The sequence below is a fragment of the Sphingobacterium sp. UBA2610 genome, from assembly GCF_002339225.1.
Lineage (GTDB): Bacteria > Bacteroidota > Bacteroidia > Sphingobacteriales > Sphingobacteriaceae > Sphingobacterium > Sphingobacterium multivorum.
The window spans coordinates 284555-342225 of sequence record NZ_DDKA01000019.1 but is presented as its reverse complement, the minus strand read 5'-3'; the positions used below and the strand labels follow the sequence as shown (position 1 = coordinate 342225).

Sequence of the window (57671 nt, the reverse complement as noted above, 5' to 3'; positions counted from 1 at the left end):
TCTATACTGGATCGCTTCGGCGAGATGATGATTTTCGATCATTTTACTTTGCTCCATATCAGCGATTGTTCGAGCAACTTTGAGTATTCTATCGTATGCTCTTGCAGATAGGCTCAGACGTTCAATAGCCGTTTTAAGTAACTTCCTTCCGGGCTCATCAATCTGACATATTTCTCGGGTCAATTGTGTACTCATCTGGGCATTACAATGGATGTCTGGGAAGGATTTAAAACGTTCTTTCTGGATTTCGCGTGTCTGAATGACCCGACGGCGTACCGTGCGGCTATCATCTATAGAACGTGTTGTATTCAATTCATCAAATAGCACGGGGGTGACTTCGATGTGGAGGTCTATACGGTCTAAAAGTGGTCCTGATATTTTGCTTAGATAACGCTGAACGGTGTTAGTGCCGCAGATGCATTCTTTCTCGGGGTGATTGAAATAACCACAGGGGCAGGGATTCATGGCAGCAATGAGCATAAAACTTGCGGGGTACTCGACGGTAAGTTTAGCTCTTGATATCGTAATTTGACGCGATTCAAGTGGCTGACGCATGACTTCGAGGACGCTCCGTTTGAATTCTGGCAATTCGTCAAGGAATAATACGCCATGGTGGGATAAAGAAATTTCACCCGGCAATGGATTTGAGCCGCCCCCTACCATGGCCACATCGGATATTGTATGATGTGGAGAACGAAAGGGCCGTGCAGTGACGAGGGAGTCTTTCGCCTTTAGATTTCCAGACACAGAGTGTATTTTGGTCGTTTCCAGCGATTCGGTCATATTGAGTGGGGGAAGGATCGTTGGTAGTCTTTTTGCCAACATGGTTTTTCCTGCTCCTGGTGGACCTATTAAAATAAGGTTATGTCCACCAGATGCTGCGATTTCCAGCGCTCGTTTGATATTCTCCTGTCCTTGTACATCAGAGAAATCGACGTCATAAATGGCCGTATCATCCTGAAAAAATGTTTGTATGTTAACTTTTGTAGGCTCGATTGTTACAGTATGATTGAGAAATTCCACTACTTGGGTCAGATTTTCTACACCAATAACATCGATTTCAGTGACGATAGCTGCCTCTTTTGCATTTGCTTTAGGTAATATTATTCCTTTAAACCCTTCTTTGCGCGCCTGTAATGCAATTGGTAGAACACCACGTATGGGCTTAATACTTCCGTCTAATGATAGCTCGCCTAAAATAAGATAGTCTTCCAGACGGATATTTGTGATTTGGCCGGAAGATGCTAATATGCCTATTGCAATTGATAGGTCGTAACTTGAACCTTCTTTACGAATATCTGCGGGTGCCAAGTTGACAACGATCTTTTGGCGTGGCATGTGAAGTTGACAGGAATTAATGGCACTTTCGATACGTCTTAAGCTTTCTTTAACGGCATTGTCAGGCAGGCCAACGATATAATAATGGAGGCCAGTAGATACGATTACCTCGACGGTAATAGTGCAGGCATTTATCCCATAGACGGCGCTGCAATAGGTTTTATTTAGCATAATTTTCATAATCGACTGATTTAAAGATACTAAAAAATTGAGTAAGTTAATAATTGTCGGGTGAAATATTGATGGAGGATCCAAGATTACCGAAAAAAATGATTATATTGTTAATATAGTTCCTTATTAATAACGGATAAAAAGCATTGTTTGGCAAACGATTTGCTTTGTTAATTGTATTATTAACGAGGACTAGATTCTTCGTAATAGATTTAGAACTTTAAAAGAAAAAGAAATGAATGACACAAGTAAAGTAGCTTTGGCGTTATTAGCCGGTCTTGCCGCGGGTGCAGCTTTGGGAGTTTTATTTGCTCCAGACAAAGGGTCGGATACAAGAGATAAAATAAATGATTCATTAAGCGATTTGAGTGATGCTATTCGGGAAAGAGCAGAGGAGCAATTTGATCAGTTGAATGATTTCAAAGAGAAGATTGTTTCTACGTTAAAAGGGAAGTTAAATCAGGCAGAAGAAGTGCTGGATGATGATATCATCGAACATGCATAGTTCGCAGATTATTCAAAAGAATAATTGGTGTAGAGTACATATTATCAGGCTATTTCGCGAGATAGCTGTTTTTACGATAGCTGCGCGCTCTTCATGGGTATAGAGTAGTGCTGTGTTGCGGTTATAAGATACAGCGTTTTCGTTTTTTTAGTTATGGGCTGAAATAGCCTGAATAAATTTTAGATGCATGGAAGAAGAAAAATTTTCACTAAGTGGTACGTTTCAAAAGACCAAGGAGTATATTGACTCCCAATTTAAACTTGTTAAATTAAAAACAATTGAACGATCATCTCGTTTAATTGCAAGCTTAGTGGTAGATGCAACTAAGCTTATTTTTACTTTATTTGTTCTGTTTTTCTTATGCTTAGCACTAGGTTTTTGGCTGGGAGAGTTATTGGGTAGTTATTCATTAGGTTTTTTGGCAACAGCAGGTATCTTCTTAGTGATCATTATCCTAATCCGCGTTTTTGAGCCTATGCTGGAATCAAAATTTATGGATCTCTCCATTCGACGTTTTTTGGCTAAATGGAACGATGAAATTGAGGAAGAAGAGGAAGAACTGCATAAAGAAAAACTTGATAGAGAAAGGGCTACAAATGAACAATAAACAGACCAAAATACGTAATTTACAGGAACTTAAAGCTGAAATATTGCGCTTAAAGACATTAAAGAATGAGCAGGAGCTATATCTAAAGGCTCAATTTACATTGCTTAACAATAAAATAGAGGCCCCCATCCGTTTTTTTAATTCCTTAAAAAATAATATCCCGGGTGCGAATATTATACAGCAGATGTTTGCCAAAAGTAATAATCCAGATTCTGATTGGTTAACGAAGATCTTACGTATTGGGGTTCCCTTTGTTATGAATAGGTTGTTCCTAAAAAATACGGGCGTTTTAAAGAAAGCGCTGATGTTGCTGTTATCAGAGCGTGCTGTCGGCCAGATCAATCAAGATAAAATCACCGGCCTCATCGGTAAATTAACGAGCTTTATTCGTCCCAAGAAAAAGAAGAAAAATAAAGCTGCGGAAGCTGAAAATGCAGTGATCAAGGATGAGGTTAACGAGTACGGAATTCCTTCCTATAGCGAGACCTACTAATGCGATCGCGTTGGATTTATTCAAAAGCATTTGCTTCTTTCTTCAAAAAATCCGCATAAGCTAGTTGAATGCCTTCCCGAAGGTTAACTCGATGTTTCCAGCCCAGCGCATGTAGTTTTGAGACATCCATGAGTTTTCGCGGTGTTCCGTCAGGTTTGGAACTGTCGAAGGAAATAGTTCCCTGGTAACCAATGACGTCTTTAATCAATTCGGCAAGTTCCTTAATGCTTAAATCTTCGCCAATGCCAATGTTGACAAATTGTTTCTCGTCGTAATTATTCATTAAGAAAACGCAGGCATCTGCCAGGTCATCGGAAAAAAGAAATTCCCGTAAGGGGGTCCCTGTTCCCCAGATCATAACTTCAGGGAGCTGATTGATTTTAGCTTCATGAAATCTTCTGATCAAGGCCGGTAAGACATGTGAATTTTGCGGATGGTAATTGTCGTTAATTCCGTAAAGATTTGTTGGCATAACGGAGATATAATTGCATCCATACTGATCCCTGAAAGCTTCCGCCATTTTTATTCCCGCGATTTTAGCAATTGCGTAAGGCTCATTTGTAGGCTCCAGAGTACCCGTGAGTAGCATGTCTTCATTCAAAGGCTGCGGAGCCATTTTTGGATAGATACAGCTTGAGCCTAAGAACATTAATTTTTTAACCTTATTATCGTAGGAAGATTTGATGACGTTATTCTGTATAGCCATATTCTCGTAGATAAAATCAGCGCGATAGGTGTTGTTCGCCATGATCCCGCCAACTTTGGCTGCGGCTAAGAAAACATAGTCCGGTTTTTCCTGATCGAAAAAATCAGCCACTGCTTGCTGATTGCGCAGATCTAATTCGGAAGATGTGCGTGTGACAATGTTGTTGTACCCAAGCTCCGATAGTTTGCGATGAATTGCCGATCCGACCATTCCACGATGGCCTGCTATATAAATTTTAGCGTCTTTCTCCACGATAAGTTATTGATTCCTGCAAACTTAGATAAATTGCTTTTTATATGCAATATAATTCGCCCGTGTGGATGCAATTTATGCATTCCTGTGTCTGCTACAGGACTTCAGATTGTTCTGTAATTACCGGTATTCGTGCTGTCTCTCAGATTTATTTTTTTTAGCGGGAATATAAGGTTATTTTTGCGGGATATTTATTAAAAAATGGGAAAGGACAAACTACGTAAATTTGCTGAAGTTGCTACTTTTGAAAATGTAATCCAACTCGACGCAGGCAAAGAATATAAAGGAAAATGGGCTGAGAAGCAATTTGGTAACAATAATCCAGTTGTTTTGGAGCTTGCTTGTGGTAAAGGTGAGTATACTGTTAATCTAGCGAGATTGTTTCCGGAGAAAAATTTCATCGGTATCGATTTTAAAGGTAATCGTATTTGGCGAGGAGCCAAAACAGCTTTGGAGGATGGAATTCGGAATGTTGCTTTTCTTCGGATACAAATTGAGACTATCCTTGAACATTTTGCTGAAAATGAAATTGATGAGATCTGGATTACCTTTCCGGATCCGCAACCGCAAGATAGCCGAGAAAAGAAACGATTGACCGGGCCAAAGTTTTTGGAACGTTATAAAATCATTATGAAGCCTGAAGGAATGATGAATCTGAAAACAGACAATGACGGTTTTTATGCTTACACACTAGAGCAGATCGATTTACAGGGTTTGAAAAAATATAAGGAAACGACAGATCTTTACCATTCAGACTTGGTTGATAACGTTTTATCCATTAAAACATTATACGAACGGAAGTATTTGGCGCATGACAAGAACATTAACTATGTGAAGTGGAGTTTCGAGAAGGCTTAAGCCTTAACGCTTCTATTGTAATAAAGAGCCCAACGAAAGTTTGGGCTCTTTTTGTTTTCTTCAGTATTGCGGATACTGAAGCTTTGATCACCCACTTTTTACCCCAGTTGGCAGCTGTGTCTACGGTTATTTACTCTTGTCGTAGTTTTACATGAAAGTTACCGTATACTTCCAGTATAGTTACGGTATTGTTTTAGCATGGATATAGTAGTTATGTAAAATACTAAATAGCTACTTAAAGGGGGGAGTAAATTTACTTAAAACATCCTAGAATCCTCCTTTCGGGCCCTTTCCGACGGTCTTATAATTCCTAAAAGACTAAGTAATTCTTGTTTTTTTTATTTTAATATGGGCTTTTAAATAATTTCGATTTATTTCGTTTTTTAAATATTATTAATTATTTTCGATTTGTAAATATAAAATAACCAAAGAAAGATCGCTTAAAAGCGTGCCTAATGCATGATAATCCCTTCAGGGTGAACTTCAAAGCATTTTATTAAAACGGTAATAGTATGATAAAAGGAAATGCTATTCGAAACAATTGTTAACAAAAAGAAAACATTAAGTTAAAACAAACTTTTTGTTAAGAATATATTTTTGTGCCAAATTGAAAATTAACAATTTACACCAATAACTATGTTTAGTATTAACCCTATCCAAATTAATCTAAGGCACTCCTCCTCGAAAGTGCTATTTGTGGCATTAGCAATTGCCTGTAATATGGATTTTACAGCAATGGCGGCTCCACTAGGATCTGATCAAGCTGTGCATGCAGTTAAGCAGACCAAGATTAGAGTAAAAGGGCAAGTTGTCGATAATCAGACGAAAGAACCTTTGGCATCCGTATCAATCCTTGCAGCGGGTGTAGTTAAAGGAGCGACGGACAGAAATGGTAATTTCGATATTGAAGTAGAATCAGGGACAGCAATCCGTTTTCAGCTAATCGGTTACGAAGCGGAAACGCAAACTTTTTCGTCAGCCCAATTGAATGCTAAAATTTTTTTAAGTTCGAGATCGGAGGCGCTCAATGAAGTCGTTGTGACAGCACTAGGCATACAGCGAGAAGAGAAGGCATTAGGCTATTCCATAAGCACGGTCAAAGGCGAGGAATTGACGAATGCAATTTCAAACAATTGGACGGATGCTCTAACAGGAAAAGTCGCTGGTTTGAATTTGGTAAAGTCGGGTGCGGGGCCATTGGGATCCAATCAGATTATTTTAAGAGGGGAAACATCTTTTACGGGCGATAATTCCGCATTGATTGTTGTGGATGGTGTTGTCATGGGAGGAGGGACGCGGATGACCGGTAATGGTAGTTCCAATTATTTGGATAGTGATTCTCCTGTAGATTTTGGAACATCATTGGCGGATATTAATCCGGATGATATCGAGTCCGTTTCAGTATTGAAAGGACCAGGCGCTTCAGCGCTCTATGGTTCCCGTGGCGCACATGGCGCGGTGATTATTACCACAAAAAAGGGAAAAGGGGCTAAAAATAAAATTGGTGTATCCGTTAATTCGAATACGGCAATTGGGACAATTAACAGATGGCCCGATTATCAATACGAATATGGTCAAGGTGCGATTGATCAGGATCTTTATTATTCCTACGGACAGTCAGAGGATGGTGCAAGTACTTTAAGTACGTCTTCTTCTTGGGGACCCAAATTTGATGGACAGTATTATTACCAGTACGATCCTAATTTCTATCGTTTGACACCTCCAGAGCGGACTTTATGGAGACCCTATGAAAACAACCGAAAGGATCTTTTCCAAACGGAGCTCACGTCTACCAATTCGATCAGTATTTCTGGTGCCACAGAAAAGACCAGCTCAAGGTTTTCTTATACGAATGTGACGAATAAATGGATTATTCCCAACATGGGCTATAATCGGAATACCATCGCGATGCAGTTCAATAATAAGATTACGGATAAGTTGAGTCTTTCAACAAAAATTAATTTTAATAATAGAGGATCAGACAATTTACCAAATAGCGGTTATAACAATCAAAGTTACATGTACTTTGTACGGGGCATTGTGCCGAATGTGAATGCAGCTTGGCTAGAGCAGAATTGGATTCTAGGAAAGGAAGGAATTGAACAGATGACTCCGTTTTCAAACCTGTTGGATAATCCAAGAACCATATCTTATGATATGATCAATGCGCAGGATAAAAACAATATTATTGGAAATTTACAGGCCGATTATAAATTCAATAAGGAGTTGAATTTGATGGTGCGGACAGGAATCGATTGGAGCTATGATAAACGCAAACAATCGAGACCATTTGATACCTATAAGTACGCTTATGGCTATTACCGGGAGCAGTCCATCAATAACCAGGAAATTACTTCCGACTTTTTATTGCAATATAACAATCAACGGAACAATCTTCACAAATTTGGCGCATCGGTTGGAGGTTCATTGATGCACAATAAGTATATTAAAGATGATGCTTACGCTAATAGTCTTATTTATCCAAACCAATATAATTTTGCCAATGCGAGGGAAAAAATCGTTTATTTACCTTACCGCGAGGAATATGCAGCCAATAGCTTATATGCCTTACTAAATTATAGTTATAAGGATATGATTTTTGTCGATGCAACGAATCGTATCGACTGGGCGAGTACATTAGCATCTCCGAAACGGAATGAAGTTAAACCATTTATATACCCTTCGCTTAATACAAGTTTTGTTATTTCCCAATTGCTAAACCTGCCAAAAGCGATAAATTTTTGGAAAGTCAGAGCATCGATTGCTCAAGTCGGAGGTGGAGGAAAACGGGCTTATCTAAACTCTTATGGTTACCGTAGTGTTGAGGGGACCACTGGAGGGCTTACAAATCCAACCACCGTTCCAGATGAAAATCTGACGTTCGAAAGTACGCGTTCTTATGAAGTAGGAACAGATTTTAGAATGTTCAGAGATCGACTTAGATTAGATCTTACTCTGTATTCAAACTCGACATTTGATCAGATTATAGAGTCTCCGCTGGATCCTTCAAGCGGTTTCAGAAATCAGATTACGAATGCTGGAGAGGTACGGAATAGGGGGATAGAGATTGCGCTTTCTGGCGATATTATCAAGAAGAAAGATGGCTTAAATTGGAATATGTATGGAAATTTTACGAGCTATGATTCGAAAGTTATTTCCATACCTGCAGATCTGCAAGGAGAATTAGTGCTATCCACGTTGTTTGGAAGTAGAGGAACAATTGTGGCCATACCTGGTAAACGATTTGGTGATATCTATGGACTCGGATATGAGCGAAATCAGGATGGTCAAATTATTTATGAAAATGGACTTCCTGTATTGTCCCAACAGAACATGTATATCGGTAATCCAAATGCAACGACCAAATTTGGTTGGGGGAATGAATTTAAATACAAAGGATTTAGATTTAATTTCTTATTTGATGGTCAATTCGGCGGAGTGGGATATTCGTTGACGCATGCCGTATTGATGGAAGAGGGAAAATTAAAAAAGACAATTCCGGGACGATATAATGGTATTATCGGCGATGGTGTTGTGAAGAATAGTGATGGAAGCTACAGCAAGAATACAGTTGTTGCGTCTGCTGGAGATTATTATGCTAAACATTTTAACCGGGATAATATAGAATCAAATACGTTTTCCACGGACTTTATAAAGCTTCGTGAGGTCAGATTTGACTATACATTACCTAAGTCTTTTGTTGAACGCTTGAAAATTGAGCGCGCATCAATTGGCGTGTACGGAAGAGATCTGTTTGTCATGACCAAATGGCCTTCATTTGACCCAGAGTTTGGATCGCTAAATTCAAGCGGTATTGAGAAGGGCGCAGAGATTGCCCAGTTCCCTTCAACCCGCACAATGGGTGTCAATTTATCATTCTCATTTTAAATCCAGCGTATTATGAAAAAGAATATAAGAAAAGCTTTTATTTTGTTGGCAGCCTGTGGGATACTACAGAGCTGTACAAAAGATTTTGTCGCAATAAATACAAATCCAAATGCAATTTCTGCGGCAGCGCCACAAAGTCTCATCGCGCCAGCTTTACTCAATGTGTTAAACACAAATTTATCACGGAATATGCGCATCAACAACGAGCTTATGCAAGTGACTGTAACGGTGAATGATGCATTGGAGATTCAACGGTATGAAATCAGACCGTCAGAAGCGGAATCTACCTGGTCCGGATGGTACGTACAGTTGACGAATATACGCGACATTTATCAGAAGGCAGGGGAAGGGCAGCAGAAGGGTTACCAGACATACCAGGGTATTTCGCTTATATTGGATGCTTGGGTGAGTTCGTTAATAACTGATATGTATGGTGATGTACCTTATACAGACAGCAATAAAGGGTATAGTGATAGTAATTTAACTCCTGTATTTGATAAACAGTCCGATATTTATGCGGATATCTTTAGAAAATTAGAAGAGGCCAATACGCTTTTGAAAGGTAAGGTTGCTGTCGAATCGACCAATTTAGCGATGGATCCTATATTTAATTCAGATCCTGGAAAATGGCAGAAATTTGGTAATTCTTTATATCTCCGATTATTGCTACGTATAGCACATAAGTCAGAAACCAATGCCGTTGCAAAGATCAAAGAAATATTAGAAACGAATGCCGCTGAATATCCGGTGATGCAAAGCAATGCAGAAACGGCTGCTTTATACTACACCAATGTACAGCCTTATATGAATCCTTATTTTAATAGCCGTGACATAGATTTTAATGGAAACAAAGGCTATTCAGAGTTTTTTATCAATAATCTGCTGGACCTTTCAGACCCACGATTAAAAATTTGGGCCACTGAAGCCACATTAGGAGTATATGGCGGTATGCAGTCCGGATACCAGAGAGGAAATGTCCCCGAGCAACAATCAACGCTTTTAACAAGTCTAAAAGCCGACTCGCATATGGGGAATATCATGAATTACGCCGAGTTGCAATTTATTATTGCTGAATGTGGTATGAGAGGGTATGCTCAGGTTGATGCGCCTGGAGCCTATTTAAAGGGGGTGAACGCGGCTATGGAATACTGGGGGCTAACAGCGCCAGCATCTTACCTAAGCAGTGCAAAGGTTCAGTTGCTGCCCACAGATAGTGATCATGCGAAATTGAAAAAGGTGCATTTGCAAAAATACTATGCGATGCTATTTACGGATTTCCAACAGTGGTACGAATATCGTAGAACCCAATTATTGGATTTATACAAAGGTCCGGGCTTGTTGAATCAAGGGAAAATGCCAGTACGTTTAAATTATCCAACAATTGTACAATCTTTAAACAAAGTAAATTATCAGGATGCTGTGAGTCGTATGGGGGGAGACGGGATAAATGAAAAAATGTGGTGGCAACCTTCAATCAACTAATCAATGAAAAAGTTAAAATCAATACTATGCAGTATGTTGGCGATGTCAGCATTGCTGTCCGGCTGTATCAAAGACAACGTCAATGAATCGATAGGGACGCTAAATCCTGAAATATCGTTGTATGCGCTACGCAGTCTATATAAAAATGCCGATTTACAGCTTAATGCGTCTTCGCTACAAGGGGCAGAACATATCAAAGTAGTGGTCGTTTCGCATGCGGAAAATAAGAATTTACCAGAAAATACACTTGCTGTACAGAATATTTGGCGAAATCAACGCCGTGGAATATTAGTTCAGGTACCCAATGCGTCTGAATTTAAATTTGGAGATTCGGTTCAGATCAATATTAGCGGTTCAAAACTGATTAAAAAAGATGGCTTATTAGTTCTTTCAGTCGATAATAATCAACAGCTTAAAGTCTACTCATCTGGTAATACTATTGCCCCATTACCTGTTGCTGTTTCCAGTCTAAAGTCGAAGTTTGATGAGTTTGAATCAACCTATATCGATATTACAGCCGATGTTGAACCTGAACCCGCAGCTGGGACAGCGTTGAAAGGAGATAAAATCTTAATGGATGGTGATAAAAATGAGATTATATTGCATACACAAGATAATGCGACATTTGCTGGGGAGTCCATCGCTCCAAGTGCATCATTCAGAGGAATTGCATTCAAGGAGGGCGAAAAGCTACAAGTTAGGATGCAGAGTTATGCTGATATGGCTTATGCCAGCGGTAAGTTATATGCAGGTTGGCCTGAAACTTTTGATGCTGTAGATGCGAGTGTGAAAGGTAGCTATGATATGAAGGATAAAAACGCGGTCTCCTTTCCAACGGGGCAATGGAACCTGTATCAGGCTATTCTAGGAACAACTGCTGGTCGTGATCGTATCGTTTCTGGAAAAAATGCCATCCGTATGCAGCAGAACTTAAGTGTTGATGGTTATGTGCAAATGAATTTTGATGTGCCGAATGGGGCCTCAAAAGTAACGCTTTGGTATGGTTCGTATTACACCGATCGTTCGTGTACGTTCAAGTTGGAATACTCGACCGACGGAGGAACGACATGGAAGCAAACAGGCGAGCCTATTTCGGACGCGCATACAACGACAGAGAGCATGAATTCAAAACAGGCTGTATTCTTAATGAATATTCAGGGGCCGGTTCGTTTTAGAGTTACCAAACTTGGATTAGGGACAAGTAACAATGTGATTAATAACGGAAGGTTGGGATTGGACGATATTGCTATTTATAAAAGTTATTAATTTGAAAAATTGATTTTCAAATGGCCCCATTGGATTGTGTAATCCAATGGGGCTTTTTTATCATCAGCTATTATCTCAACTCATCAAAAAAAATCGTTATCTTCATTATATAACTATAAACGAAGACTTATGAACTTAACAGATTTAGTTACAGGTGGAGTAGGCTCTAAAGCGATAGAGACTATTTCAAAAATTACTGGTATCAGCGAATCCAAGGCAAAATGGATTGTAGCAGCGGCAGTTCCTTTGATGATTGCAGCATTGAATTACAATGCCAAAAACAAGGGGCAGGCGGAAAATATTGATAAGGCTATTGACCAGCATAGCAATAGCGGGATACTCGATAAAATTGGAGATTTCTTTGGACAGGGTGGAGCAGAACAGGGCGGTGAGCAAAATGTTTCTGAAGACGGCAATAAAATTGTCAACCATATGTTCGGCCAAAATACCGAAGTCGTGACACAGCATATAGCAGATAAAGCAGGCTTGAGTTCTTCTCAGGTCACCGGAGTATTGGCTACACTTGCTCCGATAGTAATGGGGTATCTAGGACAACAAAAGCAGGCTTCAAGCGGCGGTGGGATTGGTGATCTGATCGGCTCTGTGCTTGGTGGTGGAACACAACAAAATGCAGGTGGCGGTATGTTGGGTGGTATATTAGGCTCTTTCTTAGGCGGTAGCCAAGAAGAACAAGCGCAAGCAACTGAGCAGCCGGCATCGGGAGGTAGTGTTACCGACATGTTGGGTGGATTGGCAGGCAGTTTTTTTGATAAAAATAACGATGGGCAGGCAAAGGGCAATATTCTTGATTCAATCGCCGGTATGTTTGGCAAGTAAGCTGTGTTCGGTTATTATTTTTCTTGATAAAAAGCTAGTATGGGATGAAGCTAAGATGGTGCAGATCCTAAACAGGAAGCGGTCGGAAGTTCTACACTTCCGACCGCTTTCTGTTTGTTCAATTTGTATTAATCTTCGGCCGATACTTTCGGTGGAAAATTTTTATGTTTTCTTTTGCTGATTTTGTCAATATTGACGGGTTGAGGTACCTTGACATAATATCCTGTTCCGTCATATTCACGTTTATTGGGATTTTCCTTACATGCTGGCGAACAGCATCCATCCATCTCCCAGCCGCACTCATCACATTGTGTGAAATGTTCATTACAAGTTGGGTTGGCGCAGTTGATCATTTTAGTGGTTTGCTTGCCACAGTTAAAACAAGTTGATACCACGGATGGGTTGACAGAATTTACATCGACAGTAACACGATTGTCAAAGACGTAGCATTGACCTTCAAAATCTTCACCACCTGCTTCCTTTCCGTATTTGATAATGCCGCCATGTAATTGATAAACATCCTCGAAGCCTTCTTTTAACAAGAGAGCAGATGCCTTCTCACATTTGATACCGCCTGTGCAGTACGTTAATATTTTTTTTCCTTTATATTGTTCGAGCTCTTTGATTTTCTCCGGAAACTCGCGGAAATTGTCAATATCTAGGGTAACAGCATTTTTAAAATGACCAACATTGTGCTCGTAATTTGAGCGTACATCCAATACAACCACATCCTCTTGGTCTTTCATGGCTAAGAAATCCTTCGGTTCAAGGTGCACACCGGTTTGACGGTTGGGGTCAATTTCTTTTGGATCTCTCAAACCAGAGTGAACAATTTCGGCTTTGTAGCGGCAATGCATTTTAATGAATGATGGTTCATCTACATCGTCAATTTTGAACTCTGTTTTATTGAAACGACCATCGGCATAAATGGCATCCATATAGCTTTTACAGGATTCTACAGTACCCGAAACAGTTCCATTAAGACCTTCATCAGCTACAATGATACGGCCGACTAAGTTCAGTGATTTACAAAATTCTAAATGATCTGATGCGAATTTTTCGGCATCCTCGATAGGGCTGTAACAATAGTACAGCAAAGTTTGATATTGTGTCATGATATTCATTGATACCGCTGCAAACGGCGTTTAATGCTAAAAATAAATTTAGTGCAAAGCTACGAAAAATAATAAGTGGAATAAAATGACCCTCGTCACCTTTTCTTCAAAGGTTCGAGGAGGTATTCCAAGCCATTCAGCTTTATTTCATAGAGTGTTGCTAACTGCTGGCCTAGTTTTCCCTTTGGAAAGCCTTTTTGGTTATACCACACGAGATAGGGCTCAGGAAGATTACATAAGGTGTATCCCTGGTATTTGCCAAATGGCATCTTGACTGTAACAAGTTCGGTTAAAATTTCAGGATTCAACATTAGTCTTGAGGTTTTCCATAATTGAGACGGTACCAAACTGCTTTTAGCGCAATGATGCCATGATTGAATAAATTGGGAATGGCTCCATAGTAGCGTTTGAATATCGCAAAACGCTCTTTCAAGGATTCCTGATGTCTTTGTTTTGACATCCCGCCAACAAGATACCGGGCAACATATTGCTGTGCATTGACCGTTTTTTTTGCCTTTTTGGCACAACGGATAACCCAGTCAATATCAGCGCATAATTTATAATTGAGATCGTATGGCTCGGCGATTTCCCGCTTGATGTAGATCGCCTGATGACAGATATTCATACCGTAGCGAAAGCTTTTCCAGTCGAAATGAGCCGGAACCTTGTGCCGCCGTTCACCAATAATATTCCTGTTGTCGTCCACGAGGATTGTTTCGCCGTAAAGAATATCTGCGTTATCGCTCAGTTTGGCGAGGTTCTCAATGCTATTCAGATCATAGATCTCGTCTCCAGAATTTAAAAAAAGAACATAATCGCCTGTTGCTAAGGCTAAACCCTTATTCATGGCATCATAGATACCCTTATCCTTTTCGGAGAGGATGACGGCGATTTTATCCTTGTATTTTTGGATGATCTCTAACGTTCCGTCGGTTGATTGTCCATCAATGACAATATACTCTATATGACCATAGCTCTGATTGACAACAGATTTCAGGGTGTGTTCTATGTCACGCACATTGTTGTAAACGACAGTTATAATCGAAAATTTAGGATGAGCAGACATGTTTTTTATGTATTGAATTTATTTATTTTCTTCTTCAGGAATCGGATGCCACGGTTGAATAAAGATCCTTTCCGATGGGCGTAGAAATACTTGATGGCTTCATAAGCTTGCTTGTTTTCTGAAATTTCCGTCGGAAAATACCGTATAGGACTTTCCGCTAGTGTAACCTGATACGTAGCTTCTGCAGCTGTATGTGTACCCGATCCATCGTTACCAATATTTTGTATCATTGAATTCCTTGGATACAAAACTAATCCATTTTTTTTGAATACAGAAGCGTACCAGCGTATGGCCCAAGAGTTGATCTTTCCGGTTTTAAATTCTTGCACTTGCTTCCAGAAGTTTTCTTTTCCCTCGATACTGAATTGGTGTATTTGGTCGGCGGTAAAATCCGATACAAGTTCATCAATATTGGGATTGAAATGTTGCCAGGCGCGGTCCCAGGTTGCCCAGCCCCAACTATTGGCGACCCGAAAAAAGAAAGTCTCCGGCAATTTATCTAAATCTTTTAACGGATAACCATAACCGCTGATCTCCATGACCCGATCTTGATCTTTATAGCGCTCCAGTGCCTGATTGAAATAGTCTAGTGCAAACACCGCAGTTTCCAGATCGTCTTCCAAAACAATAATCTTTCCATGGGCATTGACCACTTTTGTAACACCATCGATCACATTGGCTGCCAAACCCCAATTTTCTGTCCTTTCTACAACAATAACCTCTTTAAAGTTCCATTGCTTATTGATAATCTTTCGTACTTCAGTAACTGCCTGAACAGATTTTTCGTTTTTTGCAGCATCCGAATAGATATATAGCGTGGTCTGGTCTGCTAATATATTATTTTCTAAAGCTGAGAGTGTTCTTATTGTATGATCAGGACGATTGTACACAAAAAGTATGACTGGAGCAGTATTGTTCATTTATCAATAGATTTTGTTGAAGGCTTTTTTGTTGGTCACACGGGTACGGTAAACTGCTCCTGTTTTGCCCAGCAATCTAAAAGCAATGTTTAAGTAGCTTTTTGCTTCAAAAGCATGACCTTTAAAAAATGAAGACGCCATTTTCTTTAGACTTGCCAATATTGCCATGGAAAAAGCTTTTACAAAAGTATAATTGATATTGCAATATTCTGTCAAATGATAGACAAATTCGCTTTTCAGAAAGGCCTTGCGGTCTGTTTTACGTTGTTGCCTATCGTGGTAGGCTTTGGCTCCTTCAGCGAGAATAATGCTTAATCCGTAGTACTTGATGCGGTTGGCATAATCTTTATCTTCTCCATAATGGAAAAAGATCGGTGCGAAACCACCGACTTTTCGGATCACCAGATTGGGGATAAACCAAAATGCAGCATTGACGAACGTGCAAATTCGATTAGAATTTTCGATGATGGCGTTTTTTGTATAGACAGCAAAACCATAGTCCAGTGTTGTTTCGGTTCCATCGTAGTGAATAGGTGAGATAATTCCGATATTGTCTGCGTTGACTTTCACTAAGTTGGCAATACAGTCCCGATCCAGCCAGGCGTCCTGATTGACCAAAAATGCATAATCATACTTTTCTTTCAAAACGATGTCAAGTCCAATGTTGTTGGCCTTTCCAAAACCCAAATTTTCGGAACTTTCTATGAGTCTTACTGATGGATACTTTTCTTTTATGATCTGTGTTGTATTGTCCCCCGAGTTGTTGTCGACAACTAAAATATCTGTTGGGTAACTCGAATCCAATAGGCTGGGTAAGCACTTGTGAATCCAAGGCTCAAAATTATAAGAGACGATTATGGTGAGAATCCTGGCCATCTATTTTTTTCGGATAACTGTTAGGAAATAGTGGTATAATTCCAACAAAATACTGGGTTTAAAGATTCTATTTACGATGATATAACTGCATACTGCAATTCCAATTGTACTTGCAAACCGAAGATAGAGGTTGGCGATGGCTGCGGTGGCATAATGTGCTGCTAAGCAGCTTATCGCTGCCAATAGTGCATAAGCAAAAATATCTGTTAGCAGATAACGAAATGAATAGTTCATATAAGGTTTGGCTGATATGTACCAAACGAATATCCAGAGGGCATTTAATGCCGAGGTCAATCCAATGAGCAGTTCTAGGCCTAATGATTTGCCGAAAAATAGGATGGCAATTTGGAGTAGGCCAAAAACAATGATATTCCGCATATAAACTTCAGGTTTCCCCTTGCTAATGATTAAGTTAGAGAAAACATTGCTTACAGAATCAAATGCGGCACCAATACAAAATATTTGAAGAAATATGGCGCTTTGCGCCCATTTGTCGGTGATCGCAATAGTAATAAAATCTTGTGCTACCGTGGTTAAACCCAATAACATTGGAAAGGCTAAAAAGGCTGTAAAGGAAATCAGTTTGCGAAAAACCCGAACTTGTCTATCCTTATCATCTTCTATTTCTTTTAAAATAGGCTGTGTCACATTATTGACCATATTAGTCAATATATTCTGGGCCATGATGCTCCAACGATTTGGATTCACGGTATACCCCAGTTCTTCAGCGGTATAATGCCGGCCTAAGATCGCTGCATATATATTTTTGTTGATATTGATAAAAATGTTGGTGACCAATATTTTGCTGCTAAATCCTAAAATGTCACGAATAGGTTTAAGATCGAACTGGAAAGTAGGTCTGAATTTGGAAAAATACCAGAATCCGAGCATATTGAAACCACTATAGGAAACAATTTGGATCGCGTATGCCCAATAAGCATAGTCCTTATAGGCTAAATAAACGCCGACTATATTTGATGCGATAAGAGCAAAGGTTCCCGTGATGACCCTTTCTTTGATTTTTAAATTCCGGAAGAGGTAAGCATTGTGTGCAATACCAAAACTACCTAACCAAAAGGACAAAAAGGTAAATCTGCTGAGCTCTACTAGTACTGGTTGATTATAGTATAAAGCGATAAGAGGAGCTGCAAAAAATAGAACGATATAAATAAATGTTCCAATTCCTACGCTTGTCCAGAATACCGCGTTATAATCTTTATGTTCAACATCTTTTTTATTGACAATCCCATACACAAATCCACTTTCTTGAAAAGCAGAAGCGAGAACAGAAAAGATGGTGATCATAGCGACTAAACCATAGTCTTCTGCTGTTAGCTTACGGTTTAGTAAGATGCCGAAGCCGAAGCCCAAAAACTGCTGGATGATACTGGCCATACCACCCCATAGCAGTCCTTTTGTTGTTTTTGATTTTAAAGAGTCATTTTTCGTTTGCGATGACATGCTAAATTAAATGAGCGGCAATATTAAAGTATTGCAATTGTATTCGCAAATTCTTTTAGGGAAACGTCAGTTGGATTGACATCGGTAATCAAATAAGAAATATCACGTAACGGTACAACTTTCATTTTTTGAACTGAATTAAGTTTTTCCGCAATGCTCAGAATAGCTACTTTTTTTGAGCATTTAATCATCGCACGTTTGATTTGCACCACTTCCCAGTCTGAATCGGTCACCCCATCTTCTACGGAAAGAGAATTTGTTCCCAACAAACAAAGATCGACTTTAAGATCGGCCAGTTCATTAGCGACTTGGGCTCCCGAAACAATGTTTGTATTGCGTGAAAGTTTTCCGCCAACTAAAATGACTTCAAGATTTGGCTTTTCGGCCAATTCTAGTGCAACTAATGGACTTATAGTAAAAAACGTACACTGAAGATGATCGGGTATTGTTCTCGCTAATTCAATTAAGGTTGTCCCGCCTCCGACTAAAACAGTCATTCCATTGGAGATTAAAGTGCTTGCTTTCTTGGCAATTTCTTTCTTTGCCTCCTTGGCATATACGTTTCCATCCTGAAAAGGGAACTGAAATGATTTTGATAATGCTCCACCATAGACTTTTAGAACTTTACCATTCTCAGCAAGTTCGTTCAAGTCGCGTCTGATTGTATCTTCAGACACATTCAGCTGAACACTGAGGTCTGAGGATAAAACTTTATTATGTAGGTTGATCTGATGTATGATGAATGCTTGTCTTTCTTCCTTTAACATTGGTCTTTTGGTTTTTAATCGGAATTTTAAAATTAATTGAGAAATCAGTCTAAATGTAGTGAAAATTATTCTTCCTTTTTATCAATTTTTGTTATGCCAGCTTTGAACCTCGGTTTGAAGCCTGTAGGCTTGCTGGCAGCAGGTTCCTGTGTTTCTATGCTGTCGTTTTCAGGTTCAGCCTTTACGCTCGCATCTAACTTAATTTCGTCTTTCGTATCGGGCAGCTGTGTTTGTTCAGCAGTTTCTATTTTGGTTACTCCGGCTTTAAACCTCGGTTTGAAGCCTGTAGGCTTGCTGGCAGCAGGTTCCTGTGTTTCTGTGCTGTTGTTTTCAGGTTCAGCCTTTACGCTCGCATCTAACTTAATTTCTTCTTTGGTATCGGGCAGCTGTGTTTGTTCAGCAGTTTCTGTTTTGGTTACTCCGGCTTTGAACCTCGGTTTGAAACCCGTAGGTTTACTGGCAGCAGGTTCCTGTGTTTCTGTGCTGTTGTTTTCAGGTTCAGCCTTTATGCTCGCATCTAACTTAAGTTCGTCTTTCGTATCGGACAGCGGTGTCTGGTCAGCAGTTTCTGCTTTGGTTATTCCAGCTTTAAACCTTGGTTTGAATCCTGTAGGTTTTGGAGCCGATGTCGATGCTTCGTCGGTCGTTTCTTCGGATGCTGGAGTGCTTGCCGCTGCGTCAGGAGCTTTGGTTACTCCAGCTTTAAACCTCGGTTTGAAACCCGTTGGTTTTGGAGCCGCCGTCGTCGCTTCGTCGGTCGTTTCTTCGGATGCAGGAGTGCTTGCCGCTGCGTCAGGAGCTTTGGTAACTCCGGCCTTGAACCTCGGTTTGAAGCCTGTCGGTATTGAATCTGGAGTGGATTCCGCTGAATCAGCTATTTCCTGTTTGGATGTTGCTTGAGCTTCATCTTTTACAGCGGCAGAAGGAGCCTTGAATCGCGGTTTAAAGCCTGCTGGTTTTGCCGTAGGAATACTGGAGGTCTCGGATGATGCATCTGGGGTAACCTGCTTTTCAACAGGTTTTGCAATAACAGTTTCCTCCTCTGCTAAATGGAAACTTTTTCGAAGCTTGTTGAACCAAAACTTTTTGCTGTGGTCAAAACTCTTTTCTCCCATAGCAGAATAATGTGCTTTGAACTCTTCAAATAAAGGTTCATCTGCAGCTTTTAAAGCTTTTAAATCAATTTTCTTTTTTATGAAAAATTCTTCAAAAGTCATTCTGGTACGAGTTTGATTTAGTCTATTACAAATGTAGTAATTTTTCTGACGGGGCTAGGCGGTGCTTTAAATAAAAAAGAGCGACAAGCGCTCTTTTTTATAGTTTTATAGGTTCAATAGCTTAAGCCATGTTATGGTAAACTGCTTGAACATCGTCATCTTCTTCGATTTTATCGATCATCTTCAATACATCAGCAGCTTGTTCTTCCGTAATATCTGAATGCGATAATGCGATACGTTCCAATTTTGCAGATGTTACTTCAATTCCCTTTTCTTCCAGTAATTTTTGCATATTACCAAAGTCTTCAAAGGAAGTTTGAACGACAGCAATATCATTGCCTTCTTCATCAGATTCTACGTACAATTCTTCTAAGCCTCCATCGATCAACTCTAATTCAAGCTCTTCTAGGTCCAGTTCCTCTGTTGCAGCAAAACGGAAAATGGATTTACGATTGAAAATAAAATCCAATGATCCTGTTTTCCCCAATGAACCACCTGCTTTTGTGAAATAGCTACGGATGTTTCCTACGGTGCGGTTGGTGTTATCTGTTGCAGTTTCAATTAATACAGGTACGCCATGAGGGCCGTAGCCTTCGTATACATATTCTTCGTAACCTTTTGAATCTTTTTCCGAAGCACGTTTGATTGCGGCTTCGATACGATCCTTTGGCATATTTACTGCCTTGGCATTGTGTATTGCTGTACGAAGTCTCGAGTTAGTTTCAGGGTGAGGGCCGCTTTCTTTAACCGCCATAGCGATTTCTTTACCTAAACGTGTAAATTGAACGGCCATTTTGGCCCAGCGTTTGAATTTCCGCTCTTTTCTGAATTCGAAAGCTCTTCCCATTGTTATATTTTGTTTTTAAGATTTTCAATCATGTCGACTGTCATCTTCTGGATGTCAAATTCCGGCGTCCAGTTCCAGTCTTTTCTTGCATAAGAATCGTCTAGACTAGCAGGCCATGAATCGGCAATCTGTTGTCTTGGATCGTTCTCGATGTAAGAGATTGCAAAATTAGGAAGAATTTTTTTAATTTCTTGCGCAAGTTCTTTTGGAGTAAACGTAATTCCACCAAGGTTATAGCTGTGGCGAATGCTTAGGCTTTCTTTGGGTGCATCCATTAATTCGAGTGTACCACGGATGGCATCCTCCATATAGAGCATTGGTAAGGCCGTGTTTTCAGATAAGAAGCAGGCGTAAGTCCCGGTTTTCAATGCTTCATAAAAAATATCGACTGCATAATCCGTTGTGCCACCCCCTGGTTCTGTTTTCCAAGAAATGATACCTGGATAACGGACACTGCGAATATCCAGACCACGGTGTTCTTGATACCATTCTATAAGGCGCTCACCTGCAAGCTTGCTGATGCCATAAATTGTGTTCGGATCCATTACGCAATATTGTTCGGTATTTGTTTTCGGAGAATGCGGTCCAAAAACAGCAATCGAGCTTGGCCAAAATATCTTTGAAACTTTATAGCTCACGGCTAGATCAAGCACATTCAACAGACCATTCATGTTCAATTCCCAAGCCTTCTCAGGGTATTTTTCACCTGTAGCTGAAAGCATGGCAGCTAATAGATATACTTGAGTAGGTTTATATTGTTGAAATAATGTCTCGAGTCCATTTTTGTCAAGGACATTAGCGATTTCGAAATTTTCGTCAGGGCTTTTAATCTGTGGTTCTCTAATGTCAGTGGTTACAACATTCTCTGCACCAAATTTTTTGCGCAAGGCGATAGCTAATTCTGTGCCGATCTGGCCATTTGCACCAATGATAATAATGCTTTCTTTCATTTGTAAGTTTTATTTTAGGAAGCTCCTGCTTTCACTATAATGAGTGTTTATGCTCAAAAATATAAATGAATCGCTTCGCTCGTTTCTTCCTATCGATATGATAGGATCTAGCCTGACATAATTTACGTTTCATCATGTAATGAAAAATGAAATTTCAACCATGGCGGTTTATGATGCAAATATAAAGGCTTTTCAGTATCTATCAACTTTGTGGTCTTTTAGGAAGCCGGGAAAAAATGTTAATTTTTAGACTCTTTGGACTGTTTTTATGAGATTTTAAACTGTTTCAATCGTTTGTTCTTTTTTTTTGAATAAGCGGTGAAAATTTTTATTTTTTTTGAATTGCTTTAATTCTAATTTTATGGCATGAATCAAAGAACTTAACGATTCCATTTTAGCAATTTAGGAGGGGAAATGCTAAATGTTGTGACATTTTTAGCTAAGCGCTTAATATTTTGTTATTTTAATAGTGGAATTGGGGAATATTTTTTAAATTTGAAGAATTCATTCTTCGAGAATCAACTAAAAACAAAATCAAATAACAATTTTAATATACACAATTTAAACACAGACAAAAATGAAAGTGGCAGTAGTCGGCGCAACAGGCCTTGTAGGTACTGAGATGCTAACCGTGTTGGCGGCGCGAAATTTCCCAGTAACAGAATTAATTCCAGTAGCTTCAGAGCGTAGTAAGGGTAAGGAAATTGAATTCAAGGGAAAGAAGTATAAGGTGGTTACACCATCTGAGGCTATTGCTTTGAAACCTGATGTTGCGTTATTTTCTGCTGGCGGTGATACCTCGAAAGAATTTGCCCCTCAATTTGCAGAAGCTGGAATTACAGTGATCGACAATTCTTCAGCATGGCGTATGGATCCAACGAAAAAGTTGGTTGTTCCAGAAGTAAATGGTGATGTGTTATCTGCTGAAGATAAAATTATTGCAAACCCGAATTGTTCAACTATACAAATGGTGGTGGCTTTAAAGCCATTACATGATAAATATAAAATCAAACGTGTTGTCGTTTCTACCTACCAATCTGTAACAGGTACAGGTGTTAAGGCCGTTAACCAATTGATGGATGAACGTGCTGGAAAAGATGGTGAAAAAGCTTATCCTTATCAGATTGATCTGAACGTGATTCCGCATATTGATGTTTTCCAAGAAAATGGATACACCAAAGAGGAGATGAAGATGATTTTGGAAACAAATAAAATCATGCGTGATGATTCTATTAAAGTAACTGCAACGACAGTGCGTATTCCTGTTATGGGAGGACACTCTGAATCATTGAATATCGAATTTGAAAATGACTTTGATTTGAATGATGTACGTGCAGCTTTAGCCGCGCAAAGTGGCTGTATTGTTGTTGACGATCCTGCGTCACTACAATATCCAATGCCGAAGGATGCACACGGTAGAGATGAGGTTTTTGTAGGACGCATCCGTCGTGATGAATCTCAGCCAAATACGCTCAACATGTGGGTAGTAGCGGATAACTTACGTAAGGGTGCTGCAACAAATGCAGTTCAGGTAGCGGAGTTATTGGCTGAAAAAGGATTGATCTAACTCAAGTAGATTCCATAATAAATATTGAGCCCCCATGAATTCGTTCATGGGGGCTCTTTTTTGTTCCATTAGCAAATCACAATTTAGATACTTATGATTTGGTCCTTGATGTCGGGGCTATAAATTATGGTGTCAATGTTGTGGGGTGGATCGAAAATTCAATCTTGTCATTCAACGGAGCATAGCTTTCTTTGCTTTGCTCTTCCAGTCGATCTGGAAATAGAATGCCGAAAAGATGATCCGTTTCGTGCTGTAAAATAACAGCAGTAAAACCCTCGATATTTTCTTCAATAACTTTACCTTCTTTATTGATGTATTGCAGGCGGATCGCATAACTCCGTAATACATCTTCTTTACGGTTGGGGATAGAAAGACAGCCTTCTGCACCTTTACGCTTCAGTTTGGAGCGCCATAGAATTTTAGGATTCACATAGAATTCAAATGGCTGATCCGGTTTGTCAAATCGCTGTACCCAGATTAAATTTTTATTGATTCCGATCTGTGGCGCTGCGATGCCTACACCGGGGTGATTGGGATCACGTACAGTCGCGAACATTCTTTTGGAAAGAGACTCAAGCAATGGGTCGTTGTATTTGACATCACTGCTTGTCGCTTTTAAAACTCTCAGATCTTTATCGTCTGTTGTTTGCAATACGCGAAGAATTGCATTTTCATCTCCTGATAAAATGATTTTCTTGTCGGCAGCACTGAACTCCTGTCCTGCGTTAAGATTGACTGGTCTTTCATTCTTTGACTTATGAAATGCTTTTTCTCCGGCCATAATTTTTGTTTCTAAATTGTTCTCGACTGGGGGTACTGGGCAACGGTACCCGTTGCTATAGGCACAGTATGGGTTGTAGGCTTTGTTAAAGTCTATCTCAACATCGTTTCCTTTAATGTCGTCTGTGGATAAATCAATATACCGGCCCCCACTGTAGCTTTCCTGACCATTTGTTAAATCTAAAAATGGTAAAAATAAATGTTTTTTGTATGCAGGATTTTGAAATAATGCGACACTTTGGTAGACATTCAACGTATGTTCTTTTCCATGAAGCGTAAATGTTATAATAGCATAACGTTTGTATTCGTTGCTTGTGCCGTCGTAGGTCGGCATCCGGAATACCGGTTCATCAAATAGGACTTCAACTTTGGCGTTGACTTTATAACTGGCGTCTACAGGAAAGTAATCCAAAAACGCTACCTGATCTGATTTCAATGGGCCGTATTGTTCTTTCGCCAATTCAGCGGCTTTTTCTTCACGAAGAGCAGTAATGTGTTGCTCGTATTTACTTTGGGCATGCGTATTCAAGCATAAGGCCAAAAGGAAACTGGCAATAAGTGTTTTTTTCATTTGTTTGCATATTTATTTGCCCGATTTCATACAGCCCAATGCCCTGTTGCTTTTGCTGTTATTTTGATCCGTGTACTTATAGGGTAAGTCCGTAGACACGCTATGATCGGATTGAATTCGGTGATCTATTGCCCCAAAAAGCAACTTAGTTTGCTTTGTTAAATAGTCTATCAAAGTTATAGTTTTTTTGATTAAAAAGTCAGAATTAAAAGATCAAAAATGAAAAGGGCATGTATTGAAAAGAAGTGTCCAATTGAAATATTACATCTTCCTGTGTAATACTCAGGACTACTTTGTATTTTTGTGAAAAATATATATCCATGAGATTGATGGCCTTTGATTACGGTACAAAACGAATAGGGGTTGCGGTGACCGATCCAATGCAAATTATTGCTACAGCATTGACGACGGTACACCCGCAGGATATCTGGACATACTTAGCCGATTATTTACAGACAGAACAGGTGGAAACTTTTGTTGTAGGCAAGCCACGGCAACTGGATGGGACCGACTCTGAATCCGCACAGCATGTTGTCGGGTTTATTCGAAAACTGAAAAAGACTTATCCCACAATTGCTGTCGCTGAAATAGACGAGCGTTTTACTTCTAAAATGGCTTCTGCAGCGATCGCACAAAGTGGCAAAAAAAAGAAGGATCGTCAACAAAAAGGGCTGATTGATACGGTGTCTGCAACGATCATTTTGCAGAGCTACATGGATAGCCGTAATTTTTAGATACACAGCGACTAATACGTCAAATAAGAATGAATAATAAATAGAAGGATGAAGAGCATATTATTTTTTACCGAGGATACGGATTTCAAATTAAAAGAAAAGGGAAAGATTCGTCAATGGATTGCTGATGCCATCAAAGGCGAAGGATTTAAGCGTGTGGGCGAATTGAGCTTTATCCTTTGCTCGGATGCTTACTTGCTTGAAATCAATAAGCAATATTTAAATCACGACACCTATACTGATATCGTTACTTTTGATTCTTCCGAATATGAGGACACCATCGCCGGCGATATTTTTATCAGTGTGGAACGTATTCAGGAGAATGCCGAAAAATTTAAGGTTGATGTGCGAGACGAGCTTCATCGGGTGATCATTCATGGTGTAATGCATCTGTGCGGTTATCCGGATAAAAAGCCGGCAGATAAAGCCAAGATGACCGCCAAGGAGGATGAGTATCTCGGTAAAAGAAACTTTTAATATACTCCTTCGTGCATTCATTAGGACCCACAGTTCGGTGAACCGACTGAAGATTCTATTTTACTCGAGAGAAGGAAGCAATACATAAAAAAAGCGCTTTACAATTTGTAAAACGCTTTTTTTATGTTGTTTCTAACGACTAGAATCTTTCAAATTGAGAGAAGAAGAAGTTTCCTTCAATAGCAGCATTCTCATCTGAATCCGATCCATGTATAGCGTTTGCATCAATAGATTTAGCATATTTGTTACGGATTGTACCTTCAGCTGCATCAGCAGGATTAGTCGCGCCGATCAATGTGCGGAAATCCTCAACAGCATTATCTTTTTCCAGGATTGCAGCAACGATAGGACCTGAAGTCATAAAGTTTACCAACTCACCATAGAAAGGACGCTCTTTGTGTACTGCATAGAATGCACCTGCTGTCTCTTGAGAAAGTTGGATGTATTTCATTGCAATGATTTTAAAACCACCAGCAATGATATCGTTCAAGATTGCACCGATGTGACCGTTCGCTACTGCGTCAGGTTTGATCATCGTAAAAGTTCTGTTAGTTGCCATTATTTTAATTTTTTTGCAAAATTAGATAAATTGCTTTTCATATGCAATATCATTACGCCTCAATATAGACACAATTATTGATAAGCCGACTAGCTGATGTCACCCTTATCGCTAAATTATTGGTTTTTGTTCCCGGATTTGTGCCTCTACTGAAATAGATGTTTCCTTTTGTTCCCAGCCCAATGTTTTTCTCTGTATGTAACAAAACTTTGTATCTGGCCGTTTATAGAAAAGTAAAAAAACAATTGATCTAAGTTCAATACGAATATGTAACTTTGTGTTATTATGGCATTAAATCTAACAGTAGACATCGATAAAGATTCAGGCTTTTGCTTTGGAGTGGTATACGCTATTGATATGGCAGAGGAAATTTTGGAGGAAGAGGGTTATCTTTATTGTTTGGGAGATATCGTTCATAATGACGAAGAAGTTGCCCGATTGAAAGCAAAAGGCTTACGCATTATCGATCATGCCGCCCTGCCGACCTTGAGCAATGAAAAGGTATTGATCCGTGCTCATGGTGAAGCCCCCGAGACTTATCGTGTTGCTTTGGAAAATAACATTACCTTGATAGATGCCTCTTGTCCTGTAGTGCTCAAACTACAGAACCGTATAAAAACGTCGTTCGATCAAGAGGAGAAAATTTTAATCTTTGGGAAGCACGGGCATGCTGAAGTGATCGGCTTGCAGGGGCAGACAAATAATGAAGCCTTAGTTTTTCAGGATATTTCCGAATTGGATCAAGTCGAATTGCCCGCCTCATTTACCTTATACAGCCAGACAACAAAAAGCGTGGATAAATTTTATGCCATCAAAGACGAACTGATCAGGCGAGGGTATGAAGTGAAAGCTAATGATACCATTTGTCGACAAGTTTCCAATCGATACGAAGATCTTGGCGCTTTCGCCAGACAATATGATAAGATCGTTTTTGTCTCAGGTAAGAAATCCTCCAATGGAAAGGTGCTGTTTGAAGTTTGTCAGAATGCCAATCCCGCTAGTTATTTTATTTCTGATCCTGCTGAATTAGATGCATCAGTCTTTGCTGAAAATGACCGTATTGGTATCTGTGGTGCCACTTCAACGCCAATGTGGTTAATGAAAGATGTAAAAGCAAGTTTAGAAGCATTATAAGCACAATTACCCGTCACAGATATTTCATAATTCCGCGGTTTAGATCCGGAGTGCATTCTTTTTTGCGTAGCTTTGTAAGCTATGAGCAATAAAGGCAAAAAAGGTATTCTTTTAGTACAATTGGGTACACCTGATAGTCCCACTACTCCAGATGTAAAGAGATATTTAACGGAGTTCCTAATGGATCCGCGAGTTATTGATATTCCTTATTTTCAACGCACCTTATTGGTCAAGGGAATCATTGCACGTACACGTGCGCCCAAATCGGCAAAAGTATACGAAACGATTTGGGATAAAGAAACGGGATCACCTTTGATGCACTACAGTATTTTGCAACGCAATCTGCTTCAAGAAGCGTTGGGTGAAGAATACCATGTGGAATTAGCGATGCGTTACCAAAACCCATCGATTGAGGCTGCATTGAAAAATATGGAGGGTCTATTTTTGGAGTCCATTCGTGTCATTCCTTTATTTCCACAGTACGCTTCAGCAACATCGGGTTCGGTCATCGATCGTGTCATGGAGCTTATTCGCAAATGGAATTATCTGCCAGAAATCAGTTTCGTAAGCAATTTCTGTACGGACGACTTAATGGCAGAAACTTATGCGGATCATGCCCGTAGGCACGATTTGGAAAGTTTTGACCATTTTGTCTTTAGTTATCACGGCCTTCCTGTGCGGCAGCTTGGAAAAGTAGATCCGACAGGTCAGCTTAAATGCCCCGAATCAGGCTGTGATTCTTGTAAAATGACAGTCAATTCATATTGCTATCTTTCGCAATGTTATGCGACAACACGGACGATAGCTGCCAAGCTCGGGTTGAAAAAAGAACAATATTCGCTCTGCTTTCAATCCCGTTTGGGTAAAGAACCCTGGATACAGCCCTATACCTCCGATTTACTGCATGATCTTGCCGCTAAGGGTTATAAGAAGTTATTAATTTTTAGTCCTGCTTTTGTGGCGGATTGTATCGAGACCATTGATGAAATTGGCGTGGAATATGCTAATGAATTTAAACATTTAGGGGGGGAGGAAGTGTGTTTGGTAGAGAGTCTTAATGATGATCCCAAATGGATCGAATCTTTAAAACAATTGGCGCTTAATGCCAAAAACTAAAATCGATAAAAGATGTTGTTAGTAAACGCGTGTGTATTACTCATATTGGATTTTTATATTTTCTTTGCGCTCCGTGCAACGAAGATTAAATTTCCCAAAACAAAAGTATTTTCCATTCTCTGGTGGTCTTATTCTGTTTTACTGCTATTGGGCGTTTTTATCTCAGCACAATATAGTATTCCTTTAATCGTACGGTCGGTTATTTTAGTCGCCTTTTTTCTGACAGCGGCGTCAAAGATATTTTTCTTTTTGATTTTGTTGATTGATGATATCCGACGTGGGGGTGTATGGTTGAAGCGTCTGTTCGCAAAAAAGAGATCTGTTGAGGATTTAGTCGACGATGCTGGAGACCCTTTACCAGAGAATCCAGTGAAAGGGATTAGCCGATCCGAATTTTTGACCAAAGCTGGTATTCTAGTTGGTGCCTCACCCTTGATACCCTTGAGCTGGGGAATTATTTCAGGAGCCTACGACTATCGTGTAAGGAGAGTCCCCTTGTATTTGCCAAATTTGCCCAAAGCATTCCATGGAATGACCATTGCGCAGATTTCAGATGTGCACTCAGGATCTTTCTATAATAAAAAGGCTGTCAGCGGTGGTATTGATATGCTTTTAAAGGAAAAAGCGGATGTGACATTTTTTACCGGTGATATCGTGAATGCCCAAGCTTCTGAAATGCGTGGTTATCAAGATATTTTTGCGCGTGTGAAATCTGATTTAGGTGTGTTTTCTACATTAGGTAACCACGATTATGGTGACTATTATTATGGTAAAGAAGATTCTCCTGCAAAGCGTAAGAACCTCCAGGATGTTATCGATGTGCATAAAATCATGGGCTGGGATCTTTTAATGGATGAAAATCGTAAGATTAAGGTCGACGGTGAAGAGCTTTGTATTGTCGGGGTCCAGAATTGGGGGACAGGTCGTTTTCCGAAACATGGTGATATCAAAAAAGCATTAATGGGTACCGAAGAGCAACCTGTTAAGTTGCTGTTATCGCACGATCCGTCGCATTGGCGGGCTCAGGTATTGGATACCGACGTGGATGTGATGTTTGCCGGACATACACATGGTATGCAATTTGGTGTAAGGTCCGAGATGTTGCAATGGAGTCCGGTACAATATATCTATAAGGAATGGGCAGGGCTTTATCGTGCGCAACAGAACAAACGATTATATGTTAATGTCGGCTATGGCTTTTTGGGTTATCCAGGACGTGTTGGAATTCTGCCTGAAATTACCATATTCGAATTGCTAAAAGCGCAGGACCCAAAGTTTAAAGCCTAAAAAATCCCCTTTGACTTTTGAGTTAATATAGCTATAATTGTGTATTCTGTACACCAGTTATACATAACATGCAATCAACTTTAAACTTTGGGGACTCTCCCCACACACGTGTTAATATTCTTACCGGGGAAAAAGTACTTGTGTCTCCGCATCGTAGTAAAAGACCATGGCAAGGGCAAGTAGAAGATCTTCCCGGGGATAATAGACCGGAATATGATCCCCAATGCTATTTGTGTCCGACAAATAAACGAGCAGATGGTGATATCAATCCAGATTATAAAGAAAGTTTTGTCTTTGTGAACGATTTCTCAGCTTTATTAAAAGATACAAGCCAGCAGGAATTTAATGAAGATGAATTATTTATCGCCGAAACCGAAAAAGGAATCTGTAAAGTAATTGCATTCACCCCGCGGCACGATCTTACACTACCCGAAATGGATCAGGCTGCAATCAAATCGGTGGTCGATCTTTGGCAAAAAGAGTTTGTCGAACTTTCGAAGGTTGACTGGATCAAATACATTCAGATTTTCGAAAATAAAGGTGCGATTATGGGCTGTAGTAATCCGCATCCCCACGGGCAGATCTGGTCACAAAATCATTTGCCTGTAGAAATCCAGAAAGAATGCGTTCAGCAACAGCACTATTTCAATAAATATCAACGTACTATCCTGTCAGATTATGTTAAAGCGGAGTTGAGAAAAGAAGAGCGCATTATTGACGAAAATGATTCTTTTGTTTCGCTAGTCCCTTTCTGGGCCGCCTGGCCTTACGAAACGATGATTGTGAGCAAACGATCTATCCAAAACATTGCCGGCTTTGACGAGAAGGAAAAGTCGGATTTTGCCGCTATCCTCAAGTTGCTGACGACGCGTTATGACAATCTCTTCAAAACATCCTTCCCCTATTCTGCAGGAATGCATCAGTCCCCAGTAAATGACGGTGACCACCCGGAATGGCACTGGCATATGCACTTCTATCCACCACTGTTACGTTCTGCTACCGTTAAAAAGTTTATGGTTGGTTATGAAATGCTAGCGAATCCACAACGTGATATCACACCGGAGGTTGCCGCAGAACAGTTGCGAAATTGTTCGACAGTACATTATAAAGCTAAATAAGATGATAACAAAATATACAATTGTAAAAAAATTTAAAGAACTCTACCAAGAAGAACCTCTTGTCGTTACTTCACCCGGCCGGATTAATATCATTGGAGAACATACGGATTATAACGATGGATTTGTATTGCCTGCTGCAATTGACAAAGCAATATATGTTGCTGTAAGCAAGCGATCGGATGATAACATTGTGCTTTACGCGGAAGACTACAAGGAACGCCATGAGGTCAAGCTAGCGGATATTGCTATTTCTGAGAAACATTGGCCAAACTATATTTTGGGTGTTGTCGACCAGTACCTGAAACGTGGGGCAACACTAGGTGGCTTCAACCTGTATATTGATGGTGATGTGCCACTGGGTGCTGGATTATCGTCTTCAGCAGCCGTTGAATGTGCCGTTACCTTAGCACTCAGCGAACTGTTCGATTTGAAGGTCGAACGACTCGATATTCCACAGATTGCTCAAAAGGCCGAACATACCTATGCTGGTGTGATGTGTGGTATCATGGATCAGTTTGCTTCAGCCTTTGGTAAAGAAAAAAATGTCATCAAACTGGATTGCCGCACATTGGGTTTCGCGTATGTTCCACTTGATCTTAAGGGTTATGAAGTTGTATTATTGAATACAAACGTAAAGCATTCATTAGCTTCCACAGCTTACAATACACGTCGTGAACAATGTGAACAAGCTTCTGCATGGGTGCAGGAGAAGTACCCAGCTGTAAAGAACTTGCGCGATGTAACCATAGCGATGCTTGATGAATTGGTGAAAGATAAAGATGCCGATATCTATGCGAAAGCAAGCTTTGTGGTTAGTGAGAATGAACGTGTAGAGAAATCCTGTGATGCACTACGCTTGGGAGATGTTGTTCAGCTTGGACAGTATATTTTTCAGAGCCATGAGGGATTAAGTAAAGTGTATGAAGTCAGTTGTCCGGAACTGGATTATCTAGTGGATTACGTCAAGCAGTTTCCTGAGGTGATCGGAGCCCGAATGATGGGTGGCGGTTTCGGTGGATGTACAATCAATATCGTAAAAGAAGGCGTACTACCTTCAATTTTGCCAACACTTGAAAAAGAATACAAAGAGAAGTTTGATAAAGAACTTTCGGTCATTCAGGTCAGGATTGCCGATGGTACCCGCGTACTTTAATAAAAAATAGGTGTGCAGTAAGGGGAATAACATTCACGTGCTATTCCCCTTCTTTTTTTGCCTTTTTTGATCAGGAATTACCGTATGATTCCTAGTTAAGCTGGTCCAATGCCTGTTTTAAGTCGGCGATTAGATCATCGGCATGTTCGATACCAACAGAGATACGCAACATCCCTAGCGTGATTCCCGAAGCTTCTTTCTGTTCCTTCGTATGGTGACCTCCCCACATACTCGCAGGGTGTACAATAAGCGATTCGACACCCCCCAAACTGGCCGCGTTAATAAATATGTGCAGTCCATTGATGAGTTTCTGTGCATTTAAAAATGCATCCTCTTCATCTTTACCATTGATATCGATGCAAATCATACCCGAAAATCCACTCATTTGTTGGGCTGCGAGCTCATGTTGTGGATGATTGGGTAATCCAGGATAACTGACTTTTTTGATTTTTGGATGTTGATCCAGAAATTCTGCCAGCTTCAGCGCATTGGTATTGATCTGTTTGACGCGTAGACTTAATGTTTTTAATCCCCGTAATAATAACCAGGAATCAAGCGGTGCGAGTGATGCGCCCAAAGCGACGGATCGTTTCCATACGCTGGCGATATAGTCCTGCGTACCGCAGACGATACCAGCAGTGAGGTCACTATGTCCACCTAAGTATTTCGTGGCACTGTGGACAACGACGTCTATTCCAAAATCTGTCGGTGTTTGATTGATAGGGGAGGCGAATGTATTATCGACCATGCTCTGAATCCCATGTTGTTTAGCGAGTTCCCCGATCGCTTTTAGGTCTGTGATATGGAGATTAGGGTTCGATGGAGTCTCTATATAAATCAGCTTGGTATTTGCCTGAATAGCTTCGCCAAACGCTGAAACATCGGTCTGGTCTACGGCGGTAACCGTGATGCCGTAATCTGTTAAGAATTCTTTAAAGAAAATAGCTGTTCCGGAATAATGTGCATGTTGGGCGACAATGTGATCCCCTGATTTAACGATGGCCAATATGGCTGTACTGATCGCTGCCATACCTGTTGCAAAGACGAGTGCATCCTCCGTTTTTTCCAATTTTGCTAGGATGGAGGCTACTTGGCTATTCGTCGGGTTGCCATGACGATGATAAAAATAAGGGTGTTTCGGTTCGGTCGCAGCTTTGATGTATTCCGTTGGATCAGGATCCGCAATGTAAGTGGATGTCTGATAGATTGGCGTAGTTACTGCAGATGTCTGGTTGAATTGCTGTCCTTCATGGACGAGTATCGTTTCGGTATTGGTAGCCATGCTAATAATGTTGATTGATGCTTGTATTACCTTAAGAGTCTATAATTCGATCTTGTCGAATCTTTGGCCGTAAGGAACCCTTCGCTCGTTTGAAAGCATTGTTGGTGCTAATAGCGCGAAGACGGTTTATCTTTTATCTCAAATATAAATAAAATCTACTCAATGTGTAGATTTTATTTATATCGGGTTCATCAATATCGCTTACAACATTAATACATCTTACAACATTTCTTTCAGCAGGCTCAACGCATACCCAATGGTATTCACATTATTTAACGCTAAACGAAGCTGGCCTTTGACTTCTTTGAGGTTGCTGATCTCGGGATGGCTTTGTACAAAGGACAGCACACGGCCGAATTGATCTGATTCAAAGTAGCTGGATTTGGGGTTATTGACAAAATAACCTTTCAATGTATGCTTTTTATACGCTATTTTTTCAAACCCGATCGTCTTCCCAAACCACTGTAAACGGAGTGTATTGAATAATTCAAAGACTTCGCGTGGGATAGGGCCAAAGCGATCTTCAAGTTCTTTTTCAAAGGCTGCCAATTGCTGCTCGTTTTCCAATTTGGAGAGTTCAGTATACAGATTATACCGTTCTGTAATATTGGTTACATATTCATCAGGGATCAATACCTCAAGGTCAGTGTCAATCTGCGTAAAGGACACATATTTTCGTTCTTTCTCATCCGCGAATACTGCCGAAAACTCGTCCTCTTTTAGTTCCTGAATAGCTTCGTCTAAGATTTTATGATACATTTCGAAACCGATCTCGGCAATAAAGCCCGATTGCTCGCCTCCCAAGAGATTTCCCGAGCCACGTATATCTAAATCGCGCATGGCAACATTAAATCCAGAGCCCAGTTCCGAAAACTCTTCTATTGCAGAAAGTCGTTTATAGGCTTCCGGTGTTAAGGTCGACAATGGCGGACTCAGTAGATAACAAAAAGCTTTCTTATTGGAGCGGCCCACCCGACCTCGCATTTGGTGCAGGTCGCTCAGTCCAAACATATGGGCGTGATTGATAATGATCGTATTCGCATTTGGGATATCAAGACCCGCTTCAATAATCGTTGTTGCAATTAAGACATCAAAATCGTGATTGATAAACTTGAGCATCACATCCTCAAGTTCATCCCCTTCAAGTTGGCCATGTGCCACACCGACCCGTGCTCCGGGAACCAGCTTGCGAATCAAATTGCCCAGCTGCGGTAGATCTGCAACACGATTGTGGATAAAGAATACCTGCCCGCCACGATCAAGTTCGTAACTGACGGCCTCTCCGATTAGTGTTTCATTGAAAACATGGAGTTCGGTCTGTACGGGCTGCCGGTTGGGTGGTGGAGTCGAGATGATACTTAGATCGCGGGCCCCCATCAATGAAAAGTGCAATGTTCTTGGAATTGGCGTTGCTGTCAATGTTAGCGAGTCTACATTCGCACGCATGACTTTCAATTTTTCCTTGACCGAGACCCCAAACTTTTGTTCCTCATCGATAATCATCAGGCCGAGATCTTTGAATTTGACATCTTTGCTAACAAGGCGGTGTGTACCAATGATAATGTCTATTTTTCCTTCAGCGAGCCTGGCTAAGGTATCTTTGATCTGTTTGCTCGTCTTGAAACGGTTGATATAGTCGATCGTGCATGGAAGACCCTTTAGACGCTCCGAAAATGTCCGGTAGTGCTGTAATGCCAGGATAGTCGTCGGTACCAGGACAGCAACTTGTTTACTGTCTGCTACAGCTTTGAAGGCTGCACGGATGGCAACCTCCGTTTTTCCGAAGCCTACATCCCCACAGATCAATCGGTCCATCGGATGTGGCGATTCCATATCTTTTTTCACATCGGCAGTAGCCTTTTCCTGATCGGGTGTATCTTCATAAATAAAGGAGGCCTCCAGCTCATTCTGTAGGTAGCTATCCGGTGAGAACGCATTTCCATGCTGTGCCTTTCGTTTGGCATAAAGCATGATCAAGTCGCGCGCAATATCCTTGACTTTTTTCTTGGTCGTCTTCTTGAGTTTGTCCCAGGCGTCGGTACCCAATTTATTCATTTTGGGAACAGTTCCCTCCTTACCGGAATATTTGGAAATACGGTTTAAAGAGTTGATGTTCACATACAAAAGATCATTGTCCGCATAGATCAAGCGGATCATTTCCTGAGACTTACCGTTGACATCTACTTTCTCCAAACCTCCGTAGCGGCCGACACCATGGTCAATGTGTGTAATGAAATCGCCCGGTTTAAGATCTCGTAGATCTTTGAGCGTAATTGCCTGTGAGCGCTCGTAAGCCTTCTTACGTTTATATTTATAATAACGGTCAAATATCTGGTGATCCGTGTAACAGGCTAACTTTAAACTGTCGTCTCTAAAACCTTCGCGTAACGCTTTATGAATCGGAATGAAGGTGGCTGATTTATCGAGATCTTCCAGAATCGTATAGATGCGTTCGACCTGTTTGGTCGAATCTGAAAAGATCAGATTCTGAATCCGCTGGCTCTCATTCTCTTTGAAATTATGGATTAAGAGATTAAAATCTTTATTGAATGAAGGTTGGGGATGTATATCGAACTTGAACGTGGCTTCAGCTTTATAAAAGAACTGTTTGCCGAATTCGATAATGGGAAACTCAAAAAATAACGCATTGAGGTTTTTCTCGTCTGTAAATTCATAGGCTGGATTATGCCATTCCGGATTATCCTTTTTCTGCTTATCGGTTAACCCCGCCCATAATTTTTCCGCTTTCTTTAACCCATCTTTCACAATATCTAACGTAAATTGAGCGTCTTTGATCCAGATTGTAGCGTCCTGATCTACATATTCCAATAAAGAAATGTGTTGGGATGTCAGGAACTTCGCTTGAACATTTGGTACAATGGTTACTTTGTGGATTTTTTTGACAGACAGCTGCGATTCAATGTCAAATGTACGTATGCTTTCGATGTCGTCGCCAAAGAATTCAATACGGTATGGGAGGTCATTCGAAAAAGAAAAGATATCTACAATGCCACCGCGTATCGCAAATTGTCCTGGTTCATACACAAAGTCGACACGTTCGAAATCATATTCGATCAAAAATTCGTTGATGAAATCAATACTTAGCGCCGTGTTTTCTGTTATTTCTAAGGTGTTTTTATCCAGGTCGTTGCGGTTGATCACTTTCTCCGCGATAGCCTCTGGATAAGTAACAACCATTTTCGGTAATTCCGACGTATGATTGAGCGAACTTAATGTCTCCGCACGTTGCAATACATTGGCGGAGTCCGTTTGCGTAAAATCAAATGCTTTGCGGTAAGACGAAGGGAAAAAAAGAACCTGCTTATCCAACAGGCTTTCCAGGTCACTTAAAAAATAAGAAGCGTCTTCATGAGTCGGTAAGATAAAGACCATTGGACGTTCCTGTAAGTTGTAAGAAGATACGGCTATGAATGCATCCGAAGAACCAATAAGCCCTTTCAACTGAATCTTGGGGTTTTTGGATTGTAAAGCCTTGGTAAGCGACTGAACAGTTTCGCTTTGGCTGTATTTTTCTAATATTTCTTGAATTCCCACGAGCAAAAATTTCGAATAAGTGCGAATTTAACGAAATAGTATCAAGTATCGGGTATGAAGTACTAAATTTTTTGGTAAAAAAATAGCTGACTTGCTCGTTAAGAAGGAGATGACTTTGTGAAGCTCAAAAGCTATAATAGATGAATCTGTGCAGGGGCTTATTTCGCGAGGTAAAAAGTATAGGCAAAAACGAGCAACACCAATAAGGTGGCCAGGTAAATTAATTTATATTGCTCATAAGCTGTAACATGAAAGGATCCAATTTTAACGCGATTTTTGCTGTTTCTCATAACTAATTTAGGTCGAGGTCAATCTTCTGTTCACTAATATAGCTTTTAAGTGTTGTATTACCAAAAGCATCCAGTGTATTTTGAAAATCTTCCCGATAGTCAAATTGAAAGTCTTCATGAAGTTTACTGTATTTGCCCACCGCATGCTTGATACGCCCTGTTATATATTTATGTAATTTATGGGCAGCAGACTGATAGGAGGAGGCGAAAAGCCTGTCGTAATCAGCGATGGCTCTCTTTAGGATATAGCATCTGAATTCTACTTCACTGATTTTATCCTTCGTGACTTTTTCGTGCTCATTCACTAAACCGCTTGCTTGTTTGATAAGCTTGCTAAGCGCAATAAAATTACTGTGTTGTGGCGTATTACCAATTTGACTCAAACCACTATCGAACAATTGTTGCAGCTGCTTTCGTAGTTTTTCAATACGTTCCTCTAAATCCTCCGCATTCTCCAATAATTGGAAATGCAATTGCTTGATCAGCATTTTGTCCTTGCTTATCAGGCGTACGAGGAGTTTGTCTTTTTCCTTTTGGGGTAGGTCAAGGACAGCTTTCTTTAGTTCGGCATCTTGATGTAAGGACATAATCTGTTTGTTTTAGTGTAAAGAGAGTTATTGAGCGAAAATTCAGGCACACCGTAGGTATGCCTGAATAAATTTCTCGTTTCATCAGCCGGAATTTATGTACGCAATAGCTGCCCCATATTTACCGCCGCATGCTATTAATACAATATTCTGAACTTAATTGTATTGTCGATCTGTTTGAGTTGTTTCAATAGATCTTTATCATATTCACCTTGTATATCGGTTACCGCATAGCCAATGTCGTTTTTGGTCATTAGAAATTGGGCAACGATATTGATGTTATTTTGGGCATAGACCTTATTAATCTGAGCCATAATTCCGGGAACGTTTTGGTGGATATGCAGCAATCTTGTGACCTGTTTTACTTTTGGTAAAATCAGATTTGGGAAGTTGCGACTTAAATAAGTATCACCATTGTTGATAAAATCGGCCATCCGACGCGGAATAAACTCTGAATTTTTCTTTTTATTTTTCTTGTCGTCGAAAACGACAATACCTTTTGCATTGCAGATATCCTTATTGATATGTCCTTTGATATCGCCCAAATATCCGATTGTTTTTAATTTGTCGGCCTGCTGAAGCTGTTCATCACTGATGTCTATATTGTCGCCCAAGAGCAGCATCCCTACATCCTTTACATACTTTTCTTCGAATGTATCTTTTGTGCGGATAGAAAAACCGTCTCTTTTTAAGATATGAGCCGCTATTTCTGGTACATCTCCCACGATCAAACAAAGGATACGATTTTTAGGATAGGAGATGGCACGGGGCAGATCATTTACATATAAGAACTCATCAAAACTAGGTGTGATGAAGTCTGCTTTCTCAGTGACACTTTTGCGTTGGATATTCTCTGTAAATGCAAAGAATTTTTCAATTAATCCCGATTCTTTCAGTTGAAAATCTGAATAACCGTCACCAATGCCAAATAGTCTTCCTTCAATATTCAATTGTTTTAATAATTGCACTTTTCCACCTTCATTTGATAGAGGATTCTCTTCATCAAAACCGATGATATTACCTTCTTCATCAAATCTGAATGTATTGGCATAGATATTTTCAGTCTTGATATGATAGGGTGTAACGACAGGTGTAATAAACTCCTTAAAACCTCCTGAAACGATCCATGCGGTGTCGGCGTGTTTCTTGAAAAATTCACGATTTCGAGAAAAAGAAGTCGAAACCTTTTTCTTAAGATGTGAAACAAGTTTATCGAGATGAGATTTATTGGCATTGAGGAGTTTTACGCGACCAGCCAAAGCCTCTCGGAAAGAGAGTTTACCCTCCATGGCAAGATTGGTGTACCGCTCAATTTCTTGATAGATAGATTCGCGATCCGGATGGTTCTCAAGAGAGATCCGTGCAAGTTCGTCAAGTGCTTCTACTTGTGTAAATGTACTATCAAAATCAATGATGTAATAGTTTTTCATCTTGTTATTTTTTTATGAAACGATCGTGAGAGTGCTGAATGCTAATCTCCGATATCGGTAGGTGCCGATGGTTTCAAGGTTCGGTTGTTTGTTATGTTATCGTTTTATTGTTTGTTATATAAATCTGCAATTTCCTTCAGCGTTTGTTCCAAAGGCCGATAACTGTGGTTTAGGAGCCCCTGGATTTTAGCGTTGGAATACTGCAATTTGGCACTTGAAGCCGCCGCAGTTTCTTTTGTCAATGTTGAATCCGATTTTTTAAATACGGAAAGCATGCTGGAAACAGTAGAGGCAATTTGGAGTAAGGTCTCGGAAACTTCGATTGTCGGTTCTGGCTTGTTCATTAATACACTTGCAACGCTCAACAGATCCTTGTTGCTTATATTGAGATGATTAATGATATAGCGTTCAGCAGTAATATCGTCTCGCTCCATCAATTGAATCATGATCGCGGCAACATCCTCTACATCAACAACACCAACACTTCCTTTTGGGTAAAATCGTAGCCCTTTATTGATCATTGAAAAAATAGCTCCAGAGCCTTTGTCGTTGGCCGAAGCACCTAAAATTACGGCGGGGTTGACAATAACTGCATTTAGACCCTCGGTAATGCCACGCCATACCTCCATCTCCGCCTGATACTTTGATAACGAATAGTTGGATGTTAGTGCATTGTGCTCCCAGTGGTCTTTCTCGGATACCGGCAGGTTGTCTCTATTTGTCCCTAAAGCTGCGATTGAGCTGACATGGAGTAAGCGAATGCCCTTTTCAAGGCAAAGATTGACCACATTTGTCGTTCCTTCCACATTCACTTTAAAAAGCGCTTTAGCATCTTTCTTTTGGTAGGAAACCAATGCTGCACAATGGAACACTTTAGTAACGCCTTCAAGAGCATCTTCTAATTCAAAATAATTGTTGATATCAGCGTCGATCCATTGCACCAACGAAGAAGATAACAACGAGGCCGGAATAGTCGATTGAGCTCTTTTGATGGCTATGACGTCAATTCCTTGGTCTATCAACTGTCTGATTAGTGTAGACCCTAAAAAACCTGTTCCTCCAGTTATTAATATCACTTGATAAAGATACTGTTAAAAATAATGTTTTCAAAAGTTAGTTAATAAATGGATATTTGTGTGAATTGCATCCTGAAAAAACCTTCATGCTTTCGCGTGTATCAAATACCATGAAAGCCAAGGTAGATTCTTTCAGTCCAATTAAAACAGTCGCTTTCAGAACAAATAGGAGATTTTACAAATTATAGCTTATGTCATCACTGTCCGTATTCTTTAGCCCGATTTCAATTACAGGTTTTGCTCCTGAGCATGGGTTCTTGAGTTCTCAACTAGGAAACGTTATTCAAGCCTATGAAACAGATTTTCCGAGCTGGGAAACGGATAAACAGCCTCAGTTGGCTATTGTCGGTGTGGAGGAAGATCGTGCATCCATCAATAATAATGGAACGGATAAAGCGCCGGATGCTGTTCGAAAACATCTTTATGCACTATATCAGGGCGATTATACGATGAATATCGTTGATTTGGGAAATATCAAAGCAGGTAATACGATTCAAGATACCTATATCGCTTTAAAATCTGTCGTGGAGGAACTGGTCAAAGAGAATATTCTTCCGATTATCATTGGCGGTGGACAGGACCTTACCTATGCACAATATTTGGGGTATCAAAATTTAGAACGAAAGATCGAGCTAGCGATTATAGATGCTCGGTTTGACCTTGATGAGGAGAACGCCGAAAATGTAAGCCTGAATTCCCGATCTTATGTGAACCATATTATTTTGCATCAGCCTGACTATTTATTCAATTTAAATGCCATAGCTTATCAAACTTACCTCGTCAGTAAAGAGTCTATCCATATGTATGATAAACTATTTTTTAATGCAACACGAGTCGGTATGATTGCGGGTAAAATGGGCCAATCAGAGCCTTTGATCCGAGCAGCGGATTTGATTAGTTTTGACATAGGAGCCATTCGGGCCTCTGAGGCGCCTGGAAATGCCAATGCAATGCCAAATGGTTTATTTGGCGATGAAGCTTGTCAACTTGCCCGCTATGCGGGGATGTCGGATAAATGTTCTTCCATCGGTTTTTATGAATTCAATCCAACATTTGATCCAATGGAACAGACGGCTATGTTGGTCTCGCAAATGATTTGGTGCTTTATTGATGGTTATTATAATCGGAAACAAGATACGCCGTTGTATCCCAAATCATCTTATATCATTTATCGCACCACACTGGAAAACGAGGAGCATGAATTGGTCTTTGTGAAAAGTAAAAAATCAGACCGCTGGTGGATTCAAGTGCCTTATTTTGGATCTAAATCAGTCAACGAACGCTATTACCTCGTGCCTTGCCGTTATGAAGACTATCAATTGGCTGTCTCAGGTGAAATGCCCGATCTATGGTGGAAAACACACCAAAAATTGCAATAAAGCTTCGTTGAACGGTACATTGCTCTGATTCTGCTTCGATGGCGAAGCGGATGATGCACCTTGTAAATTGACAACAGCTTGCCAACTGACTACAGACTTTTTATAAGTGTTTTTAGTCGTGCAGATCCATTAAGTTTGAGATGTTATAGGTTTAATTAAATGCAATGATGGTTAAACAGACCTGCTCAGGTAAGCATACACCATCTTCAGAAAATACAAATCATGGAAATATTTTTCTTTGCGGGAATCGTATTGTTATTGGTCATTTTGATCGTATTGGTATTAAAAAAGAATACCGATTCCAGTGCTGGTCCTGCATACAATAAAGAGGTTGAAACACTAAAAATTGAGCTTGCCAGATCGCAACAGCGGGAACAAAGTTTGCTGGAAGAACGCCTTATGCTAAAAAATGAATTGGATAAGGAACGGGAGAATCTTCTGGTCGCAGAGCGGTCTTTAGAAAGTACACGTTCATTTTATGAGGCGCAGCTCGATAAATTTCAGGAACAGAAGAATGAAATCGCCGAGATTAAACGGCAGTTCAACAATGAGTTTCAGGTTATTGCCAATAAAATATTGGAAGAGAAGACACAAAAGTTTACAGAGACCAATCATCGTTCCCTGGGGTTGATTTTGGACCCATTGAAGGAAAAAATCAAATTGTTTGAAGAGAAAGTCGATAAAAATTACAATCAGGAGGCAGCGGAAAGAAATTCTTTAAAGGGAGTTGTCCTTCAGCTGGTCGAACAGAGTCTTAAAATTAAAGACGAAGCCAATAGCCTAACCAAGGCATTAAAAGGGGATACCAAAAAGCAAGGCAATTGGGGCGAGGTAATTTTAGAGCGGGTCCTGGAGCGTTCTGGACTGATGCGCGATCGCGAATTTAGATTACAGGTGTCTCTTATGGATGCCGAAGGAAGAAGAATGCAGCCCGACGCGATTATCGACCTTCCTGAAGATAAACACCTGATTGTGGATTCAAAAGTTTCGCTGATTGCGTACGAACGTTGGGTCAACGCCGACACGGATGAGGATCGTGCAATTTTCGCAAAACAACACGTACAGTCTGTGGAAAATCACGTGAAAGAACTTTCCGCAAAAAACTACCACGAGTTGTATGGTATAGAATCGCCAGAATTTGTATTGCTATTTATGCCTATAGAATCGGCTTTGAGTATGTCTGTGGCGCAAAAACCGGATTTGTTTAGTGAGGCTTGGGATCGAAAAGTCGTTATTGTAAGTCCTTCTACATTATTGGCAACCCTGCGTACCATAGCAAGTATCTGGAAACAGGAACGTCAGACCAGGAATGTAATTGAAATAGCAAAGGAAGCCGGGAGCCTTTACGATAAATTTGTGAGCTTTCTGAACGATATGGAGCAGGTGCAGAATCAGTTGGAGCGCGCATTAAAAAGCCATGAAGATGCAACTAAAAAACTTTCTACAGGAGCTGGGAATGTGATTGGAAAAGTAGAGAAATTAAAACGTTTAGGAGCTAAAGCAAATAAACAGATCGATTCCAAATTTTTAGATGAGGAAGATTAACGATGAGGAAGATTAACAAAAACGGACTTGCCGAAAGGTAAGCCCGTTTATAATTTTTAGCTTCGAAATGCAAAACCTACTTTGCTAACTTCTGCTAGCGGTTCTACTAAAGCTCTTTCATGCGCTTATTGATGGAAACATCAACATACGTATCCTTTAAACGGTCTACGGCTTCTTTTTGAACAGTGACATTGGTGTCTGATTCATAATCATGAATAGTCCTTTGATTTTGGATTTCATTATCATAAGGATCCTTTCCTGCCAAAAGTTTGACGATTACCGGAAGACATTCGAGGAAGACAAAAAGCAACGCAATAAAAAATACAGCATTTGCATTGGACTCGTTAACCTTTCCATTGGCATCGTACCTTAGATTGCCCAGCGCAGAGTTGCGGTCTGCAAAACCAGCGACATTGACGGCGCTGTCCAAAGAAGCGTTGGATAAAACTTTTTGGTCCAATATCCCTTCAAATTTCTGTTTCTGGCGTATAGCGTTTTGCTGGGTCGTTATCTTGTTCCGTAAAGTGTCCAAATAGCCCTCTTTTTTCTTCAGCTCTTCTTCTTTCATTTTGGCATAAGGGCCATACCCCATGACACCGGACGTTTCAGTTGTTTTGTTACCGAATATCTCGTAGTTCAATTTTGTACGGTCATTTTTAATGCTGGATTCCAATGAGTCACGTTCTGTCGTGGTTGCTTTCAAAAGTGCAACTTCATTGGCATATTTCTTATTGAAAGTACTGTTGAGCGTGTCAATTTTAGCGCGTTGGTCGGCAAGAAACCGTACACGGAGGTTTTCCCGGATCTCTTTATCGAAGATTTTTAACTCCAATGGCCTAGAGATAACCAACCCGATCAAAATAGCCAATAAAATTCGCGGCAGGGCCTGCAGAAGCTGCATAAAGCCACTTTTGGATTTATTAATACTGAGCACAATATAGCGATCCATGTTAAATATCGCTAAACCCCAAATAATACCAAATACAATAGCTAAAAGCCAGTCAAATGTTCCCCCACTAAAGACGAAATACATGGCATAACCACCCGAAAGGCTGGCAAACAATCCCGTAAAAAAAATAGTAGCACCTATGGCTGTGTACTTACTATGTTCTTCCGGATATTTTTCAAGAGTTTCTTGATGTACCCCCGCACATCTCCAAAAGAAACGGTTAATATCGCTCATTAATATATTTTTACTCAAATTGACAGATTATTTTTAACAAGATTTATGAATAAGTTTTTGTTTTACAATAGGATGACTGTTTTCATGCTCCTTTGTAACGCTTCCCCCAGAAGACTCAGCATTTGCCTAATTTTATTATCTTTGAAAAAAATCAGGAATAATCAGATAATATGAAGAAAAGACAACTTTTGCCATTCTTTGCGATAGTGGCAACTGCATTTGTTGGTTGTGAGGAAAAAAAAGTGATGACAGATAATCCTCTTTTATTGGCTTACGAAACCCCATTTAATGTACCACCTTTTGACAAGATCAAAACAGAGCATTTTAGGCCAGCGTTTGATGAAGCAATAAAAATACACAATTTGGAAATTGACACAATAGTCAACAATTCGGATAAAGCAACATTTCAAAATACGATAGTCGCCTTAGAAAATGCGGGTGGATTACTGAATAATGTATCAACTGTATTTTATAATCTCAATAGTGCCAATACGAATGACAGTATTCAGGCAATAGCGAAAGATCTGGCCCCCATCTTATCGAGTCATTCGGATGAAATCTCGATGAATACCAAATTATTTGACCGTATCAAAACAGTTTGGAGCAGCCGAAATACACTTGGACTGGACGAACAGGATAATAAACTGTTAGAAGAAACCTATAAGAGTTTTGTTCGTTCTGGCGCAAATCTAAAGGATGCGGATAAGGAAAAAATGAAAAAAATTAATGCTGAACTTTCAACATTAACAACACAATTCGGACAAAATTTGCTTGCTGAAACCAATGCTTATACATTGGTCGTTGATTCCGCGAGCCAATTGGAAGGCTTGCCGGAATCGTTGAAAACGGCAGCAGCTGAAGAAGCCTTAGCAAAAGGAAAGAAAGACAAATGGGTCTTTACCTTACAGAATCCGTCCATTATGCCCTTTCTTCAGTATGCAAAAAATCGTGAGTTGAGAAAACAGCTTTGGGAAGCCTATCAGTTGCGTGGCAATCAAGATAACACCAACGATAACAAGGCAATCATTCAAAAAATTGTTAATCTCCGTCTTCAAAAAGCAAAATTATTGGGTTATTCTTCACATGCAGCTTATGTACTCGAGGAATCCATGGCGAAGAATCCGACCAATGTCTATGCACTGTTAAATAAACTTTGGACTCCAGCACTTGCTAAAGCGAAAGGCGAGGAGGCTGATATCGCACAGGAAATTAAAGCTGAAGGCGGCAATTTTGCTGTCGCTCCTTACGATTGGAGATATTATACAGAGATTATTCGCAAAAAACGTTATGCATTGAATGAAGACGAAATTAAACCTTATCTGAGTCTTCCGGCAGTTCGTGAAGGAGCATTCGGTGTCGCCAATAAATTATATGGTTTGACATTCGTAGCCTTAAACAATGTCCCAACCTACCATAAAGACGTAGAAGTGTATGAAGTTAAAGACAAAGACGGTTCACATTTAGGTCTCTTATACGCTGATTTTTTCCCGCGCGAATCAAAAAGAGGCGGTGCCTGGATGACTTCTTATCGTAATCAGTCGACAAAAGATGGAAAACGTGTTGCTCCGGTAATTTCCATCGTATGCAATTTCACAAAACCAGTGGGAAAAAATCCTGCCTTGTTGACATTTGATGAAGCAACTACCTTGTTCCATGAGTTTGGACATGCGTTGCATGGTCTTCTTTCCAATGTAAGATACCGCTCAATGGCCGGAACTTCTGTACCACGTGACTTTGTTGAGTTACCTTCACAGGTGATGGAAAATTGGGCAGCAGATCCAGAGGTATTAAAAACATATGCTAAGCATTATAAGACGAAAGAAGCGATGCCAGATTCATTGATTCAGAAAATGGAAAAGGCCGGTACCTTTGATCAAGGATTTGCAACCGTTGAATACCTTTCTGCTGCGTTGTTAGACATGGATTATCATGCTACCACAAAAGAAATTTCAAAAGATATTAATGGCTTTGAAAAAACGGCAATGAAAAAAATAGGTATTATTGATGCTATTATTCCGCGCTATAGAAGTACATATTTTCAACATATTTTCGCAGGTGGGTATTCTGCAGGTTATTATGCTTATATCTGGTCTGAAGTATTGGATTCGGATGCTTTTGCAGCTTTCAAGGAAAAATCATTGTACGATCAAGTGACAGCAGATTCTTTCCGTAAGAATATTCTTGAAAAAGGAGGTACAGATGATCCTGCTAAGATGTACCGTACGTTTAGAGGTGCGGATCCAGATCCAAAATATCTATTGAAAAAGAGAGGTTTGAACTAATACTCACTAATCAAAAAAAGGCGATATAGAAATATATCGCCTTTTTTTTGTTCAGGTACTTGTTATTCTAAAAACTATTCTTACATTTGAATATTATTTATAATGAGTCTAAATAAATAAAGATGCTATGTGTGACACAAAAATTCTAAGCCAAAGAGGAGATACCCATATCAGTGTTTGCCATAAGTGTCAGACCTATTATATCTGGCAACAAAGTTTTGTACTGACATTTACGAAGAAAAAATTCTTCGACTTCTTGAATATTACGAAAAGTAATGGTGATGAACTCTTTTTTAGCACATTTCCAGATGGTGAATTTCGATTGATCATGAAAACACCTTATCCAGATATCGTATTTTCATTTGACGAAGAACAATGGCAGAATTTCAGAGATGCGCTCCAAGAATCTTATTACATGAATGAGTTTTATGGAATGCTGAATAATTAAGATAAAAAGTCCTGTTGCATCGCTTGTGTTTCATCTCTCTTTCCTTATGCGTTGACAACAGGCACAAACAAAACCCTCAGTTATAGCTGCATAAGTGTACGCAACTGTATCCTGAGGGTTCTTTTTTACCTATATATTGATTACTCGCCTATCGCGTAATATTTAAAATCAAGGTCTTCAAGTTCCTTACGGTTCAATAGTTTACGGCCATCGAACACAAATGCAGGCTTTTTCATGTGCTCCTTGATTTTGGCCCAGTCATAGTTCTTAAATTCATCCCATTCAGTCAATACTGCAATTGCATGTGCATCATTGCAAGCCTCATAGGCGGTATTGACCACCTTTACCAAGGCCCTGTTTTCTTCCGAAGATCTGGTGTTCAGATAATCGAGGTCGGCATAGATGCGTTCAGCAGAAACTTTGGGGTCATAGACCGTGATTTCAGCTTGTTCACTCAATAGATAATCAGCCACATAGATCGCCGCAGATTCACGCGTATCATTCGTGTCTTTTTTGAATGCCCAGCCTAAGAAAGCAATCTTTTTGCCCGATACAGTATTATACAATGTTTGGTTAATGTTGTCCGCAAATCGCTGTTTTTGATAATCATTCATCAAAATCACCTGTTCCCAATACTCGGCAACCTCTGTGAGACCGTAACTCCGTGCGATATAAACTAAATTGAGGATATCTTTTTGAAAACAAGAGCCTCCAAAACCTACAGAAGCTTTCAGAAATTTGGATCCAATTCTGGAATCCATACCGATTGCCTTGGAGACTTCATCGACGTTCGCGCCTGTTTTCTCGCATAGTGCCGAGATGGAATTAATGGAGGAGACGCGTTGTGCTAAAAAGGCATTTGCGGTTAGTTTTGACAGTTCAGACGACCAAAGGTTTGTTGTGAGAATCTTGTCGCGACTTACCCAATGTGCATAGATATCGACCAATGCAGCAATAGCTTCATCATTCTCTCCACCTATAAGCACGCGGTCCGGATTGATTAAATCCTGTATCGCTGTTCCTTCAGCCAAAAATTCAGGGTTGGAAAGAATATGGAAATTAACACCATTACCCGTGTTATCCAGGATACTTTTTAAAGCTGCCGCTGTGCGAACGGGTAAAGTCGATTTTTCAACGACAATTTTGTCGTTTTTGGCAACCGCTGCGATCTGCCGTGCACAAAGTTCAATATACTTTAAGTCCGCAGCCATCCCCTTGCCTTTTCCGTAATTCTTAGTCGGTGTATTGACCGAAATAAAAATCATGTCGGCCTCGTCGATAGCTTTTTCGATATCGGTTGAGAAAAACAAATTGCGATGACGCGCTTCCGCAACAATCTCTTGTAAACCGGGCTCGTATACAGGAAGATTATCGAGATTTTCATCATTCCAAGCCGCGATACGGGCTGCATTGACGTCGACGATCGTAATCTCAATATGTGGACATTGCTTTGCAACAACTGACATGGTAGGTCCACCAACATAACCAGCACCGATACAGCATATTTTCTTGATTGTTTTGCTCATTTTGATTATCTTAATCAGCTATAAATTGAAGAACAAACTTAGATAAATTGCTTTTGATATGCAATACAAAGCACAGCATATCAAAACAATTTATTTATAGGAGCTGGCTCATCACTTGTTCTGCTTTCTATTTGCATAATTGCCCTTATGCAATGCTATTAAAGAAGCCATTTCGTAGTGGAGATGCAAAAGATTTATTCTAATTTTACATTAAAAAAGAAACGTTTTGATAAAGCAGGAAGTTATTGATAAGGTACTGGAAACAGCACGGATAGAAGAGGTGGTGGGAGACTTCGTTGATTTAAAGAAACGGGGAACTTCTTTGATCGGAAATTGTCCTTTTCACCATGAAAAGACACCTTCCTTCCACGTTTCTGTTTCGAAGGGTATCTATAAGTGTTTTGGTTGTGGTGTCGGTGGGGATTCCCTCAAATTCGTCATGGAACTGGAAAAGTTCTCATACCCCGAAGCCATTCGTTATTTAGCCGATAAATATTCCATTCAAATTGAAGAAGTCGAGCGTTCTCCAGCCCAGCTTGCCGCGCAGGATAAACGGGAAAGTCTATATGTGCTAAGCGCTTGGGCCAGTAAATTCTTCGCCGAGCAACTCTGGAAAACTGAAATGGGGCAGGTGATCGGACTCAACTATTTCAAGGAGCGCGGCTACCGTGAGGATATCATCAAAAAATTTGAATTGGGTTATTCGCCTGAGGAATGGACGGCATTGGTCGATAAAGCACAGGTAGCGGGTTTTCACCCAGATTATTTGGCCGCGAGTGGTTTGGCTATTGAACGCGATGATAAATCTTTATATGATCGTTTCCGTGGCCGGGTCATGTTTCCGATTCATAACCTTACAGGCCGTGTCATTGGCTTTGGTGGCCGGACACTAAAGACCGACAAAAAAGTCGCCAAATATGTAAACTCTCCTGAAAGCGAAATCTACCATAAATCCGATGTACTGTATGGATTGAATTTTGCCAAAAAAGCAATTATGGAAGAGGATAATTGCTACTTGGTAGAGGGGTATGCAGATGTTCTTTCGGTACATCAAGCTGGAGTCGAAAATGTTGTTTCCTCCTCGGGAACTTCGTTGACAACAGGTCAGATCAAGCTTATTTCCAGATTCACCAAAAATGTGACCATACTGTATGATGGGGATGAAGCGGGGATCAAAGCCTCCCTACGCGGTACAGATATGCTGCTCGAAGAAGGCTTAAACGTGAAGGTGCTGCTTTTTCCCGACGGTAATGATCCCGACTCTTACGTGCAAAAGTTTGGTGCCACGGCTTTTAAAGATTATGTCAAATCCAATCAGCAGGACTTCATTTTCTACAAAACGAATATTCTGCTTCGCGATGCCAATAACGATCCCATAAAAAGGGCCGAGGTTATTCGCGATGTGGTCGAAAGTATTGCATTGATTCCCGATGAAATTAAGGTTTCTGTTTTTATCCGCGAATGTAGCAGCCTTTTGGATATCGAAGAGCGTATTTTGTTGGCTGAACTCAACAAGATTAGGCTCAATAGAGCAAAGAAGGCGGATAAGGATGCTGCTCGTAAAACTCAGAGTCCGCCGCCAAATACAGGGATGCCCCCTTTCGGAATGGACGGGCCACCGCCGGATTTCTTTATGACAGATGATGAAAGGGCGGGATTACCTCCCATAGAGTCTGTAGAACAGCCTGCACAGCTGACTTCGGAAATTCTCCAGGAACGTGAGATCGTCCGAATTTTAATCAACTATGGTGATTATCTGGCAACCTGGGAAGGTGACGGTGATATTCCAGTTGCAGGATTGCTATTGGGAAATATCAGCGACATTGAATTTAAGGATAAAGCTGCGGCTTATATTTTAAACGTCTATAGAGAAGCTGCGGAAAAATACGAAATTCCAGATACGAAACAATTCTATTCAAACTCTGACCCTGCTATAGCAGATTTGGCGATCAATTGCGTTGCCAGTAAATATTCGCTCAGCGAAAATTGGAATGACGATAAGCGTAAAATTTATGTAACGCAAGAATACGAACATCTAAAACAACTTGTCGTTACAGCGATCTATCGGATCAAGAAACGTAAGATTGAAGCTGAAATGCATCATATTCGTGAAGAAATGAAACATGAACAAGATGTGGCCAACCTGGAAGTCCTTATTTTTAAATATCAGAAATTAAAAGAAGCCGAACGCCTATTGGGCGGCTTTCTGGGCAACACTATTGTAAAGTAATCTTTGATATGGCAAAGCATCTTGAAACGGGCGAATGGGGCGAGCAAATGGCCATGGAATACCTCGTCAAGATAGGCTATAAAATAGTGTTAAGAAATTGGCGATTTAAGAATTTAGAAGTAGATTTGATTGTCGTGGACAAGGATACCTTGGTATTTGTTGAAGTAAAAACGCGGTCGGGAACGGATTTCGGCGAACCTTACGAATTTGTGGATCGCAAAAAACAGCGTCTACTGATTCGTGCAGCTCAGGCTTATATTCTTAAAACAGGTTATGTCGGTGAAGTCAGATTTGATGTTGTCGCAATAACAAAATCTCCCAAAACAGCACTCAATCATATCAAAGATGCGTTTTGGGATAGTTGAGGATACGTACTTATAAATAACTATACATAGATGAGAAAAATAACTTATTTTATGGCAATTGCAGCACTAGCTTTTGCTTCTTGTAAGTCAAAAAAATCAAGTTTGGAATTTGCCTCTCCTGGAGCAAATCAAGCTGTTTTAAAAGGTGCTCAGGTCCAATTGAAATTGAAATTTGAATCTGTATCAATGGACTCTGTGGCTTATTTTGTAGATGATAAACATGTAGGGTCATCAACAGATACAACGGCAATTACGGTTGATACCAAAGACATGGCCTATGGTACACGTAATATTTCCGCCCTGGTATACAATGCTGGAAAACCCGATTCTGTTTCAAGTACATTTTATGTTGTACCTGAAAATGCGAAGAACTATGGTTTTGAGGTTGTCAACAAATACCCGCACGATACCACAGCTTTTACACAAGGGCTACAGTTTGCGGATGGTATTCTCTACGAATCCAATGGCCGTTATGGAGAGTCCAACTTGAGAAAGGTCGATCTAAAAACAGGCAAAGTACTACAGGAGATCAAATTTGATGAAAAGACTTTTGCCGAAGGAATGACATTGGTTGGTAATAAGTTATTTATGTTGACTTGGCAACAGGGAGAAGGATATGTCTTTGATAAAAATTCTTTTGTCAAGGAAAGTTCCTTTAAATATGAAAATAGCAAAGAAGGTTGGGGCTTGACCTACGATGGCCAGCATTTGATAAAGTCTGATGGATCCAATAAATTGTTCTTTTTAGATGCAACGACCGGTAAAGAGCTAAATGCTATCGGAGTTTACGATGAAGCTGGACCCGTGGATGAACTTAATGAACTGGAATATATAGACGGCAAAGTCTACGCAAATGTCTATCAAAAGGATGTTATTGTTATTATAAATCCTCAAACAGGAGCGGTAGAAGGACGGATTAATCTTGTTGGTATCTATGAGCATACTTCCGCTTATGACAATGAATTGAATGGAATTGCTTACGATCAAGCTGGAAAACGTCTTTTTATAACAGGGAAGTTATGGAATACATTATTTGAGATCAAGACAGTTGAAAAATAAATGAACTTCAAGTCTTGATCCTTCTTCGTAAGGTCGACAGTATTGCAAGTTTGTGTAAAATTAGAAGGGGGTATCCAAAAGATTGGATACCCCCTTTTTCATGCAATTTTATACGTATTCCGCTGCCACATCATTTTAGAGATTCAATTCTCAACGGGTCTGATTTGGCTTTTTGAGCATTTTCTTTTTTATTGGCCCCATTCTTTTTTGAAGTATGGATGTTATCGTATGAGGCATGCAATTCAATCTTTTGTATAATGATGCCTCAAGGGCTGAGACAGATCGCTTTTAGAAGTGTATGGAGTGAATGAAACATTATGGCGAGCAGATCTCCGGGAGCGTGCCTCTCTAATAAAGAAGAGCAGAGTTTACCCGACATCAATATAGCTGATGGGTGTATGCTATTATTGTTGGCTGATTTCGCTAGAATAGGCAGTTATAAAAGGAAACTAAAAACCCCTTTGAACCAGTAGGAGCAAAATAGTTAAAGCAAAAAAAGGAATGAAGTTTGAAACTCCATTCCTTTTTTTATATTGATTTAATTTCGATTAATAAATCGGAGTAAACATCCAAGTATCGTCAAAACGAGATGAACCGTTAAGTCCAGTCGTGATGTAACCGTTGTTTCCTACAGCGAAACCAACAGCATCTTGGCGTGCTGAACCAGCGAAAGCGCCGTTATCATTTGTCCAGTAGTCACCAGAAATATTATATTTCCATGTACTATTGATTACTGCATTTTTGTAACCACCAACAACGAATGGTGTACCATTGATCGCGAACGCAGAGGCATTTGAACGAGTCAAATCGTACGTATATGAATTATCAGCTCTATTGATATCGTTCAATTTAGTCCATTTGCTACCATCAAATTTATAGAAATCTTTTGGGTAAGAACCGTTAGAAATACCACCACCTACATAGGCTACATTATTGACAACAAAAGAGAAAGCTGCTTTTCTTTTCGCTGAAAAAGGAGCATCACTAATTGCTTGCCAAGTATTAGCAGCAGGATCATATTTGTAAAACTCATTGGTATTTGTTGTTCCACCACTAACTACAGTTTCACCGGTTCCAACATAAGCCGCACCGTTTAAAGTAAAAGCTACTGCATTAGACAAAGCAATAGGAAGTGGAGCAATGCTTGACCAAGCACCTTTTCCGCCGTTAGCTGTAGGGTCAAATTTGTAGAAATCTGTTAGGTTGTTTGTTCCGTCATTTCCACCACCAACATAACCGACATTACCAATGGAAAAGCCGATGGCACCGTTTCTCTCAACACCTGTGAAAGGTGCTTTTTCAGCCCAAGTATCTGATGCTGCGTCATACGCATACGTGTCTTTCACGCGGAATGGTTTACCACCAGCGTTACTTGCTAGACCAGTAGTGACATATGCAACGTTATTTATCAAAAAGCTAGCAGCAGATGAAGTTTGTGGCCCTTTAAAAGCAGCTTTTGCAAACCATTCATCTGATTTGGTTGTGCTGTCGTCACTTTTTTTACAAGAAGAGATAGTTGTAACTGTAAATACAAAAGCTAATAAAACGAGTAGCCAATTTTTCTTGTTCATAAATTATTGAAATTTAGTATAAAGGATGTTTAATTTAATTTTCGGATCATTCTCATTATCTTTTGCCAATATTAACCTGTCTCCAGTTGAAAACAAACTCGATGTCGGTAAAGATAGATATAATGAAGTGTTTTTGTATGCTGTTGTTTTAATTTTTGTCAAATATTCAATCAGATTGAATGTATATTTTCCATTGGAACCAAAATCATCGCCAGGAACTAATGTAGGTGCTTGCACACTTCTAGAATCAGTCGCATAGGGTGTTAATAACATACTAATTGGGTTCCCGTTTGGACTGGCAATCATCAAAATTACATTCTTGGGTTGCGCAAAATTTGTTTTGGCTCCATTTTCTACCTCGATGATCAGTTCCGCTTTATTGATTGCAATGGATGGATTGTTCACCAATTCTAATAACGTTGGAAATTCAATTTTTGCTACAACACCAGTTGAGCCTTCTAAAAATACATTTCCATCAGTTTGTTGACTTGCAAGTTGCGGATTTTTTATGGTCATCGGCGCAAATTTTGTTGCAGAGCGATCTGCTTCAATTTGATTATACTGATAAGCCTTGTTATCAATGGAAAAATATTGTTTGCCAACGGATTTTGTTCCTTCATTATTCAGGAATGAATAATGGACCTGTAAAAATACAGTGTCTTTGAATCCAATAACTGCCGTATTGCTATTGTCAGGGACAAGTGCCAATCCTTTGAAATACTCTTGGAAACTTGTACTATTTTGAATTCGGTTATCATTATTTTTGATCATTGTAAACAACTCATTGCTAATGCTGTTGTTGAATCTAAAAAATAAGGAATCTGCCGATTGTATACGCGGTTTAAAGGAAAGTTGTGCCAGTGGGGTATTTTCATAGGCAAACTTTTGTTTACTGAATATCGCTGCTGAACTTACAAAAACAGGACGTTCATCAACAGGTTTGGTTAAATCAATCTGTGTTTGCGTAATTTCTTCTGTGACACGGTGTACTGCTATCTTTTGTACTTTCGTTGTATCACCGTAAAAATATTTGTTTGGCTTTAATACCAAGGTTACAGAATCCAAGGTAGCATCATCAGGTATAGAAGCATTACTTATCGTTCCTACTCCTAGGCGCATATAAGCTGTAGACTTCATGCTACCCGTAACAGCATTGCTATTCTTTCCTACGAGCATTGTTCCAGTAGCAGAAGTCGGAATATCGTCCAATTGATAAGTCGAAACTTTGGCGGAAACCGTATCAATTGGTACTAAACCGATTGTTTCATCTCTTGAACTATCCAATGAGAGCGAAATGTCTTTATTACAACCAACAAAAGCGGCCAATGTAAAAAGTGGAAGTAAAAGTTGAATACTACGTCTCTTAAAGTCTTTAATCATATTAATTTTTGAATAGTGCAAAAGTAATCAATGCGAACTGTTAATCAGTGTTATATTTTGTTAAATATGGTTAATTACCACAGCGATTGCAAATCTAGTAATTTAAATTTGTTTTAGTTATGGGTAGAAGATTTAAATTACTGATCAGTTTGATCGTTTTAATAGGGGCAGGAATTACTGTAGTGCTAGGCTTTTGGCTTTATGGAAGTTATACCAATCGTCGCGACCTGTTCCTTTCTACCGCAGAGCGTTCACTCTTCAATGCTGTTCAGGAGGCATACCAAGCGCGCAATGGTGATCGGAAGTTAGATGGCCCCGAGGCTGATCGGAATCGCCTCCTCCAAGATGTAAAACGAGAGCTTCTGGGCTTATTGCCAGCTGCTGAACTCGATAAGGCTTTACAACGTGTAAGCGCCGAACGACCTAAAAACGAGCGATTTGATCGCGAGATCCACAGTAGGCGGGAGAAAATGTTTCCCAAAGACCGCGAAGGGCAAGGCGCAATTATCCCGCCCTTTCTGTTCCGGGACTTTGAGATGAACAAAGCTAATCTGGATTTGATCGAAAGGAAGTTTAAAGAATCCCTGAACAATAAGAGCATAGCAGTACCATTTGAAATGGCTATTGTCACGATTCCACACGATCAAATCAAAGATGTACGACGCAAATACCGCGAAGCAAATCTTGCTTGGACGAGACCCATGATGGTTAATCCCATAAAAAATGAATTTCTTGTTATCAAGTTTCAGGAGGATTGGAAGTATTTGCTGTATAGCTTAAGTTGGCAGCTGTTGATCTCACTGCTTTTGATTGGACTGCTGCTTGGGACATTCTTCTATTTGATGAAAACCATTCTCAACCAAAATAAGATGGCCGAGCTGCGTAAGAACTTTGTCGATAACATGACGCATGAACTAAAAACACCGGTTTCCACTGTGATGGCAGCTATAGAAGCGATACAGTTGTATGGTGTGCAGGATGACCGGGAAAAGATGAATCGTTATCTGAATATCTCCAAAAAAGAACTGGAGCATCTGTCCAATATGATTGAAAAAGTGCTTCAGATGGATATTGATGCAACGAGAGGGATTGTGCTGCAGCGTTCTGATTTTGATCTTGTCGCGATGGTGAAAGGAGCCATTGAAGTTGCGCAGCTGAATAAGTCCAAGCAAGTGGACTTTAAGCTCATTGCCGTTCCAAGTGAGATAAGGATCAATGGCGATGAAGCCCACTTAAAAAATGTGATCAATAATTTACTGGAAAACGCGATAAAATATGCTGGACAGCACGTTTATATCGAGGTAGAAGTGAAGGAAATGAAAGAAAATGTCCATATTCGTATTACAGATAATGGTAACGGAATATCCGCAGAATACCATAATCAAATCTTTGATATGTTCTTTCGGGTTCCTTCCGGTAATCTGCACGATGTGAAGGGTTTTGGCTTGGGGCTTGCTTATGTCAAGCAGGTTGTAAAAAGGCACGAGGGCAAGATCACAGTGGACAGTGAGCTGGAAAAAGGGAGTACCTTTAATATCCGATTACCTTACAAATAAAAAGCAATATTTATATTTCAGAAAGAAAATAGGGCCGTTTATCGGACAGTAATTAGGCTGATTTATGCTAAAGATTTCTTAGAAACAAAGCCGAAATATATTTTGATTGAATGACAACGCTATGATTGAAATTTTATATGTAGAAGATGAGCCAAGTCTTGGGATGATCGTTGCCGATAGCCTGGAGGCGAATGGATTTAATGTCACCCATTGTAGCAATGGTCATGAAGCCTTGGAAGCATTTACAGCGGCTCGGCCGGATATTTTGGTCGTAGATGTCATGATGCCCGTGATGGATGGCTTTACATTGGCAACAAAAATACGCGAATCAGACACGCAGATACCCATTATCTTCTTGACGGCCAAAGTGCAGACAGAGGATGTTGTAAAGGGATTTCGTTTGGGCGGAGACGATTACGTCAAAAAACCGTTTAAGATTGAAGAATTGGTTGTGCGGATAGAGTCCCTGTTAAAAAATAGCCCCAAAATGCTGTTCGGCCAAAAGCTGATGATAGGAGACTATAGCCTCGATAGCCTAAAACATCAGTTGACCTATCAAGGTGAGGTGCTTAAGCTGTCTTTCCGTGAAAGTGAGCTGCTGCGGAAGTTATACGAACAAAAAGATAAGGTCATCCCACGCGAGGATATCATGCGAGCCTATTGGAGTCATGATAAATATTTTACGGGACGAAGCTTGGATGTGTTTATCAGCCGGATACGAAAATACCTCAGTCAGGATGACCGCATCAAGATTACCAATGTCAGAGGAGTTGGCTATATGCTTACTGTTGATTGATTGATTGATTGAT

Annotated in this window: 48 protein-coding genes (1 of these 48 cut by a window edge); 25 read left to right on the top strand and 23 right to left on the bottom strand. The window is 40.0% G+C overall.

Features of this window, described 5'->3' with window-relative positions; all coding sequences use genetic code 11:
• On the bottom strand, window positions 1-1509 hold the 5' portion of the coding sequence (locus B4Z47_RS14110; RefSeq protein ID WP_070561518.1) for a YifB family Mg chelatase-like AAA ATPase. The gene continues 36 nt to the left of window position 1, outside the view; only the first 1509 of its 1545 coding nucleotides appear in the window; it begins with the start codon at window positions 1507-1509; its stop codon lies beyond the left edge, outside the window.
• A 235-nt stretch (window positions 1510-1744) separates the two neighbouring features.
• On the opposite strand from B4Z47_RS14110, the gene B4Z47_RS14105 reads away from it, so the two are divergent.
• The 3 genes from B4Z47_RS14105 (at window position 1745) to B4Z47_RS14095 (ending at window position 3114) form a co-directional block, all read left to right on the top strand.
• Entirely contained in the window at window positions 1745-2014 is a 270-nt protein-coding gene (locus B4Z47_RS14105; protein WP_070561440.1) for a YtxH domain-containing protein, read from the top strand.
• Between the two features lie 187 nt (window positions 2015-2201).
• Window positions 2202-2621, top strand: a complete 420-nt coding sequence (locus B4Z47_RS14100) for a hypothetical protein (protein WP_070561438.1) — start codon at window positions 2202-2204, stop codon at window positions 2619-2621.
• Window positions 2611-3114 (top strand): hypothetical protein, encoded by a 504-nt coding sequence (locus tag B4Z47_RS14095; RefSeq protein WP_070561436.1) that lies wholly within the window; start codon window positions 2611-2613, stop codon window positions 3112-3114. Before B4Z47_RS14100 ends, B4Z47_RS14095 begins: the two co-directional genes overlap by 11 nt.
• A 16-nt stretch (window positions 3115-3130) precedes the next feature.
• Here the strand turns inward: B4Z47_RS14095 and fcl are convergent, their stop codons facing one another.
• A complete protein-coding gene (gene fcl / locus B4Z47_RS14090; RefSeq protein WP_070561434.1) occupies window positions 3131-4072 on the bottom strand; it encodes a GDP-L-fucose synthase in 942 nt (313 codons plus the stop codon).
• A gap of 201 nt (window positions 4073-4273) precedes the next feature.
• Here fcl and trmB point away from each other — a divergent pair, with 201 nt between their 5' ends.
• The 5 genes from trmB (at window position 4274) to B4Z47_RS14065 (ending at window position 12403) form a co-directional block, all read left to right on the top strand.
• Window positions 4274-4930: a tRNA (guanosine(46)-N7)-methyltransferase TrmB gene (gene trmB / locus B4Z47_RS14085; protein ID WP_286727423.1), complete on the top strand. Its 657-nt coding sequence runs from the start codon at window positions 4274-4276 to the stop codon at window positions 4928-4930.
• A 636-nt stretch (window positions 4931-5566) separates the two neighbouring features.
• A complete protein-coding gene (locus tag B4Z47_RS14080) occupies window positions 5567-8818 on the top strand; it encodes a SusC/RagA family TonB-linked outer membrane protein (protein WP_115046386.1) in 3252 nt (1083 codons plus the stop codon).
• A 12-nt stretch (window positions 8819-8830) separates the two neighbouring features.
• Window positions 8831-10300: a SusD/RagB family nutrient-binding outer membrane lipoprotein gene (locus B4Z47_RS14075; protein ID WP_070561428.1), complete on the top strand. Its 1470-nt coding sequence runs from the start codon at window positions 8831-8833 to the stop codon at window positions 10298-10300.
• A 3-nt stretch (window positions 10301-10303) separates the two neighbouring features.
• Window positions 10304-11566: a DUF5689 domain-containing protein gene (locus B4Z47_RS14070; protein ID WP_139144882.1), complete on the top strand. Its 1263-nt coding sequence runs from the start codon at window positions 10304-10306 to the stop codon at window positions 11564-11566.
• A 129-nt stretch (window positions 11567-11695) separates the two neighbouring features.
• Complete coding sequence (locus B4Z47_RS14065; RefSeq protein WP_070561423.1) at window positions 11696-12403, top strand: DUF937 domain-containing protein; 708 nt, start codon at window positions 11696-11698, stop codon at window positions 12401-12403.
• Window positions 12404-12531: 128 nt separating this feature from the next.
• Here the strand turns inward: B4Z47_RS14065 and B4Z47_RS14060 are convergent, their stop codons facing one another.
• The 10 genes from B4Z47_RS14060 to B4Z47_RS14015 all read right to left on the bottom strand — a co-directional run bounded on the left by B4Z47_RS14060 (window position 12532) and on the right by B4Z47_RS14015 (window position 21622).
• Window positions 12532-13518 carry a rhodanese-related sulfurtransferase gene (locus B4Z47_RS14060; RefSeq protein ID WP_070561516.1) on the bottom strand — a complete coding sequence of 329 codons (987 nt, stop codon included), beginning with the start codon at window positions 13516-13518 and terminating at the stop codon, window positions 12532-12534.
• A 95-nt stretch (window positions 13519-13613) separates the two neighbouring features.
• Window positions 13614-13829, bottom strand: coding sequence for a DUF3820 family protein (locus B4Z47_RS14055; RefSeq protein WP_046673143.1), 216 nt, complete (start codon window positions 13827-13829; stop codon window positions 13614-13616).
• Complete coding sequence (locus B4Z47_RS14050) at window positions 13829-14584, bottom strand: glycosyltransferase family 2 protein (RefSeq protein WP_070561421.1); 756 nt, start codon at window positions 14582-14584, stop codon at window positions 13829-13831. Before B4Z47_RS14050 ends, B4Z47_RS14055 begins: the two co-directional genes overlap by 1 nt.
• Before the next feature lie 5 nt (window positions 14585-14589).
• Window positions 14590-15504, bottom strand: a complete 915-nt coding sequence (locus B4Z47_RS14045; protein ID WP_115046387.1) for a glycosyltransferase — start codon at window positions 15502-15504, stop codon at window positions 14590-14592.
• Between the two features lie 3 nt (window positions 15505-15507).
• Window positions 15508-16380, bottom strand: a complete 873-nt coding sequence (locus B4Z47_RS14040) for a glycosyltransferase family 2 protein (RefSeq protein ID WP_115046389.1) — start codon at window positions 16378-16380, stop codon at window positions 15508-15510.
• Window positions 16381-17841, bottom strand: a complete 1461-nt coding sequence (locus tag B4Z47_RS14035) for a lipopolysaccharide biosynthesis protein (protein ID WP_070561415.1) — start codon at window positions 17839-17841, stop codon at window positions 16381-16383. It abuts the gene before it with no gap.
• A gap of 23 nt (window positions 17842-17864) precedes the next feature.
• Window positions 17865-18608 (bottom strand): DeoR/GlpR family DNA-binding transcription regulator, encoded by a 744-nt coding sequence (locus tag B4Z47_RS14030; protein ID WP_046673148.1) that lies wholly within the window; start codon window positions 18606-18608, stop codon window positions 17865-17867.
• A 65-nt stretch (window positions 18609-18673) separates the two neighbouring features.
• Window positions 18674-19825, bottom strand: a complete 1152-nt coding sequence (locus tag B4Z47_RS14025; RefSeq protein ID WP_115046391.1) for a hypothetical protein — start codon at window positions 19823-19825, stop codon at window positions 18674-18676.
• Window positions 19826-19946: 121 nt separating this feature from the next.
• A complete protein-coding gene (locus B4Z47_RS14020; protein ID WP_070561411.1) occupies window positions 19947-20672 on the bottom strand; it encodes a YebC/PmpR family DNA-binding transcriptional regulator in 726 nt (241 codons plus the stop codon).
• Window positions 20673-20674: 2 nt separating this feature from the next.
• Entirely contained in the window at window positions 20675-21622 is a 948-nt protein-coding gene (locus tag B4Z47_RS14015) for an NAD-dependent epimerase/dehydratase family protein (protein ID WP_046671586.1), read from the bottom strand.
• Window positions 21623-22199: 577 nt separating this feature from the next.
• Here B4Z47_RS14015 and B4Z47_RS14010 point away from each other — a divergent pair.
• Window positions 22200-23189: an aspartate-semialdehyde dehydrogenase gene (locus tag B4Z47_RS14010; protein WP_046671587.1), complete on the top strand. Its 990-nt coding sequence runs from the start codon at window positions 22200-22202 to the stop codon at window positions 23187-23189.
• 124 nt (window positions 23190-23313) lie between these two features.
• Here the strand turns inward: B4Z47_RS14010 and def are convergent, their stop codons facing one another.
• Window positions 23314-24540 (bottom strand): peptide deformylase, encoded by a 1227-nt coding sequence (def, locus tag B4Z47_RS14005; RefSeq protein WP_115046392.1) that lies wholly within the window; start codon window positions 24538-24540, stop codon window positions 23314-23316.
• Between the two features lie 320 nt (window positions 24541-24860).
• On the opposite strand from def, the gene ruvX reads away from it, so the two are divergent.
• Together ruvX and ybeY are read left to right on the top strand one after the other, a co-directional pair.
• The gene (gene ruvX / locus B4Z47_RS14000; protein WP_070561409.1) at window positions 24861-25274 is read left to right on the top strand and encodes a Holliday junction resolvase RuvX; all 414 of its coding nucleotides are present in this window, start codon (window positions 24861-24863) and stop codon (window positions 25272-25274) included.
• A gap of 48 nt (window positions 25275-25322) precedes the next feature.
• Window positions 25323-25751, top strand: a complete 429-nt coding sequence (gene ybeY, locus B4Z47_RS13995; protein WP_070561407.1) for an rRNA maturation RNase YbeY — start codon at window positions 25323-25325, stop codon at window positions 25749-25751.
• A 139-nt stretch (window positions 25752-25890) separates the two neighbouring features.
• Here ybeY and B4Z47_RS13990 read toward each other — a convergent pair whose 3' ends face one another.
• Window positions 25891-26310, bottom strand: coding sequence for a nucleoside-diphosphate kinase (locus tag B4Z47_RS13990; RefSeq protein ID WP_046672716.1), 420 nt, complete (start codon window positions 26308-26310; stop codon window positions 25891-25893).
• A gap of 285 nt (window positions 26311-26595) precedes the next feature.
• Between B4Z47_RS13990 and B4Z47_RS13985 the strand changes: the two genes are divergently transcribed.
• From B4Z47_RS13985 to galK, 5 genes are all read left to right on the top strand, one after another.
• Window positions 26596-27444 (top strand): 4-hydroxy-3-methylbut-2-enyl diphosphate reductase, encoded by an 849-nt coding sequence (locus B4Z47_RS13985; protein WP_070561403.1) that lies wholly within the window; start codon window positions 26596-26598, stop codon window positions 27442-27444.
• 81 nt (window positions 27445-27525) lie between these two features.
• On the top strand, window positions 27526-28560 hold the full coding sequence (hemH, locus tag B4Z47_RS13980) for a ferrochelatase (RefSeq protein ID WP_070561401.1): 1035 nt from the start codon (window positions 27526-27528) through the stop codon (window positions 28558-28560).
• Window positions 28561-28572: 12 nt separating this feature from the next.
• The gene (locus tag B4Z47_RS13975) at window positions 28573-29847 is read left to right on the top strand and encodes a metallophosphoesterase (RefSeq protein WP_070561399.1); all 1275 of its coding nucleotides are present in this window, start codon (window positions 28573-28575) and stop codon (window positions 29845-29847) included.
• 68 nt (window positions 29848-29915) lie between these two features.
• A complete protein-coding gene (locus tag B4Z47_RS13970) occupies window positions 29916-30965 on the top strand; it encodes a UDP-glucose--hexose-1-phosphate uridylyltransferase (protein ID WP_112375073.1) in 1050 nt (349 codons plus the stop codon).
• Window position 30966: 1 nt separating this feature from the next.
• On the top strand, window positions 30967-32118 hold the full coding sequence (galK, locus tag B4Z47_RS13965) for a galactokinase (RefSeq protein WP_115046394.1): 1152 nt from the start codon (window positions 30967-30969) through the stop codon (window positions 32116-32118).
• A gap of 91 nt (window positions 32119-32209) precedes the next feature.
• Here galK and B4Z47_RS13960 read toward each other — a convergent pair whose 3' ends face one another.
• The 5 genes from B4Z47_RS13960 to B4Z47_RS13940 all read right to left on the bottom strand — a co-directional run bounded on the left by B4Z47_RS13960 (window position 32210) and on the right by B4Z47_RS13940 (window position 40338).
• Window positions 32210-33400: a trans-sulfuration enzyme family protein gene (locus B4Z47_RS13960; protein WP_115046395.1), complete on the bottom strand. Its 1191-nt coding sequence runs from the start codon at window positions 33398-33400 to the stop codon at window positions 32210-32212.
• Between the two features lie 219 nt (window positions 33401-33619).
• Complete coding sequence (gene mfd / locus B4Z47_RS13955) at window positions 33620-36955, bottom strand: transcription-repair coupling factor (RefSeq protein WP_115046397.1); 3336 nt, start codon at window positions 36953-36955, stop codon at window positions 33620-33622.
• 292 nt (window positions 36956-37247) lie between these two features.
• A complete protein-coding gene (locus B4Z47_RS13950; RefSeq protein WP_070561391.1) occupies window positions 37248-37832 on the bottom strand; it encodes a hypothetical protein in 585 nt (194 codons plus the stop codon).
• A 137-nt stretch (window positions 37833-37969) separates the two neighbouring features.
• The gene (locus B4Z47_RS13945) at window positions 37970-39262 is read right to left on the bottom strand and encodes an HAD-IB family phosphatase (protein WP_115046399.1); all 1293 of its coding nucleotides are present in this window, start codon (window positions 39260-39262) and stop codon (window positions 37970-37972) included.
• Between the two features lie 104 nt (window positions 39263-39366).
• Window positions 39367-40338 (bottom strand): NAD-dependent epimerase/dehydratase family protein, encoded by a 972-nt coding sequence (locus B4Z47_RS13940; protein ID WP_070561387.1) that lies wholly within the window; start codon window positions 40336-40338, stop codon window positions 39367-39369.
• 191 nt (window positions 40339-40529) lie between these two features.
• On the opposite strand from B4Z47_RS13940, the gene B4Z47_RS13935 reads away from it, so the two are divergent.
• Both B4Z47_RS13935 and rmuC read left to right on the top strand, forming a co-directional pair.
• Window positions 40530-41717, top strand: coding sequence for a formimidoylglutamase (locus tag B4Z47_RS13935; RefSeq protein ID WP_115046401.1), 1188 nt, complete (start codon window positions 40530-40532; stop codon window positions 41715-41717).
• 222 nt (window positions 41718-41939) lie between these two features.
• Window positions 41940-43262, top strand: coding sequence for a DNA recombination protein RmuC (gene rmuC, locus B4Z47_RS13930; protein ID WP_046672705.1), 1323 nt, complete (start codon window positions 41940-41942; stop codon window positions 43260-43262).
• A gap of 106 nt (window positions 43263-43368) precedes the next feature.
• Here the strand turns inward: rmuC and B4Z47_RS13925 are convergent, their stop codons facing one another.
• Entirely contained in the window at window positions 43369-44445 is a 1077-nt protein-coding gene (locus B4Z47_RS13925; protein ID WP_070561383.1) for a DUF4407 domain-containing protein, read from the bottom strand.
• Between the two features lie 170 nt (window positions 44446-44615).
• Between B4Z47_RS13925 and B4Z47_RS13920 the strand changes: the two genes are divergently transcribed.
• Entirely contained in the window at window positions 44616-46727 is a 2112-nt protein-coding gene (locus tag B4Z47_RS13920) for a M3 family metallopeptidase (RefSeq protein WP_115046403.1), read from the top strand.
• Window positions 46728-46854: 127 nt separating this feature from the next.
• A complete protein-coding gene (locus tag B4Z47_RS13915) occupies window positions 46855-47175 on the top strand; it encodes a hypothetical protein (protein ID WP_070561379.1) in 321 nt (106 codons plus the stop codon).
• Between the two features lie 140 nt (window positions 47176-47315).
• Here the strand turns inward: B4Z47_RS13915 and B4Z47_RS13910 are convergent, their stop codons facing one another.
• On the bottom strand, window positions 47316-48701 hold the full coding sequence (locus B4Z47_RS13910) for a nucleotide sugar dehydrogenase (RefSeq protein ID WP_115046404.1): 1386 nt from the start codon (window positions 48699-48701) through the stop codon (window positions 47316-47318).
• A gap of 226 nt (window positions 48702-48927) precedes the next feature.
• Here B4Z47_RS13910 and dnaG point away from each other — a divergent pair, with 226 nt between their 5' ends.
• From dnaG to B4Z47_RS13895, 3 genes are read left to right on the top strand one after another with little or no spacing between them, the layout of a single operon-like run.
• The gene (gene dnaG, locus B4Z47_RS13905) at window positions 48928-50931 is read left to right on the top strand and encodes a DNA primase (RefSeq protein ID WP_115046406.1); all 2004 of its coding nucleotides are present in this window, start codon (window positions 48928-48930) and stop codon (window positions 50929-50931) included.
• Between the two features lie 8 nt (window positions 50932-50939).
• On the top strand, window positions 50940-51296 hold the full coding sequence (locus tag B4Z47_RS13900; protein ID WP_046672699.1) for a YraN family protein: 357 nt from the start codon (window positions 50940-50942) through the stop codon (window positions 51294-51296).
• A 30-nt stretch (window positions 51297-51326) separates the two neighbouring features.
• The gene (locus B4Z47_RS13895) at window positions 51327-52355 is read left to right on the top strand and encodes a glutaminyl-peptide cyclotransferase (RefSeq protein ID WP_046672698.1); all 1029 of its coding nucleotides are present in this window, start codon (window positions 51327-51329) and stop codon (window positions 52353-52355) included.
• A 548-nt stretch (window positions 52356-52903) separates the two neighbouring features.
• Here B4Z47_RS13895 and B4Z47_RS13890 read toward each other — a convergent pair.
• Together B4Z47_RS13890 and B4Z47_RS13885 are read right to left on the bottom strand one after the other, a co-directional pair.
• Window positions 52904-53926: a Kelch repeat-containing protein gene (locus B4Z47_RS13890; RefSeq protein ID WP_046672697.1), complete on the bottom strand. Its 1023-nt coding sequence runs from the start codon at window positions 53924-53926 to the stop codon at window positions 52904-52906.
• Between the two features lie 3 nt (window positions 53927-53929).
• Complete coding sequence (locus tag B4Z47_RS13885; protein ID WP_070561369.1) at window positions 53930-55306, bottom strand: DUF4270 family protein; 1377 nt, start codon at window positions 55304-55306, stop codon at window positions 53930-53932.
• 119 nt (window positions 55307-55425) lie between these two features.
• On the opposite strand from B4Z47_RS13885, the gene B4Z47_RS13880 reads away from it, so the two are divergent.
• A complete protein-coding gene (locus tag B4Z47_RS13880; RefSeq protein WP_112375066.1) occupies window positions 55426-56862 on the top strand; it encodes a sensor histidine kinase in 1437 nt (478 codons plus the stop codon).
• 121 nt (window positions 56863-56983) lie between these two features.
• The gene (locus B4Z47_RS13875; protein ID WP_070561365.1) at window positions 56984-57658 is read left to right on the top strand and encodes a response regulator transcription factor; all 675 of its coding nucleotides are present in this window, start codon (window positions 56984-56986) and stop codon (window positions 57656-57658) included.
• Window positions 57659-57671: the final 13 nt, after the last annotated feature.

Bases quoted from the DNA above. Each gene is read 5' to 3' on its own strand.
- B4Z47_RS14105 (WP_070561440.1), top strand. From the start codon at position 1,745: ATGAATGACACAAGTAAAGTAGCTTTGGCGTTATTAGCCGGTCTTGCC.
- B4Z47_RS14100 (WP_070561438.1), top strand. From the start codon at position 2,202: ATGGAAGAAGAAAAATTTTCACTAAGTGGTACGTTTCAAAAGACCAAG.
- B4Z47_RS14095 (WP_070561436.1), top strand. From the start codon at position 2,611: ATGAACAATAAACAGACCAAAATACGTAATTTACAGGAACTTAAAGCT.
- trmB (WP_286727423.1), top strand. From the start codon at position 4,274: ATGGGAAAGGACAAACTACGTAAATTTGCTGAAGTTGCTACTTTTGAA.
- B4Z47_RS14080 (WP_115046386.1), top strand. From the start codon at position 5,567: ATGTTTAGTATTAACCCTATCCAAATTAATCTAAGGCACTCCTCCTCG.
- B4Z47_RS14075 (WP_070561428.1), top strand. From the start codon at position 8,831: ATGAAAAAGAATATAAGAAAAGCTTTTATTTTGTTGGCAGCCTGTGGG.
- B4Z47_RS14070 (WP_139144882.1), top strand. From the start codon at position 10,304: ATGAAAAAGTTAAAATCAATACTATGCAGTATGTTGGCGATGTCAGCA.
- B4Z47_RS14065 (WP_070561423.1), top strand. From the start codon at position 11,696: ATGAACTTAACAGATTTAGTTACAGGTGGAGTAGGCTCTAAAGCGATA.
- B4Z47_RS14060 (WP_070561516.1), bottom strand. From the start codon at position 13,518: ATGACACAATATCAAACTTTGCTGTACTATTGTTACAGCCCTATCGAG.
- B4Z47_RS14055 (WP_046673143.1), bottom strand. From the start codon at position 13,829: ATGTTGAATCCTGAAATTTTAACCGAACTTGTTACAGTCAAGATGCCA.
- B4Z47_RS14050 (WP_070561421.1), bottom strand. From the start codon at position 14,584: ATGTCTGCTCATCCTAAATTTTCGATTATAACTGTCGTTTACAACAAT.
- B4Z47_RS14045 (WP_115046387.1), bottom strand. From the start codon at position 15,504: ATGAACAATACTGCTCCAGTCATACTTTTTGTGTACAATCGTCCTGAT.
- B4Z47_RS14040 (WP_115046389.1), bottom strand. From the start codon at position 16,380: ATGGCCAGGATTCTCACCATAATCGTCTCTTATAATTTTGAGCCTTGG.
- B4Z47_RS14035 (WP_070561415.1), bottom strand. From the start codon at position 17,841: ATGTCATCGCAAACGAAAAATGACTCTTTAAAATCAAAAACAACAAAA.
- B4Z47_RS14030 (WP_046673148.1), bottom strand. From the start codon at position 18,608: ATGTTAAAGGAAGAAAGACAAGCATTCATCATACATCAGATCAACCTA.
- B4Z47_RS14025 (WP_115046391.1), bottom strand. From the start codon at position 19,825: ATGACTTTTGAAGAATTTTTCATAAAAAAGAAAATTGATTTAAAAGCT.
- B4Z47_RS14020 (WP_070561411.1), bottom strand. From the start codon at position 20,672: ATGGGAAGAGCTTTCGAATTCAGAAAAGAGCGGAAATTCAAACGCTGG.
- B4Z47_RS14015 (WP_046671586.1), bottom strand. From the start codon at position 21,622: ATGAAAGAAAGCATTATTATCATTGGTGCAAATGGCCAGATCGGCACA.
- B4Z47_RS14010 (WP_046671587.1), top strand. From the start codon at position 22,200: ATGAAAGTGGCAGTAGTCGGCGCAACAGGCCTTGTAGGTACTGAGATG.
- def (WP_115046392.1), bottom strand. From the start codon at position 24,540: ATGAAAAAAACACTTATTGCCAGTTTCCTTTTGGCCTTATGCTTGAAT.
- ruvX (WP_070561409.1), top strand. From the start codon at position 24,861: ATGAGATTGATGGCCTTTGATTACGGTACAAAACGAATAGGGGTTGCG.
- ybeY (WP_070561407.1), top strand. From the start codon at position 25,323: ATGAAGAGCATATTATTTTTTACCGAGGATACGGATTTCAAATTAAAA.
- B4Z47_RS13990 (WP_046672716.1), bottom strand. From the start codon at position 26,310: ATGGCAACTAACAGAACTTTTACGATGATCAAACCTGACGCAGTAGCG.
- B4Z47_RS13985 (WP_070561403.1), top strand. From the start codon at position 26,596: ATGGCATTAAATCTAACAGTAGACATCGATAAAGATTCAGGCTTTTGC.
- hemH (WP_070561401.1), top strand. From the start codon at position 27,526: ATGAGCAATAAAGGCAAAAAAGGTATTCTTTTAGTACAATTGGGTACA.
- B4Z47_RS13975 (WP_070561399.1), top strand. From the start codon at position 28,573: ATGTTGTTAGTAAACGCGTGTGTATTACTCATATTGGATTTTTATATT.
- B4Z47_RS13970 (WP_112375073.1), top strand. From the start codon at position 29,916: ATGCAATCAACTTTAAACTTTGGGGACTCTCCCCACACACGTGTTAAT.
- galK (WP_115046394.1), top strand. From the start codon at position 30,967: ATGATAACAAAATATACAATTGTAAAAAAATTTAAAGAACTCTACCAA.
- B4Z47_RS13960 (WP_115046395.1), bottom strand. From the start codon at position 33,400: ATGGCTACCAATACCGAAACGATACTCGTCCATGAAGGACAGCAATTC.
- B4Z47_RS13950 (WP_070561391.1), bottom strand. From the start codon at position 37,832: ATGTCCTTACATCAAGATGCCGAACTAAAGAAAGCTGTCCTTGACCTA.
- B4Z47_RS13945 (WP_115046399.1), bottom strand. From the start codon at position 39,262: ATGAAAAACTATTACATCATTGATTTTGATAGTACATTTACACAAGTA.
- B4Z47_RS13935 (WP_115046401.1), top strand. From the start codon at position 40,530: ATGTCATCACTGTCCGTATTCTTTAGCCCGATTTCAATTACAGGTTTT.
- rmuC (WP_046672705.1), top strand. From the start codon at position 41,940: ATGGAAATATTTTTCTTTGCGGGAATCGTATTGTTATTGGTCATTTTG.
- B4Z47_RS13925 (WP_070561383.1), bottom strand. From the start codon at position 44,445: ATGAGCGATATTAACCGTTTCTTTTGGAGATGTGCGGGGGTACATCAA.
- B4Z47_RS13920 (WP_115046403.1), top strand. From the start codon at position 44,616: ATGAAGAAAAGACAACTTTTGCCATTCTTTGCGATAGTGGCAACTGCA.
- B4Z47_RS13915 (WP_070561379.1), top strand. From the start codon at position 46,855: ATGTGTGACACAAAAATTCTAAGCCAAAGAGGAGATACCCATATCAGT.
- B4Z47_RS13910 (WP_115046404.1), bottom strand. From the start codon at position 48,701: ATGAGCAAAACAATCAAGAAAATATGCTGTATCGGTGCTGGTTATGTT.
- B4Z47_RS13900 (WP_046672699.1), top strand. From the start codon at position 50,940: ATGGCAAAGCATCTTGAAACGGGCGAATGGGGCGAGCAAATGGCCATG.
- B4Z47_RS13895 (WP_046672698.1), top strand. From the start codon at position 51,327: ATGAGAAAAATAACTTATTTTATGGCAATTGCAGCACTAGCTTTTGCT.
- B4Z47_RS13890 (WP_046672697.1), bottom strand. From the start codon at position 53,926: ATGAACAAGAAAAATTGGCTACTCGTTTTATTAGCTTTTGTATTTACA.
- B4Z47_RS13885 (WP_070561369.1), bottom strand. From the start codon at position 55,306: ATGATTAAAGACTTTAAGAGACGTAGTATTCAACTTTTACTTCCACTT.
- B4Z47_RS13880 (WP_112375066.1), top strand. From the start codon at position 55,426: ATGGGTAGAAGATTTAAATTACTGATCAGTTTGATCGTTTTAATAGGG.
- B4Z47_RS13875 (WP_070561365.1), top strand. From the start codon at position 56,984: ATGATTGAAATTTTATATGTAGAAGATGAGCCAAGTCTTGGGATGATC.